The organism is Pseudoalteromonas sp. CO348, assembly GCF_004208845.1.
Classification (GTDB): domain Bacteria; phylum Pseudomonadota; class Gammaproteobacteria; order Enterobacterales; family Alteromonadaceae; genus Pseudoalteromonas; species Pseudoalteromonas maricaloris.
In genome coordinates this window covers 1-57,671 of record NZ_SGPI01000033.1, presented here as the reverse complement: position 1 = coordinate 57,671, position 57,671 = coordinate 1, and the positions used below count along the sequence as shown (strand labels likewise).

At 45.0% G+C, this 57,671-nt stretch carries 47 protein-coding genes (1 of these 47 running past the window's edge); 36 read left to right on the top strand and 11 right to left on the bottom strand.

Annotated elements, in window-relative coordinates:
* The 4 genes from speA to EXT48_RS16895 form a co-directional block, all read left to right on the top strand.
* On the top strand, positions 1-712 hold the 3' end of the coding sequence (gene speA, locus EXT48_RS16910; protein WP_130165100.1) for a biosynthetic arginine decarboxylase. 1,169 nt of this gene lie to the left of the window's left edge; the window shows 712 of its 1,881 coding nt (coding positions 1,170-1,881); its start codon lies beyond the left edge, outside the window; its stop codon occupies positions 710-712.
* A 110-nt stretch (positions 713-822) separates the two neighbouring features.
* Positions 823-1,698, top strand: coding sequence for an acyltransferase (locus tag EXT48_RS16905; RefSeq protein WP_010378193.1), 876 nt, complete (start codon positions 823-825; stop codon positions 1,696-1,698).
* Between the two features lie 15 nt (positions 1,699-1,713).
* Positions 1,714-2,634, top strand: coding sequence for an acetyltransferase (locus EXT48_RS16900; protein WP_017218365.1), 921 nt, complete (start codon positions 1,714-1,716; stop codon positions 2,632-2,634).
* Positions 2,631-3,860: a mechanosensitive ion channel family protein gene (locus tag EXT48_RS16895; RefSeq protein ID WP_130165099.1), complete on the top strand. Its 1,230-nt coding sequence runs from the start codon at positions 2,631-2,633 to the stop codon at positions 3,858-3,860. The genes EXT48_RS16900 and EXT48_RS16895 overlap by 4 nt, the downstream gene beginning before the upstream one ends.
* Positions 3,861-3,884: 24 nt before the next feature.
* On the opposite strand, the gene chrA is transcribed toward EXT48_RS16895, so the two are convergent.
* Positions 3,885-5,015: a chromate efflux transporter gene (gene chrA / locus EXT48_RS16890; protein ID WP_130165098.1), complete on the bottom strand. Its 1,131-nt coding sequence runs from the start codon at positions 5,013-5,015 to the stop codon at positions 3,885-3,887.
* Positions 5,016-5,071: 56 nt separating this feature from the next.
* Between chrA and EXT48_RS16885 the strand changes: the two genes are divergently transcribed.
* Together EXT48_RS16885 and EXT48_RS16880 are read left to right on the top strand one after the other, a co-directional pair.
* Positions 5,072-5,908: an ABC transporter substrate-binding protein gene (locus tag EXT48_RS16885; RefSeq protein ID WP_239360328.1), complete on the top strand. Its 837-nt coding sequence runs from the start codon at positions 5,072-5,074 to the stop codon at positions 5,906-5,908.
* Between the two features lie 83 nt (positions 5,909-5,991).
* A complete protein-coding gene (locus EXT48_RS16880) occupies positions 5,992-6,618 on the top strand; it encodes an OmpA family protein (protein WP_039493461.1) in 627 nt (208 codons plus the stop codon).
* A 35-nt stretch (positions 6,619-6,653) separates the two neighbouring features.
* Here EXT48_RS16880 and EXT48_RS16875 read toward each other — a convergent pair whose 3' ends face one another.
* The gene (locus tag EXT48_RS16875) at positions 6,654-6,998 is read right to left on the bottom strand and encodes a rhodanese-like domain-containing protein (RefSeq protein WP_010378206.1); all 345 of its coding nucleotides are present in this window, start codon (positions 6,996-6,998) and stop codon (positions 6,654-6,656) included.
* A 37-nt stretch (positions 6,999-7,035) separates the two neighbouring features.
* Positions 7,036-7,188: a DUF2892 domain-containing protein gene (locus EXT48_RS16870; protein ID WP_083229929.1), complete on the bottom strand. Its 153-nt coding sequence runs from the start codon at positions 7,186-7,188 to the stop codon at positions 7,036-7,038.
* Positions 7,189-7,518: 330 nt separating this feature from the next.
* Between EXT48_RS16870 and EXT48_RS16865 the strand changes: the two genes are divergently transcribed.
* From EXT48_RS16865 to EXT48_RS16855, 3 genes are read left to right on the top strand one after another with little or no spacing between them, the layout of a single operon-like run.
* A complete protein-coding gene (locus tag EXT48_RS16865) occupies positions 7,519-7,824 on the top strand; it encodes a helix-turn-helix transcriptional regulator (protein WP_130165097.1) in 306 nt (101 codons plus the stop codon).
* A gap of 15 nt (positions 7,825-7,839) precedes the next feature.
* Entirely contained in the window at positions 7,840-11,145 is a 3,306-nt protein-coding gene (locus EXT48_RS16860) for an efflux RND transporter permease subunit (RefSeq protein ID WP_130165096.1), read from the top strand.
* The gene (locus tag EXT48_RS16855) at positions 11,135-12,181 is read left to right on the top strand and encodes an efflux RND transporter periplasmic adaptor subunit (protein ID WP_130165095.1); all 1,047 of its coding nucleotides are present in this window, start codon (positions 11,135-11,137) and stop codon (positions 12,179-12,181) included. The genes EXT48_RS16860 and EXT48_RS16855 overlap by 11 nt, the downstream gene beginning before the upstream one ends.
* 17 nt (positions 12,182-12,198) lie before the next feature.
* Here the strand turns inward: EXT48_RS16855 and EXT48_RS16850 are convergent, their stop codons facing one another.
* Complete coding sequence (locus EXT48_RS16850) at positions 12,199-12,876, bottom strand: nitroreductase family protein (protein WP_017218372.1); 678 nt, start codon at positions 12,874-12,876, stop codon at positions 12,199-12,201.
* A gap of 151 nt (positions 12,877-13,027) precedes the next feature.
* On the opposite strand from EXT48_RS16850, the gene EXT48_RS16845 reads away from it, so the two are divergent.
* The 5 genes from EXT48_RS16845 to EXT48_RS16825 all read left to right on the top strand — a co-directional run bounded on the left by EXT48_RS16845 (position 13,028) and on the right by EXT48_RS16825 (position 20,442).
* A complete protein-coding gene (locus tag EXT48_RS16845) occupies positions 13,028-13,909 on the top strand; it encodes an ABC transporter ATP-binding protein (protein ID WP_010378221.1) in 882 nt (293 codons plus the stop codon).
* A gap of 11 nt (positions 13,910-13,920) precedes the next feature.
* Entirely contained in the window at positions 13,921-17,490 is a 3,570-nt protein-coding gene (locus EXT48_RS16840; protein WP_130165094.1) for a M1 family aminopeptidase, read from the top strand.
* 59 nt (positions 17,491-17,549) lie between these two features.
* On the top strand, positions 17,550-18,506 hold the full coding sequence (locus tag EXT48_RS16835; protein WP_130165093.1) for an ABC transporter ATP-binding protein: 957 nt from the start codon (positions 17,550-17,552) through the stop codon (positions 18,504-18,506).
* On the top strand, positions 18,496-19,692 hold the full coding sequence (locus EXT48_RS16830) for an ABC transporter permease (protein ID WP_130165092.1): 1,197 nt from the start codon (positions 18,496-18,498) through the stop codon (positions 19,690-19,692). The genes EXT48_RS16835 and EXT48_RS16830 overlap by 11 nt, the downstream gene beginning before the upstream one ends.
* A gap of 87 nt (positions 19,693-19,779) precedes the next feature.
* The gene (locus EXT48_RS16825; RefSeq protein ID WP_130165091.1) at positions 19,780-20,442 is read left to right on the top strand and encodes a fumarylacetoacetate hydrolase family protein; all 663 of its coding nucleotides are present in this window, start codon (positions 19,780-19,782) and stop codon (positions 20,440-20,442) included.
* Positions 20,443-20,476: 34 nt separating this feature from the next.
* Here EXT48_RS16825 and EXT48_RS16820 read toward each other — a convergent pair whose 3' ends face one another.
* Genes EXT48_RS16820 through EXT48_RS16805 form a run of 4 tightly spaced genes read right to left on the bottom strand, consistent with a single transcriptional unit; the run spans position 20,477 to position 37,139 of the window.
* A complete protein-coding gene (locus EXT48_RS16820) occupies positions 20,477-21,730 on the bottom strand; it encodes an MFS transporter (RefSeq protein WP_130165090.1) in 1,254 nt (417 codons plus the stop codon).
* A complete protein-coding gene (locus EXT48_RS16815) occupies positions 21,727-25,839 on the bottom strand; it encodes a non-ribosomal peptide synthetase (protein WP_130165089.1) in 4,113 nt (1,370 codons plus the stop codon). Before EXT48_RS16815 ends, EXT48_RS16820 begins: the two co-directional genes overlap by 4 nt.
* Before the next feature lie 3 nt (positions 25,840-25,842).
* Positions 25,843-32,154, bottom strand: coding sequence for a non-ribosomal peptide synthetase (locus EXT48_RS16810; RefSeq protein WP_130165088.1), 6,312 nt, complete (start codon positions 32,152-32,154; stop codon positions 25,843-25,845).
* A 2-nt stretch (positions 32,155-32,156) separates the two neighbouring features.
* Positions 32,157-37,139, bottom strand: a complete 4,983-nt coding sequence (locus tag EXT48_RS16805) for a non-ribosomal peptide synthetase (RefSeq protein ID WP_130165087.1) — start codon at positions 37,137-37,139, stop codon at positions 32,157-32,159.
* A gap of 162 nt (positions 37,140-37,301) precedes the next feature.
* Here EXT48_RS16805 and purT point away from each other — a divergent pair, with 162 nt between their 5' ends.
* A complete protein-coding gene (purT, locus tag EXT48_RS16800; protein ID WP_130165086.1) occupies positions 37,302-38,489 on the top strand; it encodes a formate-dependent phosphoribosylglycinamide formyltransferase in 1,188 nt (395 codons plus the stop codon).
* Positions 38,486-39,379, top strand: coding sequence for an aldo/keto reductase family oxidoreductase (locus EXT48_RS16795; protein ID WP_130165085.1), 894 nt, complete (start codon positions 38,486-38,488; stop codon positions 39,377-39,379). The genes purT and EXT48_RS16795 overlap by 4 nt, the downstream gene beginning before the upstream one ends.
* Before the next feature lie 142 nt (positions 39,380-39,521).
* On the opposite strand, the gene EXT48_RS16790 is transcribed toward EXT48_RS16795, so the two are convergent.
* Complete coding sequence (locus EXT48_RS16790) at positions 39,522-40,193, bottom strand: TorF family putative porin (RefSeq protein ID WP_130165084.1); 672 nt, start codon at positions 40,191-40,193, stop codon at positions 39,522-39,524.
* Between the two features lie 269 nt (positions 40,194-40,462).
* Complete coding sequence (locus tag EXT48_RS16785; protein WP_165384119.1) at positions 40,463-41,629, bottom strand: hypothetical protein; 1,167 nt, start codon at positions 41,627-41,629, stop codon at positions 40,463-40,465.
* Between the two features lie 199 nt (positions 41,630-41,828).
* Between EXT48_RS16785 and EXT48_RS16780 the strand changes: the two genes are divergently transcribed.
* Entirely contained in the window at positions 41,829-43,772 is a 1,944-nt protein-coding gene (locus EXT48_RS16780) for an AsmA family protein (RefSeq protein ID WP_130165083.1), read from the top strand.
* A 239-nt stretch (positions 43,773-44,011) separates the two neighbouring features.
* Entirely contained in the window at positions 44,012-44,476 is a 465-nt protein-coding gene (locus EXT48_RS16775; protein ID WP_130165082.1) for a hypothetical protein, read from the top strand.
* Here the strand turns inward: EXT48_RS16775 and EXT48_RS16770 are convergent.
* The gene (locus EXT48_RS16770) at positions 44,473-47,025 is read right to left on the bottom strand and encodes a serine/threonine-protein kinase (RefSeq protein ID WP_130165081.1); all 2,553 of its coding nucleotides are present in this window, start codon (positions 47,023-47,025) and stop codon (positions 44,473-44,475) included. The genes EXT48_RS16775 and EXT48_RS16770 overlap by 4 nt on opposite strands.
* Before the next feature lie 167 nt (positions 47,026-47,192).
* On the opposite strand from EXT48_RS16770, the gene EXT48_RS16765 reads away from it, so the two are divergent.
* From EXT48_RS16765 to rplQ, 18 genes are all read left to right on the top strand, one after another.
* Positions 47,193-48,032, top strand: coding sequence for a polysaccharide deacetylase family protein (locus tag EXT48_RS16765; RefSeq protein WP_130165080.1), 840 nt, complete (start codon positions 47,193-47,195; stop codon positions 48,030-48,032).
* 612 nt (positions 48,033-48,644) lie between these two features.
* Positions 48,645-49,013: a 50S ribosomal protein L14 gene (rplN, locus tag EXT48_RS16760; protein WP_010378257.1), complete on the top strand. Its 369-nt coding sequence runs from the start codon at positions 48,645-48,647 to the stop codon at positions 49,011-49,013.
* Between the two features lie 10 nt (positions 49,014-49,023).
* On the top strand, positions 49,024-49,338 hold the full coding sequence (rplX, locus tag EXT48_RS16755) for a 50S ribosomal protein L24 (RefSeq protein ID WP_010378260.1): 315 nt from the start codon (positions 49,024-49,026) through the stop codon (positions 49,336-49,338).
* Between the two features lie 15 nt (positions 49,339-49,353).
* Complete coding sequence (gene rplE, locus EXT48_RS16750; RefSeq protein ID WP_010378262.1) at positions 49,354-49,893, top strand: 50S ribosomal protein L5; 540 nt, start codon at positions 49,354-49,356, stop codon at positions 49,891-49,893.
* A 10-nt stretch (positions 49,894-49,903) separates the two neighbouring features.
* Positions 49,904-50,209 carry a 30S ribosomal protein S14 gene (gene rpsN, locus EXT48_RS16745; RefSeq protein WP_010378264.1) on the top strand — a complete coding sequence of 102 codons (306 nt, stop codon included), beginning with the start codon at positions 49,904-49,906 and terminating at the stop codon, positions 50,207-50,209.
* Positions 50,210-50,229: 20 nt separating this feature from the next.
* Positions 50,230-50,622, top strand: a complete 393-nt coding sequence (gene rpsH, locus EXT48_RS16740; RefSeq protein ID WP_010378266.1) for a 30S ribosomal protein S8 — start codon at positions 50,230-50,232, stop codon at positions 50,620-50,622.
* 13 nt (positions 50,623-50,635) lie between these two features.
* Positions 50,636-51,166 (top strand): 50S ribosomal protein L6, encoded by a 531-nt coding sequence (gene rplF / locus EXT48_RS16735; protein ID WP_010378268.1) that lies wholly within the window; start codon positions 50,636-50,638, stop codon positions 51,164-51,166.
* Positions 51,167-51,175: 9 nt separating this feature from the next.
* Complete coding sequence (gene rplR / locus EXT48_RS16730; protein WP_010378271.1) at positions 51,176-51,526, top strand: 50S ribosomal protein L18; 351 nt, start codon at positions 51,176-51,178, stop codon at positions 51,524-51,526.
* Positions 51,527-51,535: 9 nt separating this feature from the next.
* Positions 51,536-52,042 carry a 30S ribosomal protein S5 gene (gene rpsE / locus EXT48_RS16725; RefSeq protein WP_010606806.1) on the top strand — a complete coding sequence of 169 codons (507 nt, stop codon included), beginning with the start codon at positions 51,536-51,538 and terminating at the stop codon, positions 52,040-52,042.
* A 6-nt stretch (positions 52,043-52,048) separates the two neighbouring features.
* Positions 52,049-52,228, top strand: coding sequence for a 50S ribosomal protein L30 (gene rpmD, locus EXT48_RS16720; RefSeq protein WP_010378276.1), 180 nt, complete (start codon positions 52,049-52,051; stop codon positions 52,226-52,228).
* 4 nt (positions 52,229-52,232) lie between these two features.
* A complete protein-coding gene (gene rplO / locus EXT48_RS16715) occupies positions 52,233-52,667 on the top strand; it encodes a 50S ribosomal protein L15 (protein ID WP_010378278.1) in 435 nt (144 codons plus the stop codon).
* Positions 52,668-52,678: 11 nt separating this feature from the next.
* Entirely contained in the window at positions 52,679-54,007 is a 1,329-nt protein-coding gene (gene secY, locus EXT48_RS16710) for a preprotein translocase subunit SecY (RefSeq protein WP_010606805.1), read from the top strand.
* Between the two features lie 22 nt (positions 54,008-54,029).
* Positions 54,030-54,143, top strand: a complete 114-nt coding sequence (gene rpmJ / locus EXT48_RS16705) for a 50S ribosomal protein L36 (RefSeq protein WP_002959476.1) — start codon at positions 54,030-54,032, stop codon at positions 54,141-54,143.
* Between the two features lie 131 nt (positions 54,144-54,274).
* Complete coding sequence (rpsM, locus tag EXT48_RS16700; protein ID WP_010378282.1) at positions 54,275-54,631, top strand: 30S ribosomal protein S13; 357 nt, start codon at positions 54,275-54,277, stop codon at positions 54,629-54,631.
* Positions 54,632-54,644: 13 nt separating this feature from the next.
* The gene (gene rpsK, locus EXT48_RS16695; protein ID WP_010378285.1) at positions 54,645-55,031 is read left to right on the top strand and encodes a 30S ribosomal protein S11; all 387 of its coding nucleotides are present in this window, start codon (positions 54,645-54,647) and stop codon (positions 55,029-55,031) included.
* 21 nt (positions 55,032-55,052) lie between these two features.
* The gene (rpsD, locus tag EXT48_RS16690) at positions 55,053-55,673 is read left to right on the top strand and encodes a 30S ribosomal protein S4 (RefSeq protein WP_010378286.1); all 621 of its coding nucleotides are present in this window, start codon (positions 55,053-55,055) and stop codon (positions 55,671-55,673) included.
* Between the two features lie 24 nt (positions 55,674-55,697).
* On the top strand, positions 55,698-56,684 hold the full coding sequence (gene rpoA / locus EXT48_RS16685; RefSeq protein WP_010378288.1) for a DNA-directed RNA polymerase subunit alpha: 987 nt from the start codon (positions 55,698-55,700) through the stop codon (positions 56,682-56,684).
* A gap of 39 nt (positions 56,685-56,723) precedes the next feature.
* Positions 56,724-57,122, top strand: coding sequence for a 50S ribosomal protein L17 (gene rplQ, locus EXT48_RS16680; protein ID WP_039493510.1), 399 nt, complete (start codon positions 56,724-56,726; stop codon positions 57,120-57,122).
* Positions 57,123-57,671 lie beyond the last annotated feature (549 nt).

Genomic DNA, 57,671 nt, shown 5'->3' with positions numbered 1-57,671 from the left:
TTACCATGACGCTATGCACTTGTTCAGCGATGCACACGACCAATACGTGCATGGTTTGATCAGCATGCAAGAGTGGGCGCAGCTTGAACAGCTTTACTTCACGACACTTCATAAAGTGCGTGAGTGCTTAAATGAGAATGCGAGAGCACACCGAGAAGTACTAGACGACCTCAATGAAAAGCTGGCTGATAAACTGTTTGTGAACTTCTCGTTGTTCCAATCACTGCCGGATGTTTGGGGTATTGACCAGCTATTTCCGGTGATGCCTATCGACAAGCTCAATCAGCCGTTGACGCAAAGAGCGATTATTCAGGACATTACCTGTGATTCTGATGGTCAAATCAACAGTTATGTTGAGGGCGCGGGTATCGAGTCAAGTTTACCCATTCCTGAGTATGTGCCGGGAGAGCAATATCACGTTGCGATGTTCTTGGTGGGAGCCTATCAAGAAATATTGGGTGATTTACATAACTTATTTGGTGACACAGACTCAGTACACGTGGAGCTTTGTGATGAGGGTTATAAACTCACTAATGCAATCAAGGGCGACAGTGTTGAAGATGTACTGCGCTTTGTTCATTATGACAAAGTGGTGCTATCTGAGAACTACGCACAGCAAGTCGCGGCCTTGTCGTTGCCGGAGTCAATTAAAGCTCAGTATCTACAAGAGTTAAACGCTGGACTTGAAGGTTATACTTACTTCGAAGATTGATTTTCAAATAGTGAAATGGAATAAATTATAGCCGACCAACTGGTCGGCTTAATTGTGTGTGATTTTCAAGGTATGATACAGCTCTGCCGTAAAACACGATGAGGGAATGAATGTCGTTTATTCGTAAAGTGATCAGCATCTTGCTGTACGCCGTTAACACTATATTTTGGTTTATACCGATCTTTATTTGTGGCTTGATTAAGCTACTGCCCATCCCGCCATTGCAAAAAGCCATGAGCTATATTGCTAAGGCGTGCGCAAGTAACTGGGTCGCGTGTAATTCAGTGAGCCAAAACCTCATTGCGCCGTATACGCTCAATGTTAGCGGATTGGATGAGCTAAAACGCAAAGACTGGTACTTGGTTATCGCCAATCACCAAAGTTGGGTGGATATCTTAGTGTTGCAGCGAGTGCTTCATGGCAAAATCCCGTTTTTGAATTTCTTTTTGAAAAAAGAGCTGCTTTACGTACCTGTCCTTGGTCTTGCTTGGTGGGCGCTCGATTTTCCTTTTATGACGCGAACCAGCAAGTCGCAATTAAAGAAAAACCCTAAATTGCGTGGTAAAGACATAGAAACGACGCGAAAAGCATGCGAAAAGTTTAAAACAATGCCAGTGAGTATTGTAAACTTCGTTGAGGGTACGCGTTACACCGAATCCAAGCATAGTAAGCAGAAAAGCCCATTCACGCATCTGCTTAAACCAAAAGCGGGAGGCATCGCATTTGTGATGCAAGCCATGGGTGAGCAAATCAGCAAAGTGGTGAATGTCACCATTCATTATCCCGGTGGTGTACCAACTTTTGCAGACTTTATCGCTGGTAAAGTGAAGTCAGTAGATGTTCAGGTGGAAGTAATGCCGGTCAGTGCAAACTTGGTCGGCGACTACACGAATGATCCCGAATTTAGAGTGCGTTTCCAATCCGAATTAAACGCCTTGTGGCAAGCTAAAGATGCACAACTTGTGGAGCTTGCCGATAAAAAGTAGTAGAAGGATGTTGTGATGTTAAAACAAATACTACCTAAGTGGTTTCTCGGGCTATCGGCCAGTGTGTGGCTGCTGGTGAATACCTTTGTATGTGGTTTATTGGTGCTATTGTTTGGCATCATAAAACTGCTTGTGCCAGTTAAGTTTATCTCTACAGCACTGCACTTTTTTTACGGTATGTGGTGTAAAGGCAACTATCTAGGTTTGCGCATCGCGTGCGACAAAATACAAGTGAGCTTGCCAAAAGAATTACACGCTCAAGGGTGGTATTTGTTAATTTCCAATCATCTTAGCTGGCTTGATATCGTTGTGCTTAGTGCCATGGAGGTACTACCTGCACCTAAATTTTTCCTAAAAGATGAATTAAAGTACGTGCCTTTCATTGGTACTGGTGCATGGGCGATGGGCATGCCATTTATGAAACGTGCGAGTAAAGCGCAGATCGCCAAAAACCCTAAGCTTAAAGGGATGGATGTAGAGCGTACCAAAGCCAGTTGTCGCAATTTTCGTGATCATCCCACAACGGTAATTAATTTTGTGGAAGGTACTCGTCATACTAAAGCCAAACATGCGCATCAAAATAGCCCGTTCAAGCATCTGCTCAAACCAAAGGCGGGTGGTGTAGCGTTTGCCCTAGAAGTGTTATCTGAGCAACTTGACGGCATGCTCAACGCGACTTTGGCTTATGAGTTAGAGGGTGAGCATATTTGCCGTGCATTTACGCTTGGACGCTTGGATGCAATTGATGTAAAAATAGACTACATTGCGATGGAGAAAGTGCCACTTGGTAACTATCAAGCCGATAAAGCTTATCGTGTACAGTTTCAATCTTTTATGAATGAAGTTTGGCAACGCAAAGATTGCCAACTCGAAGCGCATTGGCTGCATTCGACTGAGCCAAATGACACGCTCAATGAGGAGCTAAAACAGCTATGAAGTTTGATCACCTTCATGATGTCGTTCAACCGTGGTTAAAAGAGTTACCGCAAGGCACTGTGATCAGTGCTTTATTTACCAATGGTGTCGCGGTTGTTGGATTATTGTTTTTATATTGGGTGATCCGCCGTTTAGTGCTACCCAATGTAGAAAACCTCGCGCGCCATATTTCACCGCGTAAAATTGGTCACCTTTCCCCTCAGTTAAGTAAATTTAGCGGCCGCTTTGCCTTTGTATTGTGTTTACTGGTTTTTTCCGCCTACCACGAGCGTCTATTTGTCGCGCCAGCTTGGGTGTTTATCGTGATGGAAACACTGGTGTACGTTATGTTGGTGGTGGCATCTGGGTTTTTATTTAGCAGTTTAGTCAATTTAGGTAATGGTGTTTATAACCTCTTTCCATTCGCCAAAGAAGTGCCGATCCAAGGGATTATTCAAGTAATTAAGCTACTGATATTTATAGTTTGTTCTATATTGGTGGTCAGTATCTTGGTGGATAAATCACCGACCTATATTCTTTCCGGTTTTGGTGCGATTGCGGCAGTCATTATTTTGGTATTTAAAGATACGATTTTGGGATTGGTTGCGAGTATTCAAATAGCAGCTAATCGACTGGTAACCACTGGCGACTGGATCCAAGTTGACGCATTTGGTGCAGACGGCGAGGTGATAGATCTGGGTTTAAATACCGTTAGGGTTCGTAACTGGGATAACACCGTCACCACCATACCAACTTATATGTTGATCTCTGATTCATTTAAAAACTGGCGTGCAATGCAAGAGTCAGCAGGACGTCGCATCAAACGCGCCATTCATATTGATTTTACTAGCATTGAGCCGTTGGCTGAGCAAAAGCGAGCGTCGCTAACCGAGCAATATCCACTGCTGGAAAAACTTGAAGAGGTACCAAGCGATATCACCAATTTAGGCTTATTTAGACGCTATGCAGAGGCCTACTTGAAGCAGCATGATGCCATTAATCAAGATTGTTTATGTATGGTCAGGGAGCTTGCCCCCACGCAGCATGGTTTGCCTCTGGAGTTTTATTGTTTTAGTCGCGATAAACGCTGGGTGTTTTATGAGCATCTACAAGCCGATATTTTGGACTACATGCTAAGCGTAATGCCAGCATTTGGGTTACGTCCATACCAAAGTGTGAGTGACTACTTTGGCGCACACCGCGTGAAAGTACGCGCCGGTAGCAAACCTGACGCAACTTCAGAATAATCAGCCAGGCCACTGAAAGGTGGCCTACACACTTCCAGCGATAACCCCAAACACCATAAAGGCAATAAGCAATTGCCATATCGCGGGCTTTAGCCATTTAAGTGCTGCAAAACCTAATATCACCGCGATGATATCGAGCAAACTATGCACCGCAGAAAGCCAAATTGGTTGATAAAACGCAGCGGCTAAAATTCCCACAACACCGGCATTTAAGGCCGCGCTGATGCTTGCAAACCTTGGCAATGCAATAAGTGATTGCCACTGTTGGTTAAACGCCCACATTAACAGTAGGCCCGGCAAGAAAATAGCGAGCGTTGCAATCGCTGCGCCCAAAATGGGATGGATATTGTCGACAACGGCGCCTAAAAAGCTTGCGATGGTAAACATCGGCCCTGGAATGGCTTGCGCGGCAGCATAAGCTGTTAAGAAGGTTTCTTGCGCGACTCCCTCAACACTAGTTTGTAGTAGCGGCAGCACGACGTGACCGCCGCCAAAAACTAAAGCGCCTGCCTGATAAAACTCGGCAAATAGTTGATTTGGTAGCGCGGCAAAGGTTAACGCAAATAGGCCAATAAAGAGCGCAAATACAGACCAGTTGATTTGGCTTTTTGATTGACTCGGTTTACTTGGCGCATTGCTAAATGAGTAAAAGTAACCAGCAACGACAAGCACCATAAGCACACCCAATTGTGCGCTTAAGTTCGGCAGCATCAACAGCGTGAATGTGGCGAAAAATGCGACGAATTTGAGTGCTGTGGTTTTACAAAAGCTTTTCGCCATACTCATTACCGCATCGGCAACGATGACAACAGCAAACAATTTCAACCCATCGATGACATTCAACGCAGTGCCCGAAAGCTGCTCAGCGGTTAATGCCAGCATGATCATGAGCAAAAAAGACGGTAGCGTAAACCCTAAGAAGGCGGCGATCCCTCCTAGTATTCCAGCTTTTTCTAAACCAATCGCGAATCCAACTTGACTAGACCCCGGTCCTGGCAGTATTTGTGACAGACTGATCATACTGGCATAGCGCTCGTTACTCAGCCATTTTAAGTTATCGACAAAGTGTTTTTTAAAGAACCCAAGGTGGGCTGCGGGTCCTCCAAAGCTCGTACATCCTAATAACAAAAACTGGTAAAATATTTTCAGAAACATAGTGTACCTTGTGATATTGTTAACCTTATATCTTCACAATTTTATATGACATATTTATGACTTTTGGCACGAGTGCGCCTCAGTTGGATAAGTATTATGCGAATGACTTTTTTATCGCCGTGTTTATTTATTTGTTGGCGAACTTCTCTTGTTTTGCTCAGCAAATTAATGTCGCTGTTGATCACGCGCCACCGTATAGCACTATTGAAGACAATGGTGAAGTGCAAGGTTTAATCTTAGATATATTGGCAACGGTGCAGGCTCAGGCTGGTGTTGATTATCAAATAAATGCCGTTCCCTGTCCTTTCTCTCGCTGTATGCGGATGATAGCGCAAGGTGAGGTAGACATCATGGGTGGCTTGATCCGTACGCCTCAACGAGAAAAGTTAATCGACTTTGTCGAACCCGCCTACATGGCGCTGACATCTTCGTTTGTGTTCTATGCTAAGCAAGACAGCGATATTCGGGTGGAGCAATATACGGATCTTTATACCAAGCGGATTGCGGTGATGCGTGGCGGCGTTTTTTACCCTCGCTTTGATGAAGACCGTCAACTCAATAAAGTCCCTGTGTTTAGTGAGCAAGTGGCATTTGATTTATTGCTTAAAGGACGTGTTGACCTTGTGATCGCAGTTGAAGACACCGCTGAGGTGGCGATGGAAGTGCTTGGTCAGCCCATTGAAAAGTTGAAAAAAGTCTCCTATCACCACGCTCAGCCGATTTATGGCCATATGGCAATGAGCAAACGCTTCAGCGGCACCGAGCTTGCGCAAACCATTCGTTTAACGATGAAGCAATTGGCTGAGAAAAAGCAGCTAGATGCTGTGGTTGCAAAATATAAACTGCCACCAGTTTCTGAGCATATAAGCGACTTAGTCCCTGCTCATCCTTAAAAAAACCAACAAGGCTTCAGCCAGAGTTAATTGTTTATTGCAACAATATAGACAATCAAGTTGAAACGAACTCAGGTGGGAAGATGATTGCAAGAAATATGTTAATTGGTGCAGCCGTTGTGGTTGCTTTGTCTGGATGTGAAATGAATAACACAGGTAAAGGTGCGGCGATTGGCGCTGCAACTGGTGCGGTGTTAGGTAAGGCTACTGGTAACCACAAAGATAAGCGTCTTGCCATTGGTGCTGCGGTTGGTGCAATTGCAGGTGCCGCAATTGGTAACTATATGGACAAGCAGGAAGCCGCTTTTAACCAAGAGCTTGCTGGCACGGGGGTTGAGGTGGTTCGTGAAGGCGATCAAATGCGCTTAGTGTTGCCATCAAACATTACCTTCGCGACAGGTAAGTCAGCTATCAGCCCTGGTTTTTATAATACACTTCAAGGCATCGCGCGCGTGATGCAGCAGTACGATAAGACATTCTTAACGATTGTCGGGCATACAGACTCTACTGGTTCAGCGAGCTTCAATCAGACTTTGTCTGAACAGCGCGCGAATAGCGTAAAGCAGTATTTATTATCACAGCAGGTACTTCCTGCGCGATTATACGCAGAGGGCATGGGTGAGTCTCAGCCAATCGCGAGCAACGATACTGAGCAAGGTAAGGCACAAAACCGCCGAGTAGAAATAAAAATTATTCCAAACCGCGCATAAGAAAAGTGCAAGGAGTGCTGCACAGCACTCCTTTTTTATAAAGTGTCACACACCACTTCAGCTTTGCAGGTAATTACGCTGACATTGGTGTAACCGATACGTGTTAGTTGCTCTGCGGCAAAAATAGCACGGCCACCAGCAGCACAGTGTAAATAAATTGGCCTGTCTGCGTCTTTTTCCAGCTCTGGAAGCTTAAACTCTAGCAATCCTCTTGGGATATTTACCGCGCCGTTGGCTGCCTTTTGACTATGTTCAGCCGGCTCTCTCACGTCGATAACCAGACCATTGTTTTGTGCAATCTCTGATTTTGCTTGTACCGCGTCAATGCAGCGTTGATTAGGCTTTACTGTCTTTAATACATCTTGGGCAGATATCAGCATATATAGCTCCTTATTGGGTTATCGGTTTCATTATGACTCACCTTTCCTGAATGCCAAGTTTCTTCAATATAACGATCATAGGGCACCAGTTAGTAAAAGCAGACTGCACTAAATTGACACAAATAAACACACTAAACCAAACCCAATGTGGGTTGACAAAATGTGTGAGCAGTAAAGAAATGGCAAACATAACACCAGCGATTAATCTAAATAACCTGAGCTGCGGATAATTAATGCCTTTCTAGCAGCCAGTTTTAGCGCTAACTGCGTTGAATTCACTTCCAATAGCTCGCTATTGGTGCGTAAATACGCCTTGTTTTCCCTAAATCTTGCTGGCTAGACAAGAAGAAAAGCCTTTTTGACTAAAAATAATGAATTAGCCATTTCTTATCCAAACCTCAGGTTAACGAGGATGTAAGGTCATAATGAGTGTCACATTTAATATTAGAAATTTCTAATATTAGACATTGCTAATGTTTGTGTCTATACTTTAAGCACATTTATTTTTTTGGGAGTCAACATGGAACTGCAGCAAATGGCGCAAAATGCCGAACAGGCAGAAGCCTTGTTAAAGCTTATGGCGAATAAAAATCGCTTGATGATTTTGTGTGCATTGCAAAAGCAAGAGCTCAGTGTTAGCCAGCTTAATGAAATGGTGCCGTTGGCGCAGTCTGCCTTATCACAACATTTAGCCAGCATGAGAAAGGCAGAAATCGTAGCAACTAGGCGTGAGGGGGCGACGATTTATTATCAGGTTAAAGATAGCCGAGTCGCTGTACTACTCGAGAGTTTATATCAGCTGTTCTGCGCCTCAAGTGCAGAGTAACTAGGAACGACTGAGATGCAAAAGTTAGATGGTGTCATTCGGTATGCTCTACAAGGCAGCTTGCCAACGATTATCTTCTTGTGCGCTGTGGTACTTGGATTATTTGCATTGCAAATGACACCACGAGAGGAAGAGCCACAAATAGTGGTGCCTATGCTGGATATTCATGTGTCGGTACCAAATACTGCCTCACCAGAAGTGGCACGATTGGTCACCACTCCACTTGAAAAGTTACTGCTGCAAATTCCAGGCGTTGAACACGTCTATTCTACGACCCAAACCGGCGGCACGGTTGTTACTTTAAGATTTCATGTGGGTGAAGACAGGGAGAAAGCCATTCTCAACACCTACACTAAGCTGTATGCCAATCAGCATACTATGCCGGGAATTGTCACTCAGTGGCAGATCCGTCCAATAGAAGTCGATGACGTTCCGATTCTTATGCTTGGACTGACAAGTTCCAAGCCGCAACTATATGATGACTACGCGCTAACGCGCTTTGCACAAGAGCTAGCTATCCAGTTACAGAGCATCGCAGACACCAGCGAGGTTTCAGTTATTACCGGGCGCACGAGAGCACTTAGGGTTGAGTTGAACTTAGCTGCGCTTGCTGCACATCAAACAACACCAATGGATGTTTTAGGTGCTATCCAAAGTAGTAATCTAGTGACACGTGTCGGGCAAGTGACGGCAGGCAGTAATACGATTGCCTTTGAATCTGGTGATGTTCTTCGTAATAAGTCGGCACTTGAAGGTCTCACGGTGAACGTAATCAATGGCCGTGCCATTGTTTTAAAAGAAGTTGCTCAGGTTATTGATGGTCCTAGTGAACCCGATAGCTATCAGTGGTTAGCAAGCAGCGACAGTCAGGCTGATGCACCATTAGTGACGATTGGCGTGGCGAAGCAAAAGGGAAGTAATGCGGTAACGGTTGCAGAGCAAAGTTTAGCGCTTGTAACCCAGCTACAACAGGAGATCCTTCCCGCTGAGGTATCGGTAAAAGTATTAAGAAACTATGGTGAGACGGCCAATGACAAAGTCAATAATCTTACCTCTAGCTTGGCCTTTGCGGTATTTACCGTTGTGATATTTGTCGGTGTATTTTTAGGTTGGCGGCCTGCCATCGTTGTTGGTCTTGCAGTGCCAATTTGCTATGGCATTACACTTGGGTTGGACTTTGCGTTTGGTTACACCATTAATCGGGTCACCTTGTTTGCGCTTATTTTGTCGCTGGGATTGTTGGTCGATGACCCAATCACTGGGATTGATAATATTAGCCGCTTTATTCATCGCGGCGCGGCAGCTGACACAGATCACAACATTGTCGCTGCTATGGTCGAGATCAAATCTGCGCTTTTGATGTCAACGTTAACTATCATTATGGCGTTTATTCCATTGGCGTTTATTACTGGCATGATGGGCCCATATATGGCACCCATGGCATTTAACGTCCCCATTAGTGTCATTGCCTCGACGTTAGTGGCTTTTTTAGTGACGCCTTGGCTGTCTAAAAAGTTACTCAAAGCGGATACAAAAACAAGTGAAGTCGCGCCTCAAGACTCCTACTACAGCAAAATCATGCTGCCAATTTTACAAAACCCACGCAAAGCCAAGTGGTTATTATGGGGTGTGTTAGGGTTATTTGTTGCAAGTGTGAGCCTCCCTATTTTTAGGGCCGTACCACTGAAATTGCTGCCGTTTGACAATAAAAGTGAAATCCAAGTACTGATAGATATGCCCGAGGGAACCAGCCTTGAGCAAACGGCCGCAATGACGAGGCAAGTACAGCAAATCGTTTGGTCAGAAGCTGAAGTGACCGACATCGCCGCTTTTGTCGGTAAGCCTTCCAGTATGGATTTTAATGGTATGGTGCGAGGCTATTATCGTCGTAGTGGTACGCATCTTGCCGAACTTAGGGTGTTACTGGTGGATAAGCGTGAACGCGAACATCAATCTCACGCCATCGTCATGCGACTGCGTGAAAAGCTTCAGCCTTTTAACCAAACTTTGACGCAAGTAAAAGTGGTGGAAGTGCCACCGGGACCTCCGGTATTAAGTACACTCGTTGCTGAGGTTTATGCAGATCCGTTTGTTGCTCGTGAAACGCAAGAGCAAGCAGCCCAGAGGTTAGCGCATCGTTTAAGGCAGGAGCCACATGTGGTTGAGGTTGACACCTCAATGGCTTCGCCAACATGGTTAAAGCGGTTTGTGGTTGATAAACAAAAGGCTGCGTTATCAGGTATGGCCACAGAGGATATTAATCAATCTTTAGTGGTTGCAAGCCGCGGCATGTCAGCAGGCTTTTTATATACTCAAGGTGAAGTCGCAACGGTGCCCATCGAGTTAGGTGTGAGTTACGCGCAGCGTAATCAATGGCAAAACGTATTGGCGATGCAAGTTCGTGGTCGTCAGGAGTTGGCTAAAACCACTCAAGAATATGGCTTAGAGCAGGCCGCGAGGCCCCTTGTAGCGATTGGTGAACTTGGCGAATTAACAGCTATCCCTACGGCTCCCGTGATCCTTCGAAAAGACCTACAAGAAGTGATTTATGTGTTTGCGGAGCTAAATGGCCGTACCCCAGCTGAGGTGATTGCCGATGTGGTTGCGGATGAAAACCAACAGATAACACCAAGCAATTGGGCATCTCGCACCTTTTTACACAGTGGCGGAGGAGTCACTTGGTCAATGTTAGAGGGAACTCATTATACCTTTAAAGGTGAAGGTGAGTGGCGTATTACCATTGATGTGTTTAGAGATATGGGGATCGCATTTGCATTTGCACTGGTGGCGATATTTATCATCCTGCGGATACAAACGGCATCTAGTAGCTTATCACTTATCATTATGTCGGCAATTCCCCTCACTATGATAGGGATTATGCCGGGCTTTTGGTTACTCAATCAATTTGGTGAGCGTGTGGTTGCAGGTGCGCCAGAGCCTGTGTTATTTACAGCGACCGCGATGATAGGGATGATAGCGCTGGCCGGAATCGTGGTGAGAAATTCCCTGATTTTGGTGGAGTTTATTAATCAGTCTCGTGCGGCTGGTATGGCACTTATCGACGCATTGATCGCGGCGGGAAGTGTAAGAATGCGACCGGTATTACTTACAGCAGGCACGACGTTATTAGGCAACTTGGTGATTATCTTAGATCCCGTTTTTAGTGGCCTCGCCCTCGCTATTATCTTCGGGATCATTGCTTCAACGTTATTTTCACTGTTGGTCGTGCCTATCGTTTACTACTTAGTATTCAAAGACTCATCGACACCTAATCAATCTCTTAATGCCTCATCAGTTCAGGAGTCTTCTCATGTCTCGTAATAAAATCGCTATTCCTGTTCTTGCTATTTTTTGCCTATTATTAATGGTCGTGTGGCTTGCAGGTGGATTCCAAAATAAGCTAGCTGCGGGCAATAAGTCTGAACTTCCAGCCTATCAAGGCGCACGTTATACCGTGCAAAAGTCGTTGATTGCGATGATTGAACAAGTGCCTGCGAGCGTAGTCGCAAAAGAAAATACGTTAGTGTCCAGTCGGTTATTGGCGGAGCTTAAAACGCTTAACGTCAGAGCCGGTGATAAAGTCACTGCGGGACAGCTGATAGCAACACTCGATGATGCCGAGCTTAAAGCTGAGCTGCAAAGAGTGGCGGCGCAGCAAGCGGCGAATTCAGCCAAGCTAGAGCAAGCGACTAAGCAATTAGTACGCAATAAATCTCTTAATGAAAAAGGGCTTATCGCGATTAACCAAGTGGATGAGTGGCAAGCCACAGTGAACGAGTTACAAGCGCAAGATAAGGCATTACAAGAAGCGTATCGTAGCGCTGAAGTCGCGCTGGGTTACACGCAAATCACAGCCCCTATTTCGGGTAAAGTGGTAGCGCGCTTACAAGAGCCAGGCAGCATGGTTAGCCCCGGTGGCGCCATTATATCGCTATTCAATCCATTACAATTGCAGATTGAAGCGCCAATTCGCGAGAGCCAAGTTAAGCATATTCAGTTAGGAAGCGAGATTAAGGTGCGCATACCTGCGCTAGACATAAGCCAAACCGCGCGTGTGTCGGAAATGGTGCCAATTGCCGACAGCCAAGCGCGCAGCTTTATTATTAAATTGGATATGCCTTTGCTGCAAAATGTGGTGCCTGGCATGTACGCGCTGGTTGAGCTTGTGCTTGGCGAGCAGGCGGTTATCCAAATTCCAACGAATATGATCAGCAAGTATGGTCAATTGGCGATGGTTGAAGTAATAGAAAGTGGCCAGCTTCACAAACGCTACCTCAGGTTGGGCGAAGAGACTGGTAATAAAACGATTGTTATCAGTGGCCTAAACGAAGGCGATCAGCTAGCTGTGCAGCGATAGTTAGCTGATCCAAACTTTTAAATAAACGAAGCGATTTCGGCGAGTGATTTTTTCACTGTTGCGTGCTCTGGAATAGTTGCATCTTCACTTGGATAACCCGCAATCAATAACATATAAGGACGTTCGTTATCTTTATCTCTACCGCACAACTCGCTTAAAAAGCTCATAGGTTTAGGAGTATGGGTCAGTGTGGCAAGTCCTGCATTATGCAGGGCTTGGATAAGAAACCCAGTAGCTATCCCAACCGATTCATGGACATAGTAGTTGGTATTTTTGTCTTCCGCATGGATCCCACCTTTTTTCTGACTAAAAATAGCGATAAGCCAAGGTGCATGTTCTAAGTAGGGTTTTTGTGCATCTGTGCCCAAAGGTTTTAACGCGTCCAACCACTCATCTCCGGCACGGCCTTGGTAAAACGAGCGCTCGAGATCCTCGGCTGCAGCTCGGATCTGTTTTTTCTTTTCTGCGCTGCCAATCGCCACGAAATGCCATGGTTGATGATTTGCACCACTGGGGGCTGTGCCCGCTGCTTTGATACAGGTTTCAATGATTTCTTGCGGTACTGGACGGTCGCTAAAAGCACGGATACTATGACGTCTCTTACTGTTTTCCAAGAATGCTTCCGCACGACTTAGCATTTCTTCGTGAGGGTATTCAATAAAATCCGTCAGTGGGTGGTTGGCGTGATCTTGCATGTTAGTTTTCCTTGGGTTTTGTAAACTAAGAACGTTTCTTAGTGTTCCAGTGTTTACTTTTATTTGCAATTGATATGTTTATGTTAATTGTCACTAACCTAGGTAAATGTTATAAAAAGGACAATAATAAAAATCCGGAAAGGAAATAAAAATGCTAGAAATATCAGGACTTTCAAAAACCTATGATAATGGTGTTCATGCTTTGAGAGGTGTAAACCTGACTATTCCAAAGGGAATGTTTGGGTTACTCGGACCCAATGGCGCTGGAAAATCATCGTTGATGCGCACGATTGCTACATTACAGTCGGCGGATGCTGGCACCATACAGTTCGACGGTGTGAATGTCTTAAAAGAGCCCAAGGCACTCCGCGCACGTCTAGGCTATCTGCCGCAAGATTTTGGTGTTTACCAACGCGTTAGTGCGTATGATTTATTGGATCATATGGCAATCCTAAAAGGGTTAAATAATAAAAAAGAGCGTAAAGAAGCCGTAGACGGATTGCTCGCACAAACTAACTTATATGATCACCGTAAAAATGCGGTAAGCGGATTTTCCGGAGGTATGCGTCAACGCTTTGGTATTGCCCAGGCATTACTTGGTGATCCTGATTTACTCATTGTGGATGAACCGACAGCGGGATTAGATCCAGAAGAACGTAATCGTTTCCACAACCTACTCGTTGGCTTAGGTGAGAGTAAAGTAGTTATCTTATCGACGCATATCGTGGAGGATGTATCTGAGCTATGTCCGAATATGGCCGTACTGGCGAGCGGACAAATTTTACTTGAAGGTAATCCAATTGCGCTCACCGAGCAGCTACAGGGGAAAATCTGGCGTAAGTCGGTCACACTTGCAGAAGCGAAAGAAGTAGAGCAAAACTTACCGGTTATTTCTAAGCGTTTATTTGCGGGACAGACCTTACTTAACGTATTTGCAGATCAAGCACCTGAAGGCTTTGAAGCGGTACCTGCCGATTTAGAGGACGTCTATTTTTCTACTCTGCATACTCATCGAAATAATCAAGCAGCGTAAGGAGTGGGCAGATGCTATTTAAAATGATGCGTTTTGAGCTGCGGTATTTTGTCCGTCAGCCTTCCTTTTATGTGACTTCTCTGATTCTATTTTTGCTCACCTTTTTTGCCTCAGTTTCGGACTCGGTACAGATTGGTGGTGGCAGTAACGTCAATGTAAACTCGCCCTTTGCCATCTTACAAACCGTTGCCATCATGACCATTTTTTCCATCTTTTTGGTGGTTAACTTTGTTGGTAGTGCGGTGATAAGAGACGATCAAAGTAAGTTTAGTGAGCTTATTTTGAGTAAGCCTTTGCACTTAGCGCAATATCGATTGGGTCGATTTTTCGGCGCATATCTTGTCACCTTGTTAGTATTTTCAATGTGTTTAGTGGGGATCTGGGTAGGTTCTGGTATCGGCGGGTTAGTCGGTTGGCTGGATACCGAACTGATCGGGCCTAATAAACTCAGCTATTACCTAACGCCACTATTTTTCATTGCTGCCCCGTCACTGTTTTTTATGGCGAGCCTATTTGCACTAGTGGCGCAAAAATTCAGAACCATGATAGCAATGTACTTGGTTGCTGTAGGTTTGTTTGTGACTTATCTTGTGGCAAATAGTATTTTTTCAGATATTGAATACCGTACTATTGCTGCGTATGTAGACATGTTTGGCCTATCAGCTATTTCGGCGCAATCAGAATATTGGACCATTGCAGATCGCAATACGTCAGTCATAAGCCTGGTTGATGAACTGCTCTATAACCGCTTAATTTGGATGTCAGTTGCATTGCTCAGTTTAGGTGCTTTAGCCTTAAATACTTCTCATTATTTACCGCAAAAACAAAAAACCAAGAGTAAAGCCAAAGAAGATGGTAGCCAGGCGTCGGCATTGCTGAATCGTTTTGATTTTAAAGCGAGCGTAGGTAGTAGTTGGGTGCACTTTTGCACCAGAACCACTTTTGAAGTAAAGCAAGTGCTTAAAAGCTATCCATTCTTAGTGTTATTAATTTTGGCGGTGGCAACCTTAATACCTGCATTGGTTGGCTCATTTAATTGGTATGGCACAGAAGTATGGCCAGTGACCTTTAGAATGGTGGAGCTTATCCACGGCAGCTTCTGGCAATTGTTGGTCATTGTGTTGGTGTATTACAGCGCTGAGCTGGTATGGCATGACCGTGATTCGCGAATGGGAGATATTGTTGACTCTTATCCTGTTGCAAACTGGGTATTTTGGGGCTCTAAATACATAGCCTTAGTTGCGGTGATGACGCTGCTATGTGTATTTGGTAGCTTGATCACCATTAGCTATCAACTATTGTCGGGTGTGACACAGATAGATCTCGCCCAGTATGTTGTGCGCTTGGGATATTTATATGTGTTAGGTTTTGCCTTCCAAACCACCTTAGCATTTTTGATACAGGTGATGAGTCCAAGCAAATATATGGGTATGGGAATATATGTCGTTTACTTCATTATTTCGATAGTCCTGAGCAACTTTGGCTTTGAGCACAATATGTACCACTTAGGTGAAACTTCCTCAGTGCCGTACTCAGATATTAATGGTTATGGTCATTTCCTCAGTGCGGCACATTGGTACAATTTGTACTGGTTTGGTTTTAGCATGATGTTAGCGACACTAAGCTATGCACTTTGGCCTCGTGGTGCGGGGCAAACGCTGAAAGCACGCATTGCACTGATGGGCTATCAGTTAGGTAATGCAGGTAAAGCATTATTGGCTTGTGGTGCTTTAATATTCGTGGGTAGTGGCAGCTACATTTACTACAACACGCAAGTGGTCAATGAGTTTATTACGCAAGATGAAGCTGAAGATATCGCAGAGCAATATGAGCAACAATTTGCCCAGTATCGAGATGACCCTGTACCAGTCACGTTAGATGTACAGCTCAATGCTGAGATATTTCCAAAGACACGTCGTATTGAAGCGCAGGTAAAGCTGTTGGTTGAAAACCGCTCAGATAAAGAGATTACTCGCTTCTTGGTGAATAAACCTAACCACACAGTAGAGTGGCAAGTTGAAATGGCTGGCGCTACGCTTGGTGAAGAGGATAAAACCTTTAAGCATGCTTGGCTTGAGCTTTCACAACCAATGACACCGGGTGAGCAGCGTGAAATTACGATGTCAGTTGTACGGCAAACACTTGGTTTTGTAGATAGAGGCAATGATGAAACCTTGGTGAATAATGGTACTTTCATCGATAACGCGACGTTGTTCCCGACATTTGGTTATAGCATCTATAAGCAAATTCAAGACAAAAGTGAGCGTCGTCAGCGCGGCCTTGAACCACTAAAACGTGGTAATAAGATTGAAGAAACACACTATCATCATGAGCCATTGTTTGCGGAAAATTTTGTCACATTTGCCGCAACGGTGACGACGGATGAATCGCAAGTTGCGATGGTGCCAGGCTATTTGCAATCAAAACACAGCAAAGATGGCCGCACGACCTATGTCTATGAAATGGATGCTCCAATGCTGCACTTCTATAACATCTTGTCGATGGATCTTGAGGTGAAACGAGAAGAGTACAAAGGCATTGCGCTCGAGGTGTACTACCATAAAGACCATGCTTGGAACGTAGACACTATGTTGCAGTCGACTAAAGACTCTATTGATTATTTCACTCGAGAGTTTGGGCCTTACCAACATAAGCAAATGCGTATTATTGAGTTTCCTCGTTACCGAGACTTTGCGCAAAGCTTTGCCAATACAGTGCCGTACTCGGAAAATATTGGCTTTTTGACGGACACCCGTAACCCTGACAATATCAATGTACCTTACTATGTGACGTCACATGAGCTGGCACACCAGTGGTGGGCGCATCAGGTGATTGGTGCTAATGTGGAGGGGTCAAATATCCTGTCGGAAATGTTGTCGCAATATTCTGCCATTATGGTGATGAAAGAAAAGTACGGCGAGCATAATCTCCGTAAATTCTTGAAGTATGAACTCGACACCTATTTAAGTGGGCGAGGTTCTGATCCGTATGAAGAGCGGGCGTTATCTAGAACAATTGGTCAGCAATATATTCACTACAATAAAGGCTCTGTCGTGATGTTAGCGCTGCACGATTTACTTGGAGAAACGCGACTCAATAGCGCATTAAGAAGCTTCTTAAATGACTATCGTTTTAGAACAGATATCTACCCAACGACACTCGACTTTTTGACTTACCTAAAAGCGGGTGCTTCAGAGCAAGAACAAGTATTTATCGAAGATCAGTTCAATGCGATTACGTTGTATGAGCTTAAGCTTGCGGGTGTTGAAGTGCAAGAAGCGACGCAAGCGGGAGAGCTACATACGGTGACCTTAACGGTTGAGGCGGCGAAAAAGCATGCAGATGGTGAAGGTAACGAAGAAGAAATCCCGCTTAATCAAGAGATTGATATAGCCTTATTCTCTGCTGATCCTAACAACATTCAAAGTGACGAAACGCTGTTATATCTACAAAAGCACGCGATCACATCGGGTGAAAATAAGATTGAGTTGAAAGTAATAGAGTTACCGAAATTTGCGGGAGTTGATCCGTTTGTAAAACTGATTGATAAGAAAACCGCCGATAACATCAAGGCGCTCTAATCGATACATGGTAGGAGAGGGCTTTTTCGAAAGCCCTCATTTGTTTTTAAAGGAAAGTTATGCCAGATTTATTGCAAGTAACAGGGGTGTCGAAGCAATATGTTTCGGTAAAAGCAGTAGACAATTTAAGTTTTAGCGTTAAACAAGGTGAGGTCTTTGCATTACTGGGCCCCAATGGTGCGGGTAAATCATCCCTTGTGAGAATGTTGGTTGGATTTACCTATCCAGATAGCGGAACAATCGCTGTGAATATTGATGGGCAAGCATATCAATCAATCCCTCATCAAAGTTTAGGTTATCTACCTGAAGATAGAGGGCTGTACGCTGAAAAAACCGTGCAGCAGAATTTGCTCTATTTTGCCAAGCTACGCGGTGTTGAGAAAAACGCAGCGCTAGCACAGATTGAGTCTTGGCTAACACAGTTTGATTTAAGCGATAGAGCGCATGAGCGGTTGAAATCGTTGTCAAAAGGCAATCAGCAAAAAGTACAGTTAATATCGGCAGTATTGCACAAACCCAAGGTTGTACTGCTTGATGAGCCTTTCTCTGGTCTTGACCCCATCAACCAAGAAAAGGTGGTGGTGTTTTTAGAAGCGTTAAAAGCACAAGGCATGACCGTTATTTTAAGCGCACATCAAATGGCGATGGTAGAAAAGCTGGCCGATAGAATGCTGTTAATGAATCACGGACAAGCTGTGCTTTATGGCACATTAGTCGAAATAAAACAGGACGTTGGTGTTGGCATCGATATCACAGTGAGTTTCAGTGAGGCAACGAACTACGCAGCGCTCAATTTAGGTAACTACAAGGTCGCATGTACTCAATTAAGTCAGAGTAAAATTAAGTTTGAGTTGAGTGACTCCTCAGAGCTTAATTTACTGCTCGCCGATTTGTCTAAATCAACGACTTTGCAAGGAATAGAAACCAAAACGATGGACTTGCATCAACTCTATCTTAAAGCAATCGAGTCTCATCAAGGCAAAGTGCAATCTCAGGAGCATGCCCATGTCTCATAAGCTGCAACAGATACTGCAAGTGACCAAATGGGAGTTTATGTACTTTTTTAAACTCAAGCAGGAGCTGATCGGTAAAGCAATTATGCTGGCGATAGGTTTGCTTATCTATTTTTGGCAAAGCACTTCGTTTTTTGAACCTGAGCAATATGTTATCGCAACACCATCCGCCATGAACTTAACTCAGTTACCTGAGCCTTTGCTTCTAAAGCGAGTTGATGCTTCAAAAGCTGAACTTCTGATTCAGTTAGAACAAGAGGAAATTGACGGTATTTTGATACTTCAAGCCCAAGCGGGTGAGGCGTTACAGTTTGAACTGATTACCACAGGTAAAATGTCTTGGCAGAATGAAGTTGAGGTAGCGCTTACGCAGTTTTACAGCAACGAACTCGCACAGAGCTTTAATTTATCTGCGGCTCAGCTTGCCTTGTTACAGCAACCTGTGAGCGTTTCCAATCAATACACAAAGGATGCGGTTAAGGAGACGCACAACCAGTCTTCGATGACCGCATTTGGCGTGATGCTATTGATGCTCATCGGTATTTTTACGTCATTTGGACAGATCTTCGTGTCTATCACCGGAGAAAAGCAGCAGCGTGTTACCGAGCAATTATATTCTTGTATGAGTGCGCAAACTTGGATTGACGGCAAAATATTTGGTCAAATGCTCCATTGTCTAAAGGCTATGTTAAGTACGTTATTTTCATTTTTGTTGGCGATGGCTTTTATACAAGTCGTTGTAAAAAACGAAGCCTTGGACTTTACGATGATAGACTTTGCAATGTTGCCTTGGTTTACCCTGTTTGCGATAGTAGGTCTTTATATGGCAACAGCCTTTATGGCAGCAATAGCCGCAGCTATTGACGATCCTAACCATAGTGGCAAGACAGGGTTTATGATGATCCCTATATTGCCAATTGTTATCGCGTTTATGATTGTTGATAGTCCAAGCAGCCTTGCCGTGGATATTTTGAGTCTTTTCCCGCTTACCGCATTTGTGGTGATGCCAGTAAAAATGGCGTTAATTGAAGTACCCATTTGGCAAGTGTTATGTGCGTTGGTCAGCGCATTACTTGGTTGCTACCTTATCCGTGTTGCTGCGGGACGATTGTTTAAAGCGGGTATGGTGATGTATGGCAAGGAACCCTCAATTAAGGATATGGTGCGCTGGGTCTGTAAACCGGAATAATACCGTTTATATGATAACTTGCTAGCACAACGCTTCGGTTATGGTACGCTCCATAACCGGAGCTTATGGCAGTACAGAGAGGGTGAAATGTATCAACATATTGATAATGAAAACAATAAAATAAGTCTACCAGCGGGAAAAATCGTTTGTGTTGGTAGAAACTACGTAGCGCATGCCAAAGAGCTAGATAATCCCATTCCAAGCAGTCTGCTGTTGTTTATCAAACCAGCAACGAGCTTAGCACCATTTAATAATAAAATGATGTTGGACGCCGCACTTGGCGAACATCATTATGAGGCCGAGCTTGCACTATTAGTAGGCACCAAAATTGATGCAAAAACCCCTGCGCCTCTCAAGCATATCGCTGGAATTGGGCTGGCACTCGATTTGACATTACGAGACTTGCAAAGTGAGCTAAAAGCACAAGGGCACCCATGGGAGCGGGCAAAGGCCTATGATAATAGTTGCCCAATGACGCCTTTTGTACCATGTGATGAAAACACCTTTGCTGAGTGTATTGAATATCGTTTTTGGCAAAATGGAGAGCTTAAACAGCATGGCGATTCTAGCTTAATGATTTTTCCAATCACTGAGTTGCTAAAGGACATTGCTCGCTACTTTACGCTTCAGCCAGGAGATATTGTCTTAACAGGAACACCAAAAGGGGTGGGGAGCCTAGCGCATGGCGATGAACTTACGCTACAGCTGAAAAGCCATACTCCTTGGCATGGCAAAGTTGCGATAGATTAGATTCTCGCTTTTATGTACATCGCTGCGCAGTCTGTTACGACTGCGCAGCAACGAGCTCAGCTTCCGGTTGATTGATTGTGCTTGAGCAGCACAGCATGATAGCAACGAGAGAAATTGCGCCTAATATTATCCAGCTGATAGTGAGGCTGACGTAGCCCAACAGTAAAGCAGTTAATGCAGAGCCGAGCAAGCCACCAAAGCGAGTGGTCAGTGACATTATTGACTCCACACTGGCTCGCACGTTATCGCTACTCAGTTGATGTTGTAGTTGCAGTTGTGCCGGTTGCGCTAGTCCCATACAAAGATAAAAGCACAGCAGGGCTACAATCAGTAATGGTAGTGACGTAACCCAAGCAAGTAACAGTACAAAGGCTAATTTGGCGAAATGAGCGAACGCCATGACATATCCTAAGCGTTGACCAAATAGAGAACAGATCGGAGCGCTGATCGCAGCAGCGACGCCATTTAATACAAATCCAGCTGCCATCATTGCTGGGAATATCCACGCAATAGAGTCAACTGGTGCACTACTATAGCGCTCTGCTAGGGCAGGCCAAAACTTCTCTATGCTGCTGGCAACAGGAATTGCAAAAACAATCACTAACAGCAGCCTTTGCATACCACTTTGCTTACAAGTCGCCAGCATGGTCTTAGCTTGGCTAATCAGGCCTTTCTCAACCACCTCTTGCTGAGGTCTCGTTGACTCTTTCACCACGACAAAAGTACATGCAAATACCACACACAATACCACTATCGAAACCAAGATTAAGGCTTGATACAAGTGGTTGAGCTGTTGTGTCGGGCTAGTCGCAAACGCCAAAAAGAGGGCGGCAAATAAAGCGGCGCTGGCGCCGATAAGATAGCCAATACCATACACTTTACCGAACCCTTTATTCAGTGGTTCGTCTCCTTCAAGCTTTTGATAAGTTTCAACAAACCATGCGTTGAGCGTGCCAGTTAACGATGCCTGACTTAATCCCCAACATGCCATGGCTAAGCTGACGTGCCAAAAGTCTTCACTCAACAATAAAAGTAAGTTGCATACAGCGGCAAACACCAAAGAAGCTAAAAATACTTTGCGGCGACCAATGGAATCTGCCGCAATACCACTTGGTACTTCAAACACCACGATAGTGATAGCCATGACCACCATAGCCAAGGCCACATCTTGCAATGCTAGGCCTAAGTTCAGCATGTAGGGCGTAAAAATAGGGAGCACCAGCATACTGGCAAACATAGTTAATCCAAGGTGGATGCCGTATCGTGTAGCAAATTGTGAACGAGTCATGCGCGTTGCTCCACAGTGGTTGCGGCGCTATTCGTTTGCTGCATTAACGCATTAATATGTGACGCGATGATGGATAAGTCTTTAGCGTCGGTCATGATTTCATCGTGTGCACTTTCAAGCGTAATATAGTCTGCATTGGCAAGTAAATTTTCAAAACCATTTCTGTCACTTGCAAACGTACGCTTATACAGCGCAGGTATGTCTTCCACTTGATGGATCAACCTCAGTGCTGGAAGTGGAATGGCCTCATCACTGACATGATCGGCGATAAAGAAGCTCACAGGGAAGGTAAACGCCGTCGCGGTTTGAAAGTATTGAGTAAAGTCTAAAAATGCTCGGGCGATAGGTTTAGCGTCATCGTCTTGCGAACGGATATACTCTTCTTCGGCGGCCTGACGCGCTGCTGAAGTAAGTCTTGGTAAGACGGGGTCAATCAAAAAGCAATGGACAATTTCTCTACCCATTTCGGCCAAGTAACGCGCCACTTCCAGTGACAATGCCGCACCTTCACAAAAGCCGCCCAAGTAAAGTGGGCCAGTTGGCGATACCTCTGTAATACGCTGAGCATAATAACGTACCATAGTATGCAAGCTGATATGTTTGCCTGTGAACAGTTTGATATTTTCTAATGCGTGAATGCGCAGGTCGGGCGCAAGTTTTTCACACAGAGGTGCAAAGCTATCAGCGGTTGCTGCTGCGGGCATGAGGTGAAGCAGAAACTCACTCTGTGGTGCATTGAAAAAACGTGAAGGAGCGAAATGCTCATGGGCAAGCGCAGCGTCAATTGCTTGATCTTCACTCATGGTGGCAAAATCAAGTCGGGTCTGATTATCAATAAATCTTGCCAGTTGCTGCACTGATAGGTGTTCAAGGATAAGTTGTGGAGTTAGCTGCCAATTACGCTTGCTTGCAGCACCACAAAAGCTTAATAAACTAATGGAGTCGGCACCTTGCTCAGTCACTGCCGTCGCACAACAAAGTGGACTCTGGCCTAAAACATCCAGCCAAATGGCTTGCACTTCCTTCTCTGTGTTGGTTTGTGGCACAACGAGTTGATGCTGCTTTAGCTCCGGTTCTGGCAGCTTAGTTTTGTCGAGTTTGCCGTTGAGCGTTAACGGTAACGCCGAAAGTACAGTGAAGCTATGTGGCATCATATAACTTGGAAGTAACTTGGTAAGCTGAGTTTTACAGTGGCTGAGTACCGCAGCTTGATTGGCCGCGGGTTTGATGACCAAATAAGCATGTAGCAAGGTTTGAGTCTGCTGCTTTTTAGCAATAACCGCACAGCTATCTACATCCGCCAGCTGATTAAGGTGATGCTCAATCTCTGCCAACTCAATTCTAAAGCCTCGCACTTTGACTTGTTGATCGCCACGGTTGATATAACACAGTTGCTGTTGTGCATTCCAATACACTAAGTCGCCCGTGCGATAGTACTTTTGCATAGAGCCAAACAGATTTAGGGATACAAACTTTTCGCTGTTGAGTGTTGGGTTGTTGAGGTAACGTGCAGCCACGCCATGCCCACAAACCACTAACTCGCCAGGGCAACCAAGTGGCAGTAATTCGTTATTACGACCGACCACCGCTACCGCTCGCCCGGGGATTGGCTTGCCGATTGCTATCTCAGACTGCTGTTTAGACATTGTTTGCACTGTGGTAAATGTGGTGCACTCAGTCGGACCATAAACATTGATAAAGTGTTTTGGACAAGATGTGGACGCCAGCAATTTATTTACCATCGACTCTGTTAATGCTTCACCACCCACGAGTAAATGAGTCAGAGAAGCGAAAATATGCTCGTCTTGCAGCAACAAAGTGTCGAACAGTGAGCGGGTTAGAAACATCGAAGTGATATTCAGCGTCTGCAATGTTGCACTGAGCTGCGCTGCAGAATTAAGGCTGTCCTGATAGCCCAAGTGCACCTCGGCACCGTTGAGTAATGCACTCCATATCTCAAATAGAGTGGCATCAAAAGCTGGGTTTGCGAGTTGAATAAAGCTATCTTGGGGCTGATGCTGGTAACTATGATTATCGAGTGCCAAAGAGCTAATTGCGGCGTGAGAGAGTAATGTGCCTTTAGGGTTTCCTGTCGTACCTGAGGTATAAATAATCGTCGCGACTTCGCTAGGTGCGATGCACATAGGCTCAAAATCCACCGTGATATCAGTATCTGTCAGACTTGTATCACAGAAAACTTCAGCGATATTGTTGTGGTTGAGTGTTGCCAATGTTTGGCTATGTTCTCGCAAGGTGACTATTACGTCGGCATTACTATCACTCAGTTGATATTGATGACGCGCTACTGGGTCTTTGAGCGATAGCGTTGTGTATGCCGCGCCGGTTTTTAGTACCGCCAACATGGCAATCACAAATTCAATGTCGTTTCGCATGTAGAGTGCAACGACTTTGGGTTCAGGGCAGACTGTCAAGATTGCATTAGCAAGTTGCTTGGCTTGGTTATCAAGCACTTGGTAGCTCATGGTTTGATGGCGATTACTGATCGCGGCTTTATCTGGATGGCGCGCTACTATTTCAGCAAACTGGTCGGTGATACTTGCCACGCTCGGATAGGCGTGTTGCATTCCACTTAATTGATATTGTTTTTGCTGCGCCGTGTTACTCAATAAAGGTAGGCTATAGAGAGGCTGTTGGGCGTTTTCAGCTGTTAGATATGCCTGTAAAACCGTTTGATATAACTCGAGGATCTGCTGCGCGTATGAGCTGGAAAAAAGTGCCGTGGCATAAGTTAACCCTAACTCTGTGGTCTTCCCTGCACTCAAGTGTAATGTTAAATCAAACTTCGCTTGGCACTGCTGGCTAAGATCAAGGTCAACGCTTTGCCATAAGGTATGATGTTGCTCAGGGGCAAACTGACTACTGCTAAACAACGTTTGAAATATCGGGTGCATGCTAGTGTCGAGCGGCACGTCTAAGCTATTCTTAATGGCCTCAAACGGTAAGGCTTGATGTTGCTTGGCTTGATTAACGACTTGATTAACTTGAGTGAACCAGCGCTCAAGTAACATCGTCATATCGATATCCGCTTTAACCGGCAATGAGTTAACAAAATATCCAAGTATGTTTTGCTGCAGTGCTGTTGGACGGTTCTCACTCGGAATACCAACAACAAATTGACGTTGATGACTGAGTAGCGCAAGGGTGTGATACCAAGCCGCAAGCCCAAGTGTATTAATACTAATGCGGTGCGTTTTCGCTGTTTGTTGTAACTTTAGCGTCGTACTTTCATCTAGTACAATGCTCTGTATCGCGCCGCGATGATCAAAGGTGGCTGGGCGTGATTGAGTTTGCGCAAGTTTTAATGGTTCGTAATCAGCCAATTGAGTTTGCCAATAACGTTGACTTGTTGCTTGTCGTTCACGTTGGCCGGGTGTTGCCATGTAATAAGCATAATCACTAAATTGTAGACTCAGAGGTCGATTCTCTCCCTCATAGAGTGACGTTAATTCTTGTAAAAACAGCCCCAAAGACCATCCGTCAAAGGCGATATGATGCCAGACAAAAAACACATGTTGCTGTTCCTTTGAGGTGATGACATAGGCACGAAATGGTCGAGAATGCTGTAAGCTAAACGGCTCGTTAAAGAAATGCTCGCACTGCTCATGCAAGTTTAGATTACCAAGCTCATGATGCGTCACGACAAACGCCTCATTGGCAGGCTGCTGTATCGTCTTTCCTTGGTGATCATAGGCCACAACCATATCTAGCGCACTGTGGCGGATCACCAGTTGTTCTATTGCTGCTGTGAGTTTTTCAATATCGCAGTGCTTGGCGATTTTGAGTAGGCATGGAATATGATAAGTACTTGCCGCGTTGCTCACTTCTTGCGTAAACAGTAGTTGTTGCTGCCCAAGCGTAAGCGGAGCGCATCGCGTTTCCAACGGCAAGATAGATAGTTCATCAAAACGAGCTTTGCTATCTATGCCTTGCCTTGTGAGGTAGCGTAACAACTGTGGCTTATTCTGTTTTAACTGCTCAACAATTGCTTGGCCTTGTAAATTCACGTTGCTAGCAATTTTTAATTTATCCTCTTGCTGCCAAACGCTTATCCCACTTTGTTTTAGTTCATAAATAAATGATTCGATCATGCGTTATAACTCCATTTCAAATTCGCAGTCTTCGCTACTGGCGAGCGCGTTTAGCTGTTGTTCTACTTGCGTGGCAAATGCGTCAAGTTGTGGGTAAGTCAGTAAGGTTGCAACGGCAATTTCGTTGCCGAGCGCTTGACTACACAGGGCGGTAACTTGTGCTGCCTGTATGGATGAGCCACCCAAAGCAAAAAAGTCGTGTTGTAGGCCAATCTCTGAGATTTTAAGTACTTGCTGCCAAGCATTGGCAAGTTGTTGTTGTAGTTCCGTCTCTGGCGCGATATAGGTAATACTATCTTGCAGCATTGGAATGATGAGCTGTGTGGTATCAAGTTTGCCATTTACTGTCATTGGAAGTGCGTCAATCTGTGATATCGCAGCAAGCTGCATATAGCCTGGGAGTTGTTGATTCAACCATTGGCGAAGGTCGTTTACATCACACTTAGTGTTGGCGTTAAGTACGACATAACCCAACAGCACTTTGCCTGTTTCACTTAAATGTAAGTGTGCAACGGCATGCTCAACATCTGGATGCGCTTTGAGTTTATACTCGATTTCGCCTGGCTCGACGCGGTGACCATGTAAATCCCACTGTTTGTCAGCTCTGGCAACAAACTCGAATTCACCTTGCTGATTTTTACGCACTAAGTCTCCGCTGCGGTAGAGCTTTTCGTCAGAAAAGTGGTTGTTGTCACCGCGAAGGCGATAGTCAATATAGTGTTTTGCCGTTTGCTTTGGTGATTGCCAATAGCCCAAACCGACGCAATCACCGGCGATGTATAGCTCACCCAACGCACCGTCCGGTAAAATCCGCATAAAAGAGTCCAACACATAGCAGCGAGTGTTACGAATAGGTTTACCAATAGTGATAGGTGTATTGGGGTACACTTCACTAAGTGTTGCGGTAACACTTGTTTCACTTAACCCATATTCATTGAAATGATGCTCTGCCAACTTGTGGCTGACTGGGTCTAAACGAGAACCACCGGAATACAATACGGTTAAGTTAATATCCGCTATCCACTTTGGAAACTGATTGATAAATACCGTAGGAATAAACGCGACGTTGACCTGCTTAGCTTTGAGATAGCGACACAGCTGTTGTGGATCTTTGCGTATTGGCTCTGGAATGATTTCCAGTTTGGCGCCGGCAGCTAGGGCTGGGAATATCTCGCAAATACAGGCATCAAAAACATATTCAGCATATTGACTAGTGACTACCTGAGTATTTCCCTCTAATTTATGGGTGTTGCGCTTCTCGGTGCAGAGGTTAGCAAGACCCTGGTAAGACAGCATCGCCCCTTTTGGCTCTCCCGTCGTCCCCGAAGTAAAAATGAGGTAAGCCAGTTTGTCTGTTGCATGATTGTTGGCTGAGAATGGACGTAGTTGAGCACTTTGCTGTAGTGTCTGTACATCAAGGGTCAGTGTTGGTAATGCATTCCAGCTGAGTGGTGTGCGACTAAGGAGCAGTTTTGCCTGCGCTTTTGCCATAATCTCTTGGCGACGAGCAACGGGATGGTTGGCTGAGAGTGAGACAAAGGGCATGCCCGCTTTTAGCGCCGCTAGCATTGCAATGGGGGCTTCTATACCTTTATCAAAATAAAGTGCGACTGGCGAGCCTTCGTCATTGGTTGCAATCAATTGCGCTGCTAAATGATCAGAAAACAAGTCTAGCTCGCGGTAACTCACGGTTTGCTCGGCGAAGCTTAATGCTGTGCGTTCTGGATACGCTGCTACTGTCTTCGCAAATTGCACTAAAAAAGCGTCATTTGGTTGTGATAATCGAGTTTCTGAGATGACTTGCTGTAGATACTCAGTACTAACTAAAGGACATTGCAGTAAAGGCTTCTCGTTGTACTGACAGAGATTTTCAAGATAACGGCAGAAAAAGTGCACAAATTGTTGGCAGCGGGAAGACTGATAACGACTGCGAGCAACAATAAGCTGACCAATCAGTTGGTCTGGCATATCTTTAATCACCAAATTCCAGTCAAACTTGGCCGGGTGATATTGGTTTTGCTGGGCGGTGTCGCTGGCGACTTCAAAATGTTGATATTGCGCTGTTGGTAGTGAGAACTGATCAAAGGTAAAAAACACTTGGAACAGTGGCGATACACCCACTTCTCGGATCAACCCAAGTTGCGCGGCAATTGACTCTAATGGCAATTGTTGGTGAGATTTTGCCGCAAGTAACAGCGTTTGGCTTTGTCTTAGATAGTCAGAAAAACTCTTATTTAAGTCGACATGCAGCGGCATCGGTAAGGTATTAACAAAGTAACCTAGTGTATCTTTAAATGCCGAATCGCGGTTATCGGTGGGGGAGCCAACGACAATACTTTCACGACTATCCCATGTACACAATGCGAGCTGAAAAGCACACAGTAGTAAGTTGTACATAGATACCTGATGTGATTTTGCCAGCTCCCTTAACTCAGCTGTTAGTGTTGCTGAGAGGGTAAAGGGGAATGCTTCACCTTGATGATCAAACAAAGCCTGTCTTGGCTCATCGGTTGGCCATGGGGTGACATCAATATCAATCAAGTGTTGCTGCCAAAATGCTGCGGCTTCGTCGTATTGTTGTGTTGATTGCCAATATGCATAGTCGCGAAATTGCAGTGAGGTTGGGGCAAGCGTGTGTCCCGATAGCAGCGTGTTCAGCTCATCCAACAATACTTGTGTAGACCAGCCGTCGAAGGCTATGTGATGAAATACCAGTAACACGCCAAATTCATCATCTTGGTGATACAGTCCGAGCCGCAGCGGCGCATCATTTTCAAGGTCAAATGTCTGAGCGATAAATTCACTATGCGGCGTGTTTATTAGAGTTTCGCATGTTGGCATGCCTTGCTCATCTTTATATGCCCAGCGACCTTTTTTCTGTTGAGTATAGCGGGTGCGCAAAATAGCATGACGCTCAACCAGCTGATAGATTGCGTGTTGTAACGCTTGCTGTTGTAGCCCATTTTGGCATTTTAGCTGTAGGGGGATATGAAAAGCGCCAGATTGTGTTGCTAATTGCTCGCTGGTGAGCATCGCTTGCTGCTGCGCGGGCACGATGATTTCATCAAGTGATTGTGATGTTGATGCGACCGGTAAAGGCTCGTTGGTGTTGCTAGCTTGTTGTGATACCAGTTGCGCTATCGTTTTGCTTTGCAAAAATTGACTCAAACTGATGTCAACGTTACAGCTAGAGTGCATTTTAGCGACCAATGTCATTGCACTTAAAGAGTGGCCGCCCAAGGCAAAAAAGTCATCATCAATGCCTACTAGCTCAACCTCAAGTTGCGTCTGCCATAGATCACAAAGCTGCTGCTCTAATGGCGTGCGTGGTGCTCGATATGGTGTCTGTGATACTAGTGCGACGCTTGGTAAGCTGCGGCTGTCCACTTTACCAGAGGCGAGCACAGGCAATTGTTCGAGCCAACACGTGGCACTTGGCAGCATATAATCTGGCAATTGTGGTTGTAGCCACTTCACAATCTCGGTGTGAGAGAGGGTTTGGTCGCCAGTAAAATAAGCAATGAGATGGTTGTTTTGCTGTACTTTGACGCAAGCTTGGTTGATTTGCGGGTGCAGGTTAAGTAAGTGTTCTATTTCTTGTAGCTCGATGCGATAGCCACGAATTTTTACCTGCTCATCGGCACGTCCTAAAAATTGGATCTCGCCGTTTGCCAGATACCGCGCCTGATCGCCCGTGCGATACATACGTGTTCCGTGCCAGTTAATAAAGCGCGACGCCGTCTGCTCTGCAAGGTTAACATAGCCTCGTGCGACACTTGCGCCACCAATCAGGATCTCTCCTTGACAAAAGGGTGGCAGCGCCTTGAGGTTGGCATCAACGATTTGAATATCAACATGAGCCAGCGGTGCGCCAATATTATTGAAATAGCGTGAGTGTAGCGGCTGATGGTTTGCTGTTGCCGTTACCGTGGTTTCGGTTGGACCATATTCAATATGAAGAAGAGGCGTCCATGCCTCCATGAGATTGCGGTCACAAGGCTCACCACCCGTGATAACACGACGTAGGGCATGGTGGTCGGGCGGCGTACCGATGGCACTTAAAAATGCCGGAACTGAGACTAAGTGACTGATCTTTTGGCTAACGAGCGCGTCACGTATCACGGCTGGCGACTTTGCACTTGCCTCATTCATGATCATCCAGCAAGCACCATTGAGCAGTGTTAAAAAGAGTGGCTCTACGGACGCGTCGAAAAAGTACGGAGCCAGACTCAGTGTTTTTTCACTTGAGTTAAAATTGTAAGCCGCAGTTGCGCTTTGAACCAAAGCCTGAACTTGCCGCTGCTCTACCATAACGCCTTTTGGTTTGCCGGTACTTCCAGAAGTATAAATAATATATGCAAGTGATGAATGACACGGTGAGTGTGCTTGATCTGAATTGAAAACAGGAGCTGGTTGTTGTGCTAACTCGTCAATGTTTTGCACCTCTGTGATTGCGCTAAAACACATGGCCGTATTCAAGGTTGCTTGATGACAAAGTAGCAGGTTAGCACCACTGTCTTGCAACATAAACTCGCTACGTGCTTGGCCTTGCTCTGGGTTGAGCGGTAGATATCCAGCACCCGCTCCAAGCGTTGCTAATATGGCGACTATCATCTCTGGACTGCGCTCAAACATCAGCGCGACAACTGGATTTTGCTCGTGGGTTAACTGTGCTTGGAGTTGTACAATCAGATGCTGAACACACGCAGCGAGTGTTTGGTAAGTAATGACCTCATCGTTGATTTGTAATGCTGGTGCATCTGGAGTTGCTGAGGCGCAGGCCAAAAATTGTTGATATAGTGATAGGGTTGAAGTTTGCTTAACGGTGGTCGCTGGTGGCTTTGTACTTGGGTGAGACGTTGATAATTGCTCAAGGGCGACGTCGCTGTGTTCTACCTGCTGTACCAATAATTGCTGATAGGTGTGGGCAAATTGCTGTGCAAACGCATCATCAAACTTATTGGGATCAAGACTTATCTGTCCTTGCAAATTTGTATTGCTATCATCAAATGCCAGACGGAAATCACATTTAATCGGGTTATATAAAGACTCGTTAGTAAAAGCATCAACCGCTGAAAATGGTAACGCAAACTCGTCCATAAGCTCGCTGGCAAATCTCTGTACACTAAACATCAGGCTTGGCTGAGGTGAGTGTTTTCCCTCACTCAAACAGGCAACTTGTTGATCATAAGGATAACTTTGGTATTGTTTTGCGGCGCGCACGGTCTCATGAACTTGCTGCACGAGGCTGGCAAAACTTTGGCGATAATCTAGCTTCACTCTAAGCACTAAGGTGTTGACAAAAAAGCCAATCATTTCTTGCGTTTGCGGGTGATCTCGATTATCCGATGGCGCACCAATCACGATGTCTGTTTCACCGCTATGAAGTGCCAAAATATAACAGTAATGGGCAAGCAACACGCTGTACACTGTGGTATTTAATGATTTTGCTAGGGCACGCAATGCCTGACTTTGCTGTGGTGAAAGTGCAAAATAATGCGTGAGCGATTCGGTTTCGTGTGTTTGTGTAGCAAACAGTGGTGCAATTTGTGTGGCATGAGCGCCTGCAAGTTGCGTTTGCCAATAACTGTGTGCAGCGCTTTGTTCTTGCTTTTGTTGCCACTTGGCAAAGTCAAAATAGCTTAATGGCTTAATGCTTTCTCCTCGTAGCAAGCTAACCAGATCGCGCAACATGACTCGCATTGACCAAGCATCAAAGACGATATGATGCCAAAGGAAAAGCATAAAACGCCTTTGCTCAAGCTCAATAATACAGACTCTAAAGGGAGCTTGAGTATGGAGATCAAACGGCGTGTGGATGTGCTCTCTTACCAGTGTTTGTACATGAGCCAAAGTGGTTGCTCGGTGATACTCGACCGCAAGAGGTTGTAAGGTTGTTCGGCAGTTAAAATGCTCAGCATCGGTTTCAATCACACTCGTTAGGATAGGGTGATGGACAAGCAGCTGTGCTAGTGCCGAGATTATGTCTTGTTGCTGCGCTGGATCATTCAGCTCAACCAGCATTGGAATATGATAAGCACAGGACTTTGGTGCACGTTTGTCTACATACAGCAACCTTGCCTGGGCATTGGAAAGCGGCACTGGTTTTAATAATGGCCAACTTAAAAAGGCGGCTTCGGAGCAGATCTGGTGGGCGCTTAGTAGCGCCAATAGTTCAGCTTTATGCGCTTTGAGTGCCGTTAGCAAAGTTGGCGCTACGTTACCCTCATATCCCAGTGCCAAGGTATTTTGCTCAGACACCCACACGCGCAACTGCTGCGCGTGAAGGTCGTTCAGTAAAGATGTTAACTCCATGACTATAGCTCCATCACCTGAGAAGAGGTGGTGGCAGGTGCGTCTTGAGATTGGGTGATATCACCCAGCTCTATGGTGTCTAGGTATTGCGCCAGAGCAGCAACCGATGGGTTGGCAATGATCGCTGATAACGGGATCGCAATCTGGTGCCATTTATGGGCATTGCGCACGAGCTGCACTGCTAAGATGGAGTTACCACCTAGACGATAGAAATTATCATGGATACCGACTTGTTCCAGTTCTAATGTGGTTTGCCAAATTTGGCAAAGCGTCTGTTCAAGCGCTGTGCGCGGCGCAGCGTATTGGTTTGATGATGACATCTGCGGTAGCGGTAGTGCTTTGCTATCTAGCTTTCCGTTTACGGTGAGTGGCATCGCCGTGAGTTGGGTGATGCTATCCGGTACCATATATGCTGGCAGCTGCGTTCGTAGATGGTTAAGTAACTGCTCGGCGTCAAAATAAGCATGGCTTTCCATTACAGCATAGCCACTTAACGCCGTTTGATTTTGGCGTGTATAGGTGATCACTGCTGCTTCTTTAACACCGCTACAGCTGAGCAATTGGGATTCGACTTCACCAAGCTCGATACGATGACCCCTGATCTTCACTTGGTTATCCAAACGACCTAGGTATTCTAAATGACCGCTTGGTAATAATCTGGCGTTATCACCAGTTTTGTAAACGCGAGTGAGTTTGCCATTGAGCGTTAGCTCGAAAAAGCGAGTGGCGCTCAGCTCTGGTTGGTTCAAATACCCAATCGCCAAACCTGCACCAGAGATAAACAGCTCTCCAGGACAACCCACAGGTACGGGACGTAACTGACTATCCAGCACCCAAGCCTGCATATCATTGAGCGGGACGCCAATGTCAGCAATCTGGGTATTCATGTTAGGGTGTAAAGGTTGATAGGTGACATGTACTGTGGTTTCAGTAATACCGTACATATTGACCAATTGAATACGCTGACCAAAGCGTTGCCACCAAGGGCTCAGTTTATCGTAGTTGAGCTGCTCACCACCAAAGATCACAGTGCTAAGGCTATCGAGCGACGCCGCCGCGGAAATGGCAACATCACTAAAATTATAGAATGCACTTGGAGTTTGGTTAAGCACGGTGACAGCAAATTGCTCACACTGCTTTACAAAACCAAAACTGTCTCTTGCTTCTTCGTAGCTTGGAATAAACAACCGACCGCCATGACACAGTGCTCCCCATATTTCCCAAACACTAAAGTCAAAAATCGTATCGTGATAAAGCACCCAAGTATCTTCGCTATTAAAGTGGTAAAGCGGTTGACTGGCAGATAGCAAGCGCGCAACATTTTTATGGCTTTGAATAACGCCTTTAGGTTGGCCCGTCGTACCTGAGGTGTAAATTATGTAGGCTGCAGAATCAGGCGACGGTTGGCAAAGTGCAATATCGCAAGGCGCGAATGTATTATCCAAGTTTAACAGTGGCCAATTTGATTGCTCATTTTCGCTCAAGCTTTGCTGACTTATGGTGTTAGTTAATACTAACTTTAGCTGAGCATCGTCAATAATAAAAGCATTGCGGGCAGCTGGCGCTCTTGGCGATAGCGGCACATAAGCGGCGCCAGCTTTCATGATGGCGAGCATTGCAACTACTGTGTCAATGCCGGGCTGCAGGTATAGGCCGATATACTCAAGCGTGCCATACTGCTTAAGAATATGTGCAGCAAGGCTGTCTGACCGAGTACTTAACTCCTGATAGCTTAACTCCGTTTGACTGGTGATAAGTGCAGTTTGCTGGTTGCGAGACTGCGCGTGATGCGTAAATAGTGACAGTAAATCTTGGCTTTGGTGCTGCGCTATTTGAACATCGCGCTCAACATGGCTTTGTAAACTCAACTGCTCAAGTGGTAATTGCCCATCAACGCTGATAAGTTGCGCGAGAATATGACTAAAGTTGTCACTTAAGGCATCGATAAACCAAGGATCGTAGCGATTTAAGTCAAACTCCCATAACATAGTGACCGAATCATCCTGATCTTGCCCCATACGGGTAAGCACCACGATATTAATCTCAAACTTAGCCGCTTGACTGCTGATTGCCTCGAAATACTCAATATCATCTAATCCCGGAAGCGTGAGCTCTGGGAGTGGTGAATCATGGAAGCTAAAACAGATCTGGAATAACGGATTGACGCCTTTGATGCGCTCAGGGTTTACGTCCGCGACGACTTCAGTAAATGGTAGGGTTTGATTGGCCAGCATATCGTTACTGACTTCAAAACAATGCTGTACCAGCTGTTCAACAGACATTTCTGGTGTTTGCTGAACTCGCGCCACTACGGTGCTGACGAGCATACCAATGGTATCATCCACATTGGTGTAGCCTCGGTTTGCAACGCCAGAACCAATACAAATATCCTGATCGCCACTAAAGCGCGAAAGGACAATATTTAATGCCGCAAGGGCAACGGCGAATGGCGTGATCTGATGCGTTTGGCTGTAGGCTTTTAAATTGTTCCATAGCGAACGAGGCAGTTTAACCCTGTGTGCGCGACCACGTTCGGTTGCGGTTTCGCCGAGACGAGAAACAGGCAAGTTAATACGGCTCGGTGCGTCTTGAAGTTGTGCCTTCCAAAATTGACGTTGCAACTCGGCTTGCTCTGTTCCCAACCATTGATGCTGATAGGCTGCGTAATCGGCGTATTGTGTGATCTCAGACAAAGTACCTTGGCTTGCTCCATTCAAGCGCTGTTTATAACAACTAAATAGGTGATCAAGGAAGATGTTAGAAGACCAACCATCATGTACTAAGTGATGTTCAATATGAATAAGTACATGTTTACATTCGCTAATTTTTACAATTGCCCAGCGTGCCAGCGGTAATTGGTCAATCGCAAAAATATCATTCATATGACCATTAACGAGTTTATCGACCTCAGCTAATGCTTGTGCTTCTTGATACTCACTAAAGTCAAAGTAAGGCACGTCTTGCTGGTAGTGCTTTGCAATATACTGCAGCGGCTCATGTAAGTCGTAGCTAGTACGGAAAATCGCATGGTTATCAACGATATCTTGTAATGCACCTTGTAGTGCAGGTACATTTAAATCGCCACTGAAGGTGATTGTACACTTTGCATGATAGGCTTTATCGCTTGGATCGGCTTTGGCTAAAAACCAAATCGCGCGTTGTTGCAGTGATAGCGGGGCGACTTCCTCAAAATCAGCACCGCGCTTTGGAATCGCAATGGTTTCAAAGTGTTGAGTTTGCATTGCCTGCCATACTTGTCCAGCACTACGATAGCGATAGATTAGATGTGTTGGCACGCTTAAGCCGAGCTGCTGAAATAACTGGTTGCTAAGGTTGATTGCGGAGATAGAGTCTCCACCTTGTTGGAAAAAATCTTGTTGCCAGCCAAGACCTGGCAAACAGAAACCTTGAAACTGCGCTAAAAAAGCTTGTTGTTCTTGGCTAAGCTGATCTTGCGGTTGGTCTTGTTGGCTACTTAATTCGTAATTAGCGAGTGCGCGGCTATCTACCTTCCCGTTTTCGGTCATGGGTAATGCGTCTAAACATTGATAGTGATCAGGCAGCATATAGTCTGGCAGTAGCTTTTCTGCTAACTGGCTGATGTGTTGTCCAAGGTCTGCTGTAGGTTCACTATGAGGAACGATAAAGGCTACCAAGAACTTAGCATTACCTCGTTGTACTACTTGGCAGCTTGCAAGTTTTACAGCCTCATGTTGGGCAACAACTTTTTCTATTTCACCTAACTCAATACGAAATCCACGTAGCTTAATTTGGTTGTCATTACGACCAACAAAATGATAATTATCACCGTCAAAACTTACTAAGTCGCCAGTTTTGTAAAGTCTAGCGAAGTGCACAGGATCGACTTCTGCTTGATAATATGGGTTGGCGATAAATCGAGATTTTGTGAGTTCAGGACGGTTTAAGTATCCTTTTGCTAAACCTGCACCACTAATATAGAGCTCACCGATAGCGCCATTGGCTACTTGTTGCAATTGCTCATCTAGCACATAAAGTCTGGTATTCACAAAAGGTTGACCAATATTAAATTCGGAGTCGGCATTGGTATATTCATTGGCGCAGGTGCACACGGTATATTCGGTAGGACCATAACCGTTAAACACTCGCGTGACTTCTGAAAGTCGAGAAAGCATTTCTAGATTTGGGGTTTCTCCTGCGACGATTAATTTGCGCATAGAGCGCAAATCACGGGGGTCCATCAAAGCCAGCAATGCAGGAGGGATAGCGCCAAATTGAATCGCATTTTTTGAGATCAATTGGCTTAGCGCTTTGGCATCACGTCGCTCGGTTTCTGTCGTTACAAATACAGTTTGGCCCAACATGATATGCACGAGCAGCTCAAATACACTGGCATCGAAAATATAAGAGGCAAACATCATAACGCGGTCAAGTTGGTCTAGTTCAAAGCGGCCAATTTGTGACTCGGCTAAATAAAGTAAATTTTGGTAAGGTACTTCTACGCCTTTTGGCGTGCCAGTGGTGCCCGAGGTGTAGATCACATAGGCAATATCACTCATTTTATAATCAGGAGTAACAAAGGCTTGCGTTGCAGGAGATTCGATCAACACTTGAGGTGTATGGCCAAATTGTGGCAGCGCTTGATAATGCCCATGGGTGACGATAAGCGCCGGTTGGCTATCTTCAAGAATAAACTCGCAGCGAGCTTTGGGTGCCTCAGTGGAAATAGGGATATAACCCAGTCCTGATTTGATTGCCGCTAAGATCCCCACGACCATATCAATGCCACGCTCGAGATATAGTGCCACATAAGGCGATTGAGATTGGCTCAGATTCGCTTGTTGCTGAATATTCGCGGCGACTCGTGTTACCTGCTCTTCAAGTGCTTTATAGGTGACTTGCGTACCGTTAAATATCAGTGCAACTTTATTGGCGTATTGGCTGAATGCTTGCGTTAATAAGATCTGCGGCTGAGTGCTGTAATCAATAGGAGACTGGGCGGTCATTGAAGTAATCCTTTAAATATAAAAATGCTCTTTGTGTACAATATGTAAAGAATGTGTTTGAAATGTGTATTTTGTGATTTCGAGTTGAATTGCCGTCTTCTCAGCTTTTGCATATGACAAAAAGTCGCTACCATGGGGCATCAAACCAACCAAGGAATCATCATGAAAATCAAACCTCTGGGCACGCCCTTTTCGGCAACTGCTTGCAAAGTATTACTCTGCGGTGGTGGCGAGTTAGGAAAGGAAGTCGTTATCGAATTTAAGCGCTTAGGTGCAGAAGTGATTGTCTTAGATCGCTACGACAATGCGCCAGCGATGCAAGTGGCAGATCGCAGCTATACCTTGTCTATGTTGGATGGTGAAAAACTCAAAGCGATTATTGAACAAGAGCAACCTGATTATATCGTGCCGGAAATCGAAGCCATTGCGACGGATAAGTTGGTGGAATTAGAGGCTAAAGGTTACACGGTGGTGCCAACCGCCAAAGCGACTCAACTGACCATGAACCGTGAAGGGATCCGCCGTCTTGCCGCTGAGACGCTTGGACTTGCTACTTCACCCTACCAATTTGTTGATACCTTGGCAGACTTTAATGCTACTGTCGCGCGTATCGGCATGCCATGTGTGGTTAAGCCTATCATGAGCTCGTCAGGTAAAGGGCAAAGTGTGATTAAAAGTGCCGCGGATATCGAAGCGGCTTGGCACTATGCTCAAGAAGGTGGGCGTGCAGGTCAGGGCAGAGTGATTGTGGAAGGTTTTGTTGATTTTGACTACGAAATTACGCTGCTAACCGTACGCCATATCGATGGTACGAGTTTTTGTGAGCCAATTGGACATGTGCAACAAGACGGTGATTATCAGCAAAGCTGGCAGCCGCAGCAGATGTCAGCACTCGCGCTAGAGCGCAGCAAAGCGATGGCTGAAAAAGTCACGGCAGCGCTGGGCGGTCGGGGTCTGTTTGGCGTTGAGCTGTTTATTAAGGGTGATGAAGTTTACTTCAGCGAAGTCTCACCAAGGCCACATGATACCGGCATGGTCACGCTTATCTCGCAAGACTTAAGTGAGTTTGCGCTGCATGCTCGGGCAATTTTAGGTTTGCCTATCCCCACCATTCACTTCAATGGGCCATCAGCATCTAGCGTGATCCTTGTCGAAGGGGAGTCAACACAATTACAGTTCAACAATCTTGCACAAGCGCTTGCAGAGCCACTAACGGATATTCGTTTGTTTGGTAAACCAGAGGTGAGTGGCAAGCGCAGAATGGGTGTAGCGTTAGCGCGTTCAGACTCGGCTGAAAGTGCTGTCGAGAAAGCCAAGCAAGTGGCTGCAACAGTAGGAATTACGTTATGAACTCAAACACCCGCGTACTTGACCCGTTAGTATTGGGGTTTTGGCGGCTATTAGATTGGCAAATTACGCCGCAAGAAAATTTACGCTTTTTAAAGCAAGCGATTGAGCTTGGAATACGCGATACTGATCATGCTGATATTTACGGTGAGTATCAGTGTGAGGCGGAGTTTGGCAAAGCCTTAGCGCTTGAGCCTAGCATTCGAGAGCACATTCGGATCATCACTAAATGTGGTATTAAGCCCGCATTCCCGAGCTTGGGATTAGCGGGAAAGGCGAACCACTATGATTCGAGTAAGGCGCATATCGTTGCCCAAGCGCAGCAGTCACTAAAGCATTTCGGCACGGATAGGCTGGATGTGCTATTGATCCATCGCCCGGATTATCTGATGGATGCTGATGAAGTTGCCGATGCGTTTCATACCCTCAAACAAAACGGCGATGTGCTGCATTTTGGGGTCTCGAACTTTACACCCAGCCAGCTTGCCTTATTGCAATCGAGACTCGATTTCGCTTTAGTGACCAACCAAGTTGAGTTTTCACCTTATGAGATGAAAGCGCTTGACGATGGCACGCTTGAACAGTGCCAACAACTAGGTATAAACCCTATGCTGTGGTCGCCGCTGGCAGGGGGCAGAATATTCTCCAGTGAAGATGAAAAAGCCAAACGCCTGCGTGCGGTGCTACAGCAAGTGGGTGAAGAGATTGGTTGCACTGAAATTGATCAAGTGATCTACGCATGGCTTGCCATGCATCCATCGAAACCCGCCACTGTGCTTGGAACGGGAAATATCACTCGAGTTGCCAGCGCGTTTGCTTCACAGTCACTTAGCATGAGTCGCGAGCAGTGGTATCGCATTTGGACAGCGTCTACTGGGCATAGCGTACCATAAAACGTTACATACGTGGATTGAAGCCAATTTACGCGACAGCCTTATAAATTCAGCCACAAAAAAAGGGCCTTTCGGCCCTACGTGTTGCAGCAAGTAAAAAATAAGGTGATGCGGCTGTCACAGGACCGCTCACCTTTGGTCATCACAGATTAAAATCTAATCCATAACTTACGTATGCTTTTATATCATCGCTACTGTCTAAGTCGGTTTTTACTAATCCAAAGGTAAAGCCTTGCGTAGATAAACTCACCCCGTAATCCATATAAGCGTCGTCTTCACCTGTCCACTCAAGCACTGTGTCTCCGCTGGAGCGACCAATATGTAGAGTTAATTCACTGTCTTTAAAAATGGGGAAGCTGGCCGACACTTCGGCATATAGCATGTCTTCTTCCGTGGTTGAGTCGCTTTGCGCTGTGGCTAGGTGGCTGAGTTTAAAAGTAAAGTATTGCCAGCCAAGCGCGGCGTAAATCTCGCCAAAATCAATATCTCCACTGGCATCGGGATAGGCGTAGTGGATATAACCGAAATCAAAACTCATGCCCTTGATTTCGCCAGCGTAACCCGCGTACAGATCCATTTCGTAACTGGCGGAGTCGCCAAAGTCGATGTTAGAGACCCAAGTGCCCGCATAAAACCCAGACTCATTGCTATAATCCAAGCCGCCAGACACCGCTGCGCCGTCATCAGTCTGGGTGATACCACGCCAGTAGTAATTTGAGCTTGCCGCAATATTTGCTGTTACTTCCGCATGAGCAGAGACACAAAAGCACGCAGTCAGGCCGCCTAGTAGCATAAGCAAAGGTTTGTTTTTCATTCTGTTTTCCCCATTGAACGCAGAGTTATTATTCGGTTGTTGTCATTGCATTTTCTGCAAAGAGTAAGTGCAAGGGGGAGGCCAATGTCAGGAAATGGCGGAGAATTTATTCTATGTTATTAAAAATATTGGAATTTAATTTCTGAGTTTCGAAAGTAGGGCAGAGTGATTTGCATAAATGTTGCACATGGCTGGTGCAAAGTACCACAGCTTGCACGATATTAATGCAAGCTGTGGATTGCGCTAGCCGTTATTGAAGTTTAGGTTAGTTATCCAAAGATGGTGCGCATTAAGCTGATGGTTTCATCAACACTGCGGCCTTTTTCCACTTCAGCGACTATCGAGTCACGTTTGGTGCGAATATGCTCTGGAATAGACTCATCCGCGAGTGCGCGGTCGACTAACACTTCTGCTGACTCTTTACCGCGGCGTACTGTTTTTTTGCCACCACTGGTGCCGCTGCGCTGAGGTTTATGCAGTAGCTTAAAGTAATTGGAGTTAGTGGCGGTGTCTTTATCCGCGTAATAAAACAGGCATGGTAGCAGCGCTTTAATTTCAGTAAGTTGCGTTTCAAACTCATCCACGGGAGCGGCCATCGTATACCATGGCATTGCTTTAATGGTGCTGACGACATCGGTCCAGTAACGCTCAAAATCGCGATTGTTAAGTTTAGCAACACCAAATGCTTGGCACAAAGCGTCAAGCTTGCTCGAGGTTATTGGAGTGAACACATCAGGGCGACGCATTGCTAATAGGCGAGTAGCTGGTGCAAGCGTTGGCTTTTCCTCGCTGCCAGCAAAGGCACTTAAATACCCGACCATAAATGATTGGTAATGCTCGAGCGTCACGTCACCTTCTGCCGGGATTGCGGCTAGCGCTTCATCAAAAGCACCCGGAAGGTCGTCTAATAACTGGTGAAAGCCTTTTGCACTTTTGGTGGAGGCAAACCACTCTACGTCAAACTGATACACGCTGGTATCTAAATTTGCAGCATGCTTACCGCTAAAGGCGAGCCGATCTTCTTTGATCATGTCTTTAAGTGGAGTGCTGCGCATTGGTTTAAGGTATTCAATCAGTTTTAATTGCTCATCTAGTGCAATCACTTCTTTGTGACTAGCAATAAATGCAGCCACCATAGGCCAAGGCGCAATGCGTAACGTTTTGAGTTGTAAAAAGCTAATCGCTGCGATGAGCAGATCTTGTAGCTTTTTCACTGTGGGTAATTGATGGTCATCCAGTAAATCAAAATTGATACGATTTTTCGCCACATCAAGCAGTTCATAACACCAACCAAGAAAATCTTCAGGGTGATTTTCCACCTTAACCGCCATCAGATTAAGGCTGATCTCCGTGGCCTGTTTGAGGATATTTTGATAAATCTGACTTTCTTGTTCGCCCAAGGCCATGTTTGACGGTGATATGAGCAGTTTCTTCATGCGGGTTAGATACTCCAAGTTTGATTAATAAACCAACCAGTAAAATATAGCTAATGACGCTAAAAACTGGCAAGGGCGAGGATCATACCGATTAGTCAAAAGGTTGCAATCGCTCAGTACAAATTATTTGCCTTTATTCATGGTATATTCGACTACAGCCGTTATCATAAAGAGAACCAAGCCTTACGAAGGAAAAGCAATGAACCGGCTAGTTAAAATCGTAGGCGCCATTGTCGCGCTTATTATTATTCTTGTTATCGCAGCCCCGTTTTTAATCCCCAAACAGGCAATTATTGACCAAGTCACGTCACAGGTTGAGTCAGTGACAGGTAGAAAACTGTCGATCGATGGCGACTCTGACATCGGTATTTTCCCAACGCTGCACATTGAGCTAAACCAAGTGCGATTTGCCAACATGGCAACGGGCAGTCGCCCAGATATGTTTGCCATGGAGCAACTTGCCGTGCATATTCCGTGGTTAAGTGCGCTGTCTGGTGAAGCTAAGCTTGAGCGCTTTGTGATCAATAATCCTAAAATTATTCTAGAAACCGACAAACAAGGTAATGCTAACTGGCAGTTGCTACCCACCAGTGCAGAAAGCGCGCCAACGGCGCAAACCAGTTCACAAGGTAATATGCAGTTACCGGAAGGCTTAGATGTTAGCCTTGGCGAAGTGGCGATTTATGGTGGTTCGGTGACTTACCTTGATGGTGTGACAGGCGCTGAATATCAGGTAACTGATTTAGACATTAGCGTGATGTTATCGTCACTGTACCAACCATTAGAAGTCGACGGCAAGCTGACTTTTCAAGGTCAAACTTTTAACCTAGTTACTACACTCGATAACCCCGCAAAGGCGATCGAAGGTGAAACCTTTAATGTTGAACAACAAGTAAAATCAGCGCTGTTCAACCTTGACTATAAAGGTGAAATTGCAGAGCAAGGTAAAACCATTCGCGGTCAATTAGCCTTGACTGGCGACTCGGTAAAAGCGCTAGCTAAGTGGCAGGGCGTTGGCCTAAAAGCCAAAGAAAATGCGTTCAATGACTTTGGCCTAAACGCCAAAATGACGATGCAAGGGCAAGTCTTTACTCTCACTGCCTTAGAGGCAACCTTGGACGAATTGGTAATAAAAGGTCAAAGTAAAGTCACCCTCTCAGGTAAGCCAGATATTACCGCGAGTGTTGACCTTGGCATGTTAGATCTTAACCCTTATTTGCCAGAACCTGTGGAAAAACCACAAACGCAACCTGAGTCAGAAAGCGCACCAGCACAGCCTATCGTGTGGGATGACACTGCAATTGATTTGTCAGCACTTAATAGCCTCAATGCGAATGTGAAGATCACCTCTACAGGGCTACGTGCGAGAGAAATTAAGCTTGGCGAAAACCAAATCAGCTTAGTACTTAACTCAGGTAAGGCAACATTGAGCCTAGATAAATTCCAAGCCTATGAAGGTCAGGGTAAAGGTAAGGTTGTTGTAAATGCAGCAACAAAACCTTATGCCATCAGTACTGACTTTGCGTTAACGGCAATTAATGCCGAGCCACTACTGACCGATGCCATTGGCTTTGACAAAGTATTGGGTAAAGGTAGTCTTAATTGGGCGTTAAACACACAAGGTGTCAGTCAAAAGCAATTTGTGAATGCTCTAGGTGGTAAGTTAGGTTTTGAGTTCAAAGATGGTGGCGTAAAAGGCGCAAACCTTGCTGAGATGATCCGTAAGGGCAAAGAGATGCTCAAAGGTGACTTCTCTTCGGTATCGCAAGGACTCAATGCCAATTTCGATCCGGATCAAAAAACCGACTTCTCAGCCATGACTGGCACCTTTGTCTTTACCAAAGGCGTAGGTCAAAACGATGACTTCTCGTTGGCAAGCCCGTTACTACGAGTGACAGGCAAGGGCACCGTTGATTTACCACAAACTTTAGTTGATTACCGTGTGGTGACTGGAATTGTTGATACCATTGAAGGGCAAGCTAGCAGCGATGACAGTACCGGTTTTAAAATTCCAGTGCGGATCAAAGGTCCATTCCACAAAGTTGAAACTAGTCTAGACCTAAAAGAAGCGGCAAAAGACAAAGCCAAAGACAAGGTTAAGGATAAGGTAAAAGACAAACTTAAAGGTTTGTTTGGTGGATAGATCTTTATGACGCTTCAATAAACAGCTCATCTGTTTGTTTTAAATCAATTTCAGCTTAACAAGGGCTTGCCGATGGTAGCCCTTGTTCTATATTTATCGCGAGTTAATTATCTATATGCAGTTATAGTGAGCTTATGATGACTTATGCCTATAAGTTGTAACCAACTGTAATAGAATTACTGCTATTCATGTGCTTAGATAGATGCGAATAGCTCTATAAACAAACGAAGGATAAAAGAATGAGTACACCTACTTTACTCGAATACACGGTGACGCCAAAAGCTGAGGGTAACTGGATATTTTCAAATGACGATAAACCAGTTGAACTTAAATTAGCTCAGGGTGAAACCGCTGTTCTAACTTATAAGCTCGTTACTGATGAAGCCGGCTGGAGCTTTGCTGAAAACGGTACTTTTTTTACCGAAGCGCAAGACAATTTCAATTATAACCTTATAAGCACATTAAAAGATGAGTTTACGGTTGAGGTGAAGATTGAAGCATTGAATGTTGCGAATACGCTAAGTGAAGATGATATCAAAGCGCTTTCAGCTAATCCTGATGCGAGGGTTGTTACACTCGTAGAGAATAACAACTCGAATATTGAGTTCAGACTTGTTGCTCAAAATAACTCTGCAAATGGTGTCGTGCGTTATTTTTCTCAAGATCCAAGGGTGATTATTGACGACCCAGATATTCCAGGTTAATTCGTAATTTGCACTTGGCACAGATAGGTAAAGTGTTCTGTGCCAATTCTTAATTCAAGTGATGGTGAGTGACATAGTGTCTTGAACCATGACAGGCGATAAAAAGACGGGCTCCAGCCTAAATCAATGCTTTTTTTCAGTGAAGCCATCGCGGAATACTTTTCTTCTATCAGCGTTTGAATTAGCGATTTTACGTAAAAAGCCTCAGCTGAACCGGGATACTCAGCCAAATATTCATCAATTGCTATTAATGCCTCTTGATGCCTACCTAGGTGTGCTAGAGCTTGGATGCGCACGACTTCAACTTGGCTTGCTGGATCACTGGCTAAAATTTGCAGATACACTTCACTGGCTTTCGCCTTCTCGCCCATTAGTGAGTATATGTCTGCGTAGTTAAGCAAGATTTCTACATTACTGGGCGCCAACTGAGTTGCTCGTTCAGCAAACTCGAGTGCCCGCTCTAAATCACCTAATAACATCAATACAATGGCATAATTATTAAAGGTAGCCGTACTTGTATATGAGCGCTTAACTAGAGCTTGATAAGATTTGTTTGCGTCATGTAGCTTGCCAAGTAGAAGAGAGATATCGGCAATGGCCTTTAGTGTTTTCAGGTTATCAGGGCCGTAGTGACTGGCTGCTCGTAAGTACGGCAAGGCTTCTTCATATTGGCCAAGCTTCATATTGAACAAGGCTGCATTGCGGATGACTTTTAAGGTTGGCCTAAGTTCATAGGCAAGCTCAGTGTAATGAAGTGCCGAAGCGTAATCGTCTATTAAATTATAGTAGATGCTGATCAAAGCATGTTTTTGATACTCGTCCTTGGCTGAATTCTGAATTGCTAAAAAGGTTTCTTTGGCATGGCTCTTGTCTTTTACAAGAGCATAAAACTTGAGATAGGACCCTTGAATAATTGTACTTCCTTTTAATCTCTTGGGGGCTTGCTGTAATACTTGTTCCCAGTTTTGAAGTACTTGGTCATTCGAACTATCTCTATATAACTGCGGCGCGAGTTCAGAGTAAAGTGAATACAGCGGCAGGAAGTCCGGTGCAGTATCAATCAGCGTTGTTAACTCTTTTAATATCGCAGCGCGGTCAGCCCTTTTTTCTAAGCTAGCATCATGCAGTGTGGCGTAGTTATTCAGTAATGTTTTATTACTAGTGGCTAAATCAGTTGAGCGCCCGGTTAATGAAGTGAGGGCCGAGGCTGTAATAGCAAAAACATGGCTGTAGTTTTCACTCGACGTCATCGTTCGCGCACTATTAATTAAGGCTCCATTAGACGCATCAACTAAGTCGATAACGATGTCACAGCTTTGAATATTACAGTCTAGTTTTATCGTAATAAGCTCATTACTATTTAACGCTCGCCCCAATGCCTTTAATGGTGCGTCAACACCAATAAATTTTTGTGTTTGATCTACTTCACTGTCTGAAATGAAGACGTAATCACTGTTACTTAAAAAATGTTGTTTAAGTGCGTCGTTAATTGCTAACTCGATGTTTTGTTGATGCGCTTCAAGTAGTTGAAAAGAGTTAGTGAATTTTATCGGTAGCGCTGCAATATAGATCTTAGGCTTGGTTTCCTGCCAGTACCAGTACCCACCAACGGCTAGGCACACTAAAAAGGTGAAAAGTGCTGCAATACCTAGTTGCTTTTTACGTGCTTTGGCTTTCTCTCTGGCTCTATCTCGTAGTTCGATTTGTTCAAGTGATACTGTCGTTTCGCTGTTATCATAGCTAAAGGCGTGTAAAATTTGCTTTAGCTGCTGACTGACTTCATTCGCGCTACTTGGGCGAGCGTTTTTGTCGTATTGCAATAAGCGATCAATAAGCTGTGCCAGTGCAGGGGGAATATCTAAAATACGTTTAGCACTTGCTTTTAACGGTTGGAACTTGATCTGTTCAGCAATAGATTTGTCACTGCCATCGTCAGCTTGTTCGAAATAAGGATGATGTCCTGCTAACAGTTGATAAGCTATTAGCCCAAATGAGAATAAGTCACTGCGACTGTCTAGCGTTTCATCACGAAGTTGCTCTGGTGACATTGCTGTGAGACTACCGTAACTGGTATGTGGACGAGAGGCTTGGTTGTCTTCTAATTGTGAAATACCAAAGTCGGCAATTTTGGCTATGCTCTGTTCATTAACCAGTATATTGCCAGGTTTTAAGTCTAAATGAAGAATGTTCTGGCCATGAGCTGAGGCCAGGCCATCGGCAATATGGCTTAGTAGCTCGACTTTTTGCTCGGTAGTTAATACGTGTGTTTTTGTGTAGTGCTGTAAAGTTGCACCTTGCACATATTCCATTTCCAAAGCCATTTGCCCATCGCTTTCAAAGACATCATAAATTTGTACTATGTTTGGATGGTTAAAACGCGCTAACAGGCGGGCTTCGTTGAGTGCATCTGATTGCGTGTGCTGAGTTAGTGACATCACCTTTACCGCCACTCGGCGGCCTAATTTTTTGTCGGTAGCAAGGTACACTTTGCTCATTCCGCCTTCGGCGAGCAAGATCACGTCCTGATAGTATTCTTCTAACTTCAACACAGCGCTGTCTTTCTCTTTTATTATTGGGGTTAGTGTATCGCTAAAAATACTAAATTAGTACCATTTGCGTTGGGCTTAGTCGCAAATAACAAGTTGAAAATTTAACACTTTGTCATACTCACAGCCGCATGTAGGTTATAAGGATAAACAACAATAAGGAAAAGCAAATGGCAAAGTTATCTTCTAATTTAGTTTCTCACTTCAGTTTGGCCGCCATGATGGCAAGCGCTCTGTTCGTGAATACGTCTAGTATAGCGGCAGATAACAAACAAACCTTTAGTTACCCCAATAATGCTCGTAACGCAATAAGCCTTACGTTTGATGATGCAAGGCCAAGCCAAGTTGATGTGGGAGTGCCGCTACTCAATCGCCACAAGGTGAAAGGCACATTTTATGTTATGCCATCACAGGTGAAGGAAAAGCTCGCATTGTGGCAAGCCGCTGTGAAGCAGGGGCATGAAATAGGCAATCACACCAGTGAACACTTATGTACGGGTAACTTTGCTTGGCTAAGGGAAAAGGATAAAGGACTCGAACAGGTTGATTTGGCCTACATAGAACGCGATGTAGTAAGCACCACAAAATATATTGAAAAGCATTTGGGCGTAACACCTAGAAGCTTTGCATACCCTTGTGGTAATACCTTTGTTGGTCGCGGCGCTGAAGTAAAAAGTTATGTGCCGGTGATTGCGAAGCATTTTGACAGTGGCCGCACGTGGTTAGATGAAACCGCTAATCACCCAACTTATACTGACTTTGCGCAGCTCACAGGAGTGAGAATGGACGGTGTTAGTTTTGAAGAGCTAAAAGGGTTACTGGAGCACCTTAGGGCGAATAACAGTTGGATAATTCTTGCTGGACATGAGGTGGGTGAAAAAGGCATGTACACCGTCGACACCAAAATGTTAGACCAGCTTATTCCTTACTTACAGGACCCAAAAAATGGTTATTGGTTAGACACAGTAAGAAATGTGGGTGATTACATCAAAAGCAAAAGAGAGCCGTAGGTCGAGATTTATCCGACTTCTTACGGAACCCTAAAAACGGTTATTGGTTAGACACAGTAAGCAGTGTGAGTGATTACATCAAAAGTAAAAGAGAGCCGTAGGTCGAGATTTATCTCGACTTCTCACAGGACCCTAAAAACGGTTATTGGTTAGACACCGTAAGCAGTGTGGGTGATTACATCAAAAGTTAAAGAGAGTCGTAGGTCGAGATTTATCTCGACTTGACGGTTTCTAAAATTCTCTCGTTGCTCTATATGGTTGCTCAAAGCTTGAGCTTGTTTGTGAGAAAAGGATGATAAATTCTTGTTCGCAGCCTACTAAGCGATATGCCTAAACAATAATCGAAATAAAATTTCCGCTATAAACTTTGTTTAATATTTGTGCAAGTGGTTGAATTCTCGATTGCTTGCCGCCATATCCTCAAACTGTAATCGGTACGTCATGTTAACGCGTTAAATTAATTAAAAATTGAACTATCTTTGATGCGACATTGCTGATACAATTGCCCGCCCTTGAAAGACATAATCACAGTTTTTTGAGTGGAATTTAACCTAAATGCCTTGATTTTGAACGAAATCTAGGCGAGTTGTAACTACACCGGAGGTCATTAAGATGATCCAAATGCAAACTCAGCTGGACGTTGCTGATAACAGCGGCGCTCGCAAAGTGCAGTGTATAAAAGTCCTTGGTGGTTCGCACCGTCGCTACGCAGCGGTTGGCGACATCATTAAAGTTTCTGTTAAAGAAGCGATTCCTCGCGGCAAAGTGAAGAAAGGTGATGTTAAAAACGCAGTAGTAGTGCGTACTAAAAAAGGCGTACGTCGTCCAGACGGCTCTTTAATCCGTTTCGATAGCAATGCGGCTGTTATCTTAAATGATAACTTACAGCCTATTGGTACTCGTATCTTCGGCCCTGTGACTCGTGAACTTCGTACTGAAAAGTTCATGAAGATCGTTTCACTAGCACCAGAAGTACTATAAGGAGTCGATCATGGCAGCAAAAATCCGTCGTGATGACGAAGTAATCGTACTAGCCGGTAAAGACAAAGGTAAGCGCGGTAAAGTGCTTTCAGTTGTTACTGAAACTGGCCGAGTATTTGTTGAAGGCGTTAACATCATCAAGAAACACCAGAAGCCTGTACCACAACTACAGCAAGCTGGCGGTGTTGTTGAGAAAGAAGCGTCAGTCGACGTATCAAACGTAGCGATTTTCAATGCCGAAACTGGCAAAGCGGATCGTGTAGGTTTTAGATTTGAAGACGGTAAAAAAGTCCGTTTCTTCAAGTCTACCGGTAAAACTATTTAATAGTTGGAGTAGACGATGGCGAAACTGCATGAAGTGTACAAAGACAAAGTGGTAAAAGAGCTTCAAGAGAAGTTCGGTTACAGCTCTGTCATGCAAGTCCCTCAGATCGAAAAGATCACACTTAACATGGGTGTGGGCGAAGCCCTAGCTGACAAGAAAATTCTAGAAAACGCAGTAGCAGACCTAGAATCAATCTCTGGTCAGAAGCCTCTAGTGACTAAAGCACGCAAATCAGTTGCTGGCTTTAAGATCCGTGAAGGTTACCCAATTGGCTGTAAAGTAACCCTACGCGGCGAGCGTATGTGGGATTTCCTAGAGCGTTTAGTCTCTATCGCGATGCCACGTATTCGTGACTTCCGCGGTGTTAGCGCAAAGTCTTTTGACGGTCGCGGTAACTACTCTATGGGCGTACGTGAACAAATCATCTTCCCAGAAATCGATTATGATAAAGTAGACCGCGTTCGCGGTATGGATATCACAATCACTACTTCTGCGAAAACAGATGACGAAGGCCGTGCGTTGTTAGAAGCGTTCAACTTCCCATTCAAAAAGTAAGGGTAGGGTTATGGCAAAGAATTCAATGAAAGCACGTGACGTAAAACGTGCTAAATTAGTTACTCAGTATGCTGAAAAGCGTGCTGCGTTAAAAGCTATCATCAGCGATGTTAATGCATCTGATGATGAGCGTTGGGATGCAGTGTTAAAGCTACAGTCTTTACCACGCGATTCTAGCCCTTCACGTCAACGTAATCGTTGTAACATCACGGGCCGCCCTCATGGTTACCTTCGCAAGTTCGGCTTAAGCCGTATTAAAGTTCGCGAAGCAGCGATGCGCGGTGAAATTCCTGGCCTTAAAAAGGCTAGTTGGTAATAGAATCACGGGAGTAAGACATGAGCTTGCAAGATCCAATTGCGGATTTGTTCACACGTATCCGTAACGGTCAGTCTGCGAAGAAGGTATCTGTTTCAATGCCAACTTCAAAGCTGAAAGTAGCTGTAGCTAAGGTACTTAAAGACGAAGGTTATATCACTGACTTCGCAGTATCTGGTGACGTAAAAGCAGAATTGACTATCGAACTTAAGTACTTCGAAGGCAAAGCTGTAATCGAAAACATCCAGCGTGTTAGCCGCCCTGGTCTACGTATCTATAAGAGACGTGACGAATTACCTAAGGTAATGGGTGGTCTAGGTATCGCTATCGTATCAACTTCTAAAGGCCTGATGACAGACCGCGCTGCGCGTACCGCTGGCGTTGGTGGTGAAATCATTGGCTTTGTAGCTTAATCGGAGGGGAACTATGTCTCGTATAGCGAAGGCTCCAATCAATGTTCCTGCCGGTGTTGAAGTTACAATTAACGGCCAGGACATCAAAGTTAAAGGCAAGAACGGTGAATTAACTCGCACAATCAACGATGCGGTTGAAGTTTCACTAAACGACAACGTTATCACTACAGCTCCTCGTGAAGTTGCTAATGCTTGGGCTCAAGCTGGTACTGCACGTGCGCTAATCAACAACATGATTGTTGGTGTTAACGATGGTTATGAGAAGAAACTACAGCTAGTAGGTGTTGGTTACCGTGCGGCAGTTAAGGGTAATTCATTAGATTTAACCCTTGGCTTTTCTCACCCAGTGAACTTCGAGATCCCAACAGGTATCACTATCGAAGCTCCAAGCCAGACTGAAATTGTTGTTAAAGGCGCAGACAAGCAGTTAGTTGGTCAAACAGCTGCTAACATCCGCTCATACCGTGAACCAGAGCCTTATAAAGGTAAAGGTGTACGTTACGCTGATGAGCACGTGCGTCGTAAAGAGGCTAAGAAGAAGTAAGGTAAGACGATGGATAAGAAAACAGCTCGTCTACGTCGTGCTAAGCGCACTCGTAGAAATATTATCGAACAAGGCACAACACGTCTTGTTATCCACCGCACGCCACGTCACATTTACGCTCAAGTAATTAATGCTGAGGGTAATGTACTGGCTGCTGCTTCTACTGTTGAAAAAGCAATTGTTGAAACAGTTAAAGGCACAGGCAACATCGAAGCGGCTCAAGCAGTTGGTAAAGCAATCGCTGAGCGCGTAGCTGACAAAGGCGTTGAAAAAATCGCTTTTGATCGCAGTGGCTTTAAATATCACGGCCGTGTGAAGGCGCTAGCTGATGCTGCGCGCGAAGCCGGTCTGCAATTCTAGGAGTAGACAATGGCTAACGTAGAAGCAAAAGCACAACAGCCTGAATTGGCTGAAAAGCTAATCGCGGTAAACCGTGTGTCTAAAGTGGTTAAAGGTGGTCGTATCTTTAGCTTCACTGCACTAACAGTAGTTGGTGATGGCGCTGGTAAAGTAGGTTTTGGTTATGGTAAAGCACGTGAAGTTCCTGCTGCTATTCAAAAAGCAATGGAAAAAGCACGTCGTAACATGATCACTGTTGAACTTAAAGGTAACACGCTACAGCACCCAATCAAGGGTCGCCACGCGGGTTCTAAAGTTTACATGCAGCCTGCATCTGAAGGTACAGGTATCATTGCAGGTGGTGCGATGCGTGCAGTACTAGAAGTAACTGGCGTACAGAACGTACTATCTAAAGCATACGGTTCAACTAACCCGATCAACATCGTTCGCGCAACTATCGCAGCGCTAGAGAATATGAATTCTCCAGAAGGTATTGCTGCGAAGCGTGGTCTTAGCGTTGACGAAATCTTGGGGTAAGACACCATGGCAAACACAGTAAAAGTAACTCAAGTACGTAGCTCAATCGGTCGTTTACCGAAGCATAAAGCTACATTACGTGGCCTTGGTTTACGTCGTATCAACCACACTGTTGAGCTAGAAGATACGCCAGCAGTTCGCGGTATGATCAACCAAGTTTCTTACATGGTTAAGGTTGAGGGGTAATTCGATGAACTTGAATACACTTTCACCTGCTGCAGGTTCAAAAACAGCTGGTAAGCGTCTTGGCCGTGGTATCGGTTCTGGTCTTGGTAAGACTGGTGGCCGTGGTCACAAAGGTCAAAAGTCACGCTCTGGCGGTAAAGTACGCGTTGGTTTCGAAGGCGGTCAAATGCCTATGCAACGTCGTCTACCTAAGTTTGGTTTCACTTCACGCAAGTCTCTTGTGTCTAAAGAAGTGAATCTATTCGAAATCGCTAAAGTTGAAGGCGATGTGGTAGATCTAAACGCGTTACAGGCAGCTGGTATCGTTAAAAAGAACATCCAGTTCGTAAAAGTTGTAAAATCTGGCGAAGTTTCACGCGCTGTTACTGTTAAAGGCATGAAAGTGTCTAAAGGTGCACGCGAAGCTATCGAAGCTGCCGGAGGCAAGGTAGAAGACTAAGGAAGTACGCTATGGCTAAACCAGGTCAAGATATGCAAAGTGCACAAAGTGGGCTTGCGGAACTGAAGCGCCGATTACTATTCGTATTGGGTGCTATCATTATTTACCGTCTGGGCTCTTTTGTGCCAATCCCTGGGATTGACGCCGCTGTACTTGCCGAATTCTTCGAGCAACAAAAGGGCACCATTGTTGAGATGTTCAACATGTTCAGCGGTGGTGCGCTTGAGCGTGCATCGGTATTGGCGCTAGGTATTATGCCGTACATCTCGGCTTCGATTATTATGCAGCTATTAACGCACATACATCCTGCGATGATAGAGCTTAAGAAAGAAGGTGAGCAAGGGCGTAAGAAAATCAGCCAGTATACGCGTTATGGTACGCTTGTGCTTGCTACATTCCAATCGATAGGTATCGCTACTGGTCTACCTAACATGATGGAAGGCCTAGTTGTGAATCCAGGCTTCGGCTTTTATTTCACAGCTGTAGTGAGCTTAGTCACAGGAACTATGTTCCTTATGTGGTTGGGCGAACAAATCACTGAGCGTGGTATCGGTAACGGTATCTCAGTTCTAATATTTGTTGGTATTGTAGCTAACCTGCCGTCTGCAATTGGTTCGACAGCAGAAATGGCGCGCCAAGGTGATCTGCATATTTTAGCATTGTTATTGATTGCGGTAATCGTATTCGCTGTAACTTACCTAGTTGTGTTCTTCGAGCGTGGTCAACGTCGTATCGTTGTAAACTATGCGAAGCGTCAACAAGGTCGTCAGGTATTTGCTGCTCAAAGCACGCACTTACCACTAAAAGTTAACATGGCGGGTGTTATTCCACCAATCTTTGCTAGCAGTATCATTTTGTTCCCTGGTACAATAGCAAGCTGGTTTGGCCAAGGTGAAGGTCCGGTCGCTGATGTGCTACAAGCTATCTCAGCAGTATTGACTCCAGGTCAACCACTGTATGCGATGGTATTAGCTGCGGCTATTATCTTCTTCTGCTTCTTCTACACTGCGTTGGTGTTTAACCCGCGTGAGACAGCAGATAACCTGAAAAAATCTGGCGCTTTTATTCCAGGCATTCGTCCAGGTGAGCAGACATCTAAATACATTGATAAAGTGATGACACGCCTGACATTGGCAGGTGCTTTGTATATAACCTTTATCTGTCTGGTGCCCGAGTTTATGACTATGGCATGGCAAACGCCATTCTACTTCGGCGGTACATCGATTCTGATTATCGTTGTTGTCATCATGGACTTTATGGCACAAGTACAGACTCATATGATGTCACATCAATATGATTCTGTGCTGAAAAAAGCGAACCTTAAAGGCTACGGCCGTTAAGGTCAGTTTACGGAGTTGAGTAATGAAAGTACGTGCTTCCGTTAAGAAAATTTGCCGTAACTGCAAAGTAATCAAGCGTGCAGGTGTTGTACGTGTGATCTGCAGTGAGCCAAAGCACAAGCAAAGGCAAGGCTAAGCAAATTAAGTCGTGCAGGCTGAGTAACTTTACTTAGCCTGTTTCTTTGGTAAAACTTGAATGTCGGTTGGGTATCCTATACGGGCTTTCCAGCAAGATGATAATCAAGTTTATTTATAGGAGATATGTTAGTGGCCCGTATCGCAGGCATTAACGTTCCTGATCATAAGCATGCTGTTATCGGTTTAACAAGCATCTATGGTGTAGGTAAAACTCGCGCTAAGGCGATCTTAGCTGCGACAGGTATCGCTGAAACTACTAAAATCGGCGAGTTAAATGACGAAACACTTGACATCCTTCGTGAAGAAGTTGGCAAGTACACTGTTGAAGGTGATCTTCGTCGTGAAGTTACACTAAACATCAAGCGTCTTATGGACCTTGGTTGTTTCCGTGGCTTACGTCACCGTCGTTCGCTACCACTACGTGGTCAGCGTACTAAGACTAACGCGCGTACTCGTAAGGGTCCTCGCAAGCCTATCAAGAAATAAGGTGGGGTAAGTTATGGCAAAAGCACCAATTCGTCGTAAAAAGGTCAAAAAGCAGGTTGTTGACGGCATGGCTCACGTTCATGCATCTTTCAACAACACGATTGTGACCATCACTGACCGTCAAGGTAATGCTCTTTCTTGGGCGACTGCGGGTGGTTCAGGTTTCCGTGGTTCTCGTAAGTCTACTCCATTCGCTGCACAGGTTGCTGCGGAGCGTGCAGGTGTTGCTGCACAAGAGTACGGTCTTAAGAACCTAGAAGTATTCATCAAAGGTCCAGGTCCAGGCCGTGAGTCTGCTGTTCGTGCATTGAATGCTGCTGGTTACCGTATCACTAACATCACTGACGTGACGCCAATTCCACACAATGGTTGTCGTCCACCGAAGAAACGTCGCGTATAACAATAGGTTAGGAGAAAGAACATGGCAAGATATTTGGGCCCTAAGCTCAAGCTGAGTCGTCGTGAAGGTACTGACCTGTTCCTTAAAAGCGGCGTAAGAGCAATTGACTCTAAGTGTAAACTAGAAACAGCACCTGGTCAGCACGGCGCACGTAAAGGTCGTCTATCTGATTACGGTTTACAGCTACGTGAAAAGCAAAAAGTTCGTCGTATCTACGGTGTACTAGAAAAGCAATTCCGTAACTACTACAAAGAAGCTGCTCGCCTTAAAGGTAACACAGGTGAAAACTTGTTACAGCTTCTAGAGCAACGTCTAGACAATGTTGTATATCGCATGGGTTTTGCAAGCACACGTGCTGAAGCGCGTCAGCTAGTAAGCCACAAAGCGGTTATGGTTAATGGTCGTGTTGTTAATATCCCTTCTTTCGTAGTTACTCCTGAAGATGTAGTAGTAATTCGCGAGAAGTCTAAAAAGCAAGCGCGTATCATCGCTGCTCTAGAGTTGGCTGAGCAACGTGAAAAGCCAACTTGGATTGAAGTTGACGGTAAGAAAATGGAAGGCACTTTCAAGCGTCTACCAGAGCGTTCTGATCTGTCTGCGGACATTAACGAACAACTAATCGTCGAACTTTACTCGAAGTAAAGTTAAGAGTTAAGAGAGGATAAAATGCAGGGTTCTGTAACCGAATTCCTAAAACCAAGATTAGTCGATATCGACGCTGTAAGCTCAACGCGTTCTAAAGTAGTTTTAGAGCCTCTAGAGCGTGGTTTTGGCCACACACTAGGTAATGCTCTACGTCGTATACTTCTTTCATCTATGCCTGGTTGTGCTGTGACAGAAGTTGAAATTGACGGCGTATTGCACGAGTACAGCGCGAAAGAAGGCGTACAAGAAGACATCATTGAAATTCTGTTAAACCTTAAAGGTCTAGCGGTATCTCTAGAAGGTAAAGATGAAGTTTTCCTTACCCTGACTAAGTCTGGTGTAGGCCCTGTGACTGCGGCTGATATCCAGCACGACGGAGATGTGACTATCGCCAACCCTGAGCATGTCATTTGTCACTTAACGGCTGACAATAGCGAAATCAGCATGCGCATTCGTGTTGAGCGTGGTCGCGGTTATGTACCGGCGTCTAGTCGTTTATCCTCTGATGACGATGAGCGCCCAATCGGCCGTTTGTTGCTAGATGCATCATTCAGCCCGGTTGAGCGTATTGCGTACTCGGTTGAGTCAGCTCGTGTTGAGCAGCGTACAGACTTAGATAAACTAATCATCGATATGGAAACGAACGGCACTTTAGATCCTGAAGAAGCGATCCGCCGTGCGTCAACTATCCTTGCTGAGCAATTAGATGCATTCGTAGACCTACGTGATGTTTCTGAGCCAGAAGAGAAAGAAGAGAAGCCGGAGTTCGATCCGATTCTACTTCGTCCAGTTGATGACTTAGAACTAACTGTACGTTCTGCAAACTGTCTGAAAGCCGAGCAAATTCAATATATCGGTGACTTAGTACAGCGTACTGAAGTTGAGCTTCTGAAAACACCAAACCTTGGTAAGAAGTCTCTAACTGAAATTAAAGACGTGCTAGCTTCACGTGGTCTATCTCTAGGTATGCGCCTAGAAAATTGGCCACCTGCAAGTCTAGCTGAGTAATCTAAGTTACTATATTAGTTTAGTTAGAAGGATAGGGTCATGCGCCATCGTAAGAGTGGTCGTCAATTAAACCGTAACAGCAGCCATCGCAAAGCGATGTTTAGCAACATGGCTGGTTCTTTGGTGAAGCACGAAATCATCAAAACTACTTTGCCTAAAGCAAAAGAGCTGCGCCGTGTAATTGAACCTTTAATCACACTGGCTAAGACTGACAGCGTAGCAAACCGTCGTTTAGCGTTTGCTCGCACGCGTGATAAAGAAGTAGTTGGTAAATTGTTCACTGAGATCGGTCCTCGTTTCGCGGATCGTCCAGGTGGTTACACTCGTATTCTTAAGTGTGGCTTCCGTACAGGTGACAATGCGCCAATGGCTTACATTGAACTGCTAGATCGCCCAGCGACTGAAGAAGTTCAAGAAGACGCGCAGTCTGCAGAGTAATTAGTCTTATTAAAGACACAAAAAAAGCCGAGCATAGCTCGGCTTTTTCTTTTTCATAACCCGCACAGTACAATCTCTAGTCTTAGATTTAAACCACAGCTTATTTTCGTAAAGATGCAGATGAACATAAGCAAATAGACCCACACCATAATACTCAGACTCTACAAAATTAACCTCCCATCAAGAACTATCTAAGTTCAAGCTTTTGATTAGGTATATTTAAATGTGCAGATTAACTAAAACTTGGTGAATAAACTCCTCTGGTTACAAGGGTCGCTTAGTTAACGATGATGGTGAGTGTAGATGAGCCAATCACGTAAACATCTAAGGAGAAACGGGGCTACGATATGGTAACTATATAGAGGTGCTAGCGTCAGATAATGGGTTAACTGTATAAAGCAGCCATAAAATGACATTATGAAGGTCCATTTTATCATCATTTAGTGCGGTTTATGGACGTTTCGCTTTATTTTTGCTCGAACAAACGTTTTTTCGCAATTTTCTTTAAAAAAAGGGTTGCACTAAAATCGGATCGCCCTATAATGCGAC

Coding starts and splice junctions, on each gene's coding strand:
- rplO (WP_010378278.1), top strand. CDS start 52,233: ATGAACTTGAATACACTTTCACCTGCTGCAGGTTCAAAAACAGCTGGT.
- EXT48_RS16785 (WP_165384119.1), bottom strand. CDS start 41,629: ATGAAGAAACTGCTCATATCACCGTCAAACATGGCCTTGGGCGAACAA.
- EXT48_RS16875 (WP_010378206.1), bottom strand. CDS start 6,998: ATGCTGATATCTGCCCAAGATGTATTAAAGACAGTAAAGCCTAATCAA.
- rplE (WP_010378262.1), top strand. CDS start 49,354: ATGGCGAAACTGCATGAAGTGTACAAAGACAAAGTGGTAAAAGAGCTT.
- EXT48_RS16790 (WP_130165084.1), bottom strand. CDS start 40,193: ATGAAAAACAAACCTTTGCTTATGCTACTAGGCGGCCTGACTGCGTGC.
- EXT48_RS16865 (WP_130165097.1), top strand. CDS start 7,519: ATGGAACTGCAGCAAATGGCGCAAAATGCCGAACAGGCAGAAGCCTTG.
- rplR (WP_010378271.1), top strand. CDS start 51,176: ATGGATAAGAAAACAGCTCGTCTACGTCGTGCTAAGCGCACTCGTAGA.
- EXT48_RS16820 (WP_130165090.1), bottom strand. CDS start 21,730: ATGACTCGTTCACAATTTGCTACACGATACGGCATCCACCTTGGATTA.
- rpmD (WP_010378276.1), top strand. CDS start 52,049: ATGGCAAACACAGTAAAAGTAACTCAAGTACGTAGCTCAATCGGTCGT.
- EXT48_RS16780 (WP_130165083.1), top strand. CDS start 41,829: ATGAACCGGCTAGTTAAAATCGTAGGCGCCATTGTCGCGCTTATTATT.
- purT (WP_130165086.1), top strand. CDS start 37,302: ATGAAAATCAAACCTCTGGGCACGCCCTTTTCGGCAACTGCTTGCAAA.
- EXT48_RS16905 (WP_010378193.1), top strand. CDS start 823: ATGTCGTTTATTCGTAAAGTGATCAGCATCTTGCTGTACGCCGTTAAC.
- EXT48_RS16775 (WP_130165082.1), top strand. CDS start 44,012: ATGAGTACACCTACTTTACTCGAATACACGGTGACGCCAAAAGCTGAG.
- rplN (WP_010378257.1), top strand. CDS start 48,645: ATGATCCAAATGCAAACTCAGCTGGACGTTGCTGATAACAGCGGCGCT.
- EXT48_RS16855 (WP_130165095.1), top strand. CDS start 11,135: ATGTCTCGTAATAAAATCGCTATTCCTGTTCTTGCTATTTTTTGCCTA.
- EXT48_RS16850 (WP_017218372.1), bottom strand. CDS start 12,876: ATGCAAGATCACGCCAACCACCCACTGACGGATTTTATTGAATACCCT.
- EXT48_RS16885 (WP_239360328.1), top strand. CDS start 5,072: ATGACTTTTGGCACGAGTGCGCCTCAGTTGGATAAGTATTATGCGAAT.
- rpsN (WP_010378264.1), top strand. CDS start 49,904: ATGGCAAAGAATTCAATGAAAGCACGTGACGTAAAACGTGCTAAATTA.
- rplQ (WP_039493510.1), top strand. CDS start 56,724: ATGCGCCATCGTAAGAGTGGTCGTCAATTAAACCGTAACAGCAGCCAT.
- rpoA (WP_010378288.1), top strand. CDS start 55,698: ATGCAGGGTTCTGTAACCGAATTCCTAAAACCAAGATTAGTCGATATC.
- rpsK (WP_010378285.1), top strand. CDS start 54,645: ATGGCAAAAGCACCAATTCGTCGTAAAAAGGTCAAAAAGCAGGTTGTT.
- EXT48_RS16765 (WP_130165080.1), top strand. CDS start 47,193: ATGGCAAAGTTATCTTCTAATTTAGTTTCTCACTTCAGTTTGGCCGCC.
- rpmJ (WP_002959476.1), top strand. CDS start 54,030: ATGAAAGTACGTGCTTCCGTTAAGAAAATTTGCCGTAACTGCAAAGTA.
- EXT48_RS16810 (WP_130165088.1), bottom strand. CDS start 32,154: ATGGAGTTAACATCTTTACTGAACGACCTTCACGCGCAGCAGTTGCGC.
- rplF (WP_010378268.1), top strand. CDS start 50,636: ATGTCTCGTATAGCGAAGGCTCCAATCAATGTTCCTGCCGGTGTTGAA.
- EXT48_RS16805 (WP_130165087.1), bottom strand. CDS start 37,139: ATGACCGCCCAGTCTCCTATTGATTACAGCACTCAGCCGCAGATCTTA.
- rpsH (WP_010378266.1), top strand. CDS start 50,230: ATGAGCTTGCAAGATCCAATTGCGGATTTGTTCACACGTATCCGTAAC.
- EXT48_RS16845 (WP_010378221.1), top strand. CDS start 13,028: ATGCTAGAAATATCAGGACTTTCAAAAACCTATGATAATGGTGTTCAT.
- EXT48_RS16825 (WP_130165091.1), top strand. CDS start 19,780: ATGTATCAACATATTGATAATGAAAACAATAAAATAAGTCTACCAGCG.
- rplX (WP_010378260.1), top strand. CDS start 49,024: ATGGCAGCAAAAATCCGTCGTGATGACGAAGTAATCGTACTAGCCGGT.
- EXT48_RS16880 (WP_039493461.1), top strand. CDS start 5,992: ATGATTGCAAGAAATATGTTAATTGGTGCAGCCGTTGTGGTTGCTTTG.
- EXT48_RS16815 (WP_130165089.1), bottom strand. CDS start 25,839: ATGATCGAATCATTTATTTATGAACTAAAACAAAGTGGGATAAGCGTT.
- EXT48_RS16840 (WP_130165094.1), top strand. CDS start 13,921: ATGCTATTTAAAATGATGCGTTTTGAGCTGCGGTATTTTGTCCGTCAG.
- rpsD (WP_010378286.1), top strand. CDS start 55,053: ATGGCAAGATATTTGGGCCCTAAGCTCAAGCTGAGTCGTCGTGAAGGT.
- rpsE (WP_010606806.1), top strand. CDS start 51,536: ATGGCTAACGTAGAAGCAAAAGCACAACAGCCTGAATTGGCTGAAAAG.
- EXT48_RS16795 (WP_130165085.1), top strand. CDS start 38,486: ATGAACTCAAACACCCGCGTACTTGACCCGTTAGTATTGGGGTTTTGG.
- EXT48_RS16835 (WP_130165093.1), top strand. CDS start 17,550: ATGCCAGATTTATTGCAAGTAACAGGGGTGTCGAAGCAATATGTTTCG.
- secY (WP_010606805.1), top strand. CDS start 52,679: ATGGCTAAACCAGGTCAAGATATGCAAAGTGCACAAAGTGGGCTTGCG.
- EXT48_RS16900 (WP_017218365.1), top strand. CDS start 1,714: ATGTTAAAACAAATACTACCTAAGTGGTTTCTCGGGCTATCGGCCAGT.
- EXT48_RS16895 (WP_130165099.1), top strand. CDS start 2,631: ATGAAGTTTGATCACCTTCATGATGTCGTTCAACCGTGGTTAAAAGAG.
- chrA (WP_130165098.1), bottom strand. CDS start 5,015: ATGTTTCTGAAAATATTTTACCAGTTTTTGTTATTAGGATGTACGAGC.
- EXT48_RS16870 (WP_083229929.1), bottom strand. CDS start 7,188: ATGTTTGCCATTTCTTTACTGCTCACACATTTTGTCAACCCACATTGG.
- EXT48_RS16860 (WP_130165096.1), top strand. CDS start 7,840: ATGCAAAAGTTAGATGGTGTCATTCGGTATGCTCTACAAGGCAGCTTG.
- EXT48_RS16830 (WP_130165092.1), top strand. CDS start 18,496: ATGTCTCATAAGCTGCAACAGATACTGCAAGTGACCAAATGGGAGTTT.